The 43,022-nt window shown below is 68.7% G+C and carries 39 protein-coding genes and 2 tRNA genes; 18 read left to right on the plus strand and 23 right to left on the minus strand.

Annotation, left to right across the window (positions count from 1 at the left end):
- Window positions 1-13: 13 nt before the first annotated feature.
- The 4 genes from ACWEMY_RS22660 to ACWEMY_RS22675 form a co-directional block, all read right to left on the minus strand.
- Window positions 14-86, minus strand: a tRNA-Glu gene (locus ACWEMY_RS22660).
- Between the two features lie 28 nt (window positions 87-114).
- Window positions 115-186 (minus strand) — tRNA-Gln (locus ACWEMY_RS22665).
- Window positions 187-379: 193 nt separating this feature from the next.
- Window positions 380-1,855, minus strand: a complete 1,476-nt coding sequence (gltX, locus tag ACWEMY_RS22670; protein WP_452391629.1) for a glutamate--tRNA ligase — start codon at window positions 1,853-1,855, stop codon at window positions 380-382.
- Window positions 1,856-1,874: 19 nt separating this feature from the next.
- On the minus strand, window positions 1,875-2,648 hold the full coding sequence (locus tag ACWEMY_RS22675) for a fumarylacetoacetate hydrolase family protein (protein WP_375929308.1): 774 nt from the start codon (window positions 2,646-2,648) through the stop codon (window positions 1,875-1,877).
- 356 nt (window positions 2,649-3,004) lie between these two features.
- Between ACWEMY_RS22675 and ACWEMY_RS22680 the strand changes: the two genes are divergently transcribed.
- Window positions 3,005-4,138: an MFS transporter gene (locus ACWEMY_RS22680; RefSeq protein ID WP_375935351.1), complete on the plus strand. Its 1,134-nt coding sequence runs from the start codon at window positions 3,005-3,007 to the stop codon at window positions 4,136-4,138.
- Window positions 4,139-4,205: 67 nt separating this feature from the next.
- Here the strand turns inward: ACWEMY_RS22680 and ACWEMY_RS22685 are convergent, their stop codons facing one another.
- Together ACWEMY_RS22685 and serA are read right to left on the minus strand one after the other, a co-directional pair.
- On the minus strand, window positions 4,206-5,213 hold the full coding sequence (locus ACWEMY_RS22685; RefSeq protein WP_452391630.1) for a 3-isopropylmalate dehydrogenase: 1,008 nt from the start codon (window positions 5,211-5,213) through the stop codon (window positions 4,206-4,208).
- A gap of 174 nt (window positions 5,214-5,387) precedes the next feature.
- The gene (serA, locus tag ACWEMY_RS22690; RefSeq protein ID WP_452391631.1) at window positions 5,388-6,986 is read right to left on the minus strand and encodes a phosphoglycerate dehydrogenase; all 1,599 of its coding nucleotides are present in this window, start codon (window positions 6,984-6,986) and stop codon (window positions 5,388-5,390) included.
- Between the two features lie 133 nt (window positions 6,987-7,119).
- On the opposite strand from serA, the gene ACWEMY_RS22695 reads away from it, so the two are divergent.
- On the plus strand, window positions 7,120-7,929 hold the full coding sequence (locus tag ACWEMY_RS22695; RefSeq protein WP_375929311.1) for a nucleotidyltransferase domain-containing protein: 810 nt from the start codon (window positions 7,120-7,122) through the stop codon (window positions 7,927-7,929).
- 74 nt (window positions 7,930-8,003) lie between these two features.
- Here the strand turns inward: ACWEMY_RS22695 and ACWEMY_RS22700 are convergent, their stop codons facing one another.
- Entirely contained in the window at window positions 8,004-8,207 is a 204-nt protein-coding gene (locus tag ACWEMY_RS22700; RefSeq protein ID WP_019048280.1) for a cold-shock protein, read from the minus strand.
- 409 nt (window positions 8,208-8,616) lie between these two features.
- On the opposite strand from ACWEMY_RS22700, the gene ACWEMY_RS22705 reads away from it, so the two are divergent.
- Window positions 8,617-9,399, plus strand: a complete 783-nt coding sequence (locus ACWEMY_RS22705) for an MHYT domain-containing protein (RefSeq protein ID WP_452391632.1) — start codon at window positions 8,617-8,619, stop codon at window positions 9,397-9,399.
- 3 nt (window positions 9,400-9,402) lie between these two features.
- Here ACWEMY_RS22705 and ACWEMY_RS22710 read toward each other — a convergent pair whose 3' ends face one another.
- Complete coding sequence (locus ACWEMY_RS22710; RefSeq protein ID WP_452391633.1) at window positions 9,403-9,606, minus strand: cold-shock protein; 204 nt, start codon at window positions 9,604-9,606, stop codon at window positions 9,403-9,405.
- Window positions 9,607-9,743: 137 nt separating this feature from the next.
- Here ACWEMY_RS22710 and ACWEMY_RS22715 point away from each other — a divergent pair, with 137 nt between their 5' ends.
- Both ACWEMY_RS22715 and ACWEMY_RS22720 read left to right on the plus strand, forming a co-directional pair.
- The gene (locus ACWEMY_RS22715) at window positions 9,744-11,045 is read left to right on the plus strand and encodes a hypothetical protein (protein WP_375929314.1); all 1,302 of its coding nucleotides are present in this window, start codon (window positions 9,744-9,746) and stop codon (window positions 11,043-11,045) included.
- 72 nt (window positions 11,046-11,117) lie between these two features.
- Window positions 11,118-11,762 carry a hypothetical protein gene (locus ACWEMY_RS22720; protein WP_375929315.1) on the plus strand — a complete coding sequence of 215 codons (645 nt, stop codon included), beginning with the start codon at window positions 11,118-11,120 and terminating at the stop codon, window positions 11,760-11,762.
- A gap of 138 nt (window positions 11,763-11,900) precedes the next feature.
- On the opposite strand, the gene ACWEMY_RS22725 is transcribed toward ACWEMY_RS22720, so the two are convergent.
- The 3 genes from ACWEMY_RS22725 to ACWEMY_RS22735 all read right to left on the minus strand — a co-directional run bounded on the left by ACWEMY_RS22725 (window position 11,901) and on the right by ACWEMY_RS22735 (window position 13,933).
- The gene (locus ACWEMY_RS22725) at window positions 11,901-12,809 is read right to left on the minus strand and encodes an ADP-ribosylglycohydrolase family protein (protein ID WP_452391634.1); all 909 of its coding nucleotides are present in this window, start codon (window positions 12,807-12,809) and stop codon (window positions 11,901-11,903) included.
- Between the two features lie 174 nt (window positions 12,810-12,983).
- Complete coding sequence (locus ACWEMY_RS22730; protein WP_375929317.1) at window positions 12,984-13,406, minus strand: HepT-like ribonuclease domain-containing protein; 423 nt, start codon at window positions 13,404-13,406, stop codon at window positions 12,984-12,986.
- Window positions 13,403-13,933 carry a nucleotidyltransferase domain-containing protein gene (locus ACWEMY_RS22735; RefSeq protein WP_452391635.1) on the minus strand — a complete coding sequence of 177 codons (531 nt, stop codon included), beginning with the start codon at window positions 13,931-13,933 and terminating at the stop codon, window positions 13,403-13,405. Before ACWEMY_RS22735 ends, ACWEMY_RS22730 begins: the two co-directional genes overlap by 4 nt.
- Window positions 13,934-14,301: 368 nt before the next feature.
- Here ACWEMY_RS22735 and ACWEMY_RS22740 point away from each other — a divergent pair, with 368 nt between their 5' ends.
- The 3 genes from ACWEMY_RS22740 (at window position 14,302) to ACWEMY_RS22750 (ending at window position 16,271) form a co-directional block, all read left to right on the plus strand.
- Window positions 14,302-14,550 carry a hypothetical protein gene (locus tag ACWEMY_RS22740; protein ID WP_452391636.1) on the plus strand — a complete coding sequence of 83 codons (249 nt, stop codon included), beginning with the start codon at window positions 14,302-14,304 and terminating at the stop codon, window positions 14,548-14,550.
- Window positions 14,551-14,698: 148 nt separating this feature from the next.
- Complete coding sequence (locus ACWEMY_RS22745; RefSeq protein WP_375929320.1) at window positions 14,699-15,643, plus strand: HNH endonuclease; 945 nt, start codon at window positions 14,699-14,701, stop codon at window positions 15,641-15,643.
- Between the two features lie 337 nt (window positions 15,644-15,980).
- On the plus strand, window positions 15,981-16,271 hold the full coding sequence (locus ACWEMY_RS22750) for a hypothetical protein (protein WP_375929321.1): 291 nt from the start codon (window positions 15,981-15,983) through the stop codon (window positions 16,269-16,271).
- Between the two features lie 588 nt (window positions 16,272-16,859).
- On the opposite strand, the gene ACWEMY_RS22755 is transcribed toward ACWEMY_RS22750, so the two are convergent.
- Both ACWEMY_RS22755 and ACWEMY_RS22760 read right to left on the minus strand, forming a co-directional pair.
- Window positions 16,860-19,811: a Z1 domain-containing protein gene (locus ACWEMY_RS22755; protein ID WP_452391637.1), complete on the minus strand. Its 2,952-nt coding sequence runs from the start codon at window positions 19,809-19,811 to the stop codon at window positions 16,860-16,862.
- Window positions 19,808-21,334 carry an ATP-binding protein gene (locus ACWEMY_RS22760; protein ID WP_452391651.1) on the minus strand — a complete coding sequence of 509 codons (1,527 nt, stop codon included), beginning with the start codon at window positions 21,332-21,334 and terminating at the stop codon, window positions 19,808-19,810. The genes ACWEMY_RS22755 and ACWEMY_RS22760 overlap by 4 nt, the downstream gene beginning before the upstream one ends.
- Before the next feature lie 247 nt (window positions 21,335-21,581).
- On the opposite strand from ACWEMY_RS22760, the gene ACWEMY_RS22765 reads away from it, so the two are divergent.
- From ACWEMY_RS22765 to ACWEMY_RS22775, 3 genes are all read left to right on the plus strand, one after another.
- Window positions 21,582-21,797, plus strand: a complete 216-nt coding sequence (locus tag ACWEMY_RS22765) for a hypothetical protein (protein WP_375929323.1) — start codon at window positions 21,582-21,584, stop codon at window positions 21,795-21,797.
- Window positions 21,794-23,065, plus strand: coding sequence for a hypothetical protein (locus ACWEMY_RS22770; protein ID WP_375929324.1), 1,272 nt, complete (start codon window positions 21,794-21,796; stop codon window positions 23,063-23,065). Before ACWEMY_RS22765 ends, ACWEMY_RS22770 begins: the two co-directional genes overlap by 4 nt.
- Before the next feature lie 110 nt (window positions 23,066-23,175).
- Window positions 23,176-23,622, plus strand: coding sequence for a hypothetical protein (locus ACWEMY_RS22775; protein WP_452391638.1), 447 nt, complete (start codon window positions 23,176-23,178; stop codon window positions 23,620-23,622).
- Here ACWEMY_RS22775 and ACWEMY_RS22780 read toward each other — a convergent pair.
- Window positions 23,617-24,588 (minus strand): helix-turn-helix transcriptional regulator, encoded by a 972-nt coding sequence (locus ACWEMY_RS22780; protein WP_452391639.1) that lies wholly within the window; start codon window positions 24,586-24,588, stop codon window positions 23,617-23,619. The two genes, ACWEMY_RS22775 and ACWEMY_RS22780, sit on opposite strands and share 6 nt — an antisense overlap.
- 86 nt (window positions 24,589-24,674) lie before the next feature.
- Here ACWEMY_RS22780 and ACWEMY_RS22785 point away from each other — a divergent pair, with 86 nt between their 5' ends.
- Complete coding sequence (locus ACWEMY_RS22785; RefSeq protein WP_452391640.1) at window positions 24,675-25,199, plus strand: DinB family protein; 525 nt, start codon at window positions 24,675-24,677, stop codon at window positions 25,197-25,199.
- Here ACWEMY_RS22785 and ACWEMY_RS22790 read toward each other — a convergent pair.
- Entirely contained in the window at window positions 25,159-27,651 is a 2,493-nt protein-coding gene (locus ACWEMY_RS22790) for a tetratricopeptide repeat protein (RefSeq protein ID WP_452391641.1), read from the minus strand. The genes ACWEMY_RS22785 and ACWEMY_RS22790 overlap by 41 nt on opposite strands.
- A 176-nt stretch (window positions 27,652-27,827) precedes the next feature.
- Here ACWEMY_RS22790 and ACWEMY_RS22795 point away from each other — a divergent pair, with 176 nt between their 5' ends.
- The 3 genes from ACWEMY_RS22795 (at window position 27,828) to ACWEMY_RS22805 (ending at window position 29,524) form a co-directional block, all read left to right on the plus strand.
- On the plus strand, window positions 27,828-28,283 hold the full coding sequence (locus ACWEMY_RS22795) for a carboxymuconolactone decarboxylase family protein (RefSeq protein ID WP_375929329.1): 456 nt from the start codon (window positions 27,828-27,830) through the stop codon (window positions 28,281-28,283).
- A gap of 30 nt (window positions 28,284-28,313) precedes the next feature.
- Window positions 28,314-28,742, plus strand: a complete 429-nt coding sequence (locus ACWEMY_RS22800) for a nitroreductase family deazaflavin-dependent oxidoreductase (protein WP_375929330.1) — start codon at window positions 28,314-28,316, stop codon at window positions 28,740-28,742.
- Between the two features lie 125 nt (window positions 28,743-28,867).
- The gene (locus tag ACWEMY_RS22805) at window positions 28,868-29,524 is read left to right on the plus strand and encodes a hypothetical protein (RefSeq protein ID WP_452391642.1); all 657 of its coding nucleotides are present in this window, start codon (window positions 28,868-28,870) and stop codon (window positions 29,522-29,524) included.
- A 2-nt stretch (window positions 29,525-29,526) separates the two neighbouring features.
- On the opposite strand, the gene ACWEMY_RS22810 is transcribed toward ACWEMY_RS22805, so the two are convergent.
- The 7 genes from ACWEMY_RS22810 to ACWEMY_RS22840 all read right to left on the minus strand — a co-directional run bounded on the left by ACWEMY_RS22810 (window position 29,527) and on the right by ACWEMY_RS22840 (window position 37,662).
- Window positions 29,527-30,906 (minus strand): vWA domain-containing protein, encoded by a 1,380-nt coding sequence (locus tag ACWEMY_RS22810; RefSeq protein ID WP_452391643.1) that lies wholly within the window; start codon window positions 30,904-30,906, stop codon window positions 29,527-29,529.
- On the minus strand, window positions 30,903-31,790 hold the full coding sequence (locus ACWEMY_RS22815) for an AAA family ATPase (protein ID WP_452391644.1): 888 nt from the start codon (window positions 31,788-31,790) through the stop codon (window positions 30,903-30,905). The genes ACWEMY_RS22810 and ACWEMY_RS22815 overlap by 4 nt, the downstream gene beginning before the upstream one ends.
- Before the next feature lie 23 nt (window positions 31,791-31,813).
- The gene (locus ACWEMY_RS22820) at window positions 31,814-33,172 is read right to left on the minus strand and encodes a DUF2252 domain-containing protein (protein ID WP_452391645.1); all 1,359 of its coding nucleotides are present in this window, start codon (window positions 33,170-33,172) and stop codon (window positions 31,814-31,816) included.
- A gap of 71 nt (window positions 33,173-33,243) precedes the next feature.
- Window positions 33,244-34,035, minus strand: coding sequence for a barstar family protein (locus ACWEMY_RS22825; RefSeq protein WP_452391646.1), 792 nt, complete (start codon window positions 34,033-34,035; stop codon window positions 33,244-33,246).
- Between the two features lie 80 nt (window positions 34,036-34,115).
- Window positions 34,116-35,117, minus strand: a complete 1,002-nt coding sequence (gene ilvC, locus ACWEMY_RS22830) for a ketol-acid reductoisomerase (protein WP_375935356.1) — start codon at window positions 35,115-35,117, stop codon at window positions 34,116-34,118.
- Between the two features lie 51 nt (window positions 35,118-35,168).
- Window positions 35,169-35,672, minus strand: a complete 504-nt coding sequence (gene ilvN / locus ACWEMY_RS22835; protein WP_375929336.1) for an acetolactate synthase small subunit — start codon at window positions 35,670-35,672, stop codon at window positions 35,169-35,171.
- A gap of 76 nt (window positions 35,673-35,748) precedes the next feature.
- Window positions 35,749-37,662 carry an acetolactate synthase large subunit gene (locus ACWEMY_RS22840; RefSeq protein WP_452391647.1) on the minus strand — a complete coding sequence of 638 codons (1,914 nt, stop codon included), beginning with the start codon at window positions 37,660-37,662 and terminating at the stop codon, window positions 35,749-35,751.
- A 307-nt stretch (window positions 37,663-37,969) separates the two neighbouring features.
- Here ACWEMY_RS22840 and ACWEMY_RS22845 point away from each other — a divergent pair, with 307 nt between their 5' ends.
- Entirely contained in the window at window positions 37,970-38,707 is a 738-nt protein-coding gene (locus ACWEMY_RS22845; protein ID WP_452391648.1) for a PH domain-containing protein, read from the plus strand.
- Window positions 38,708-39,005: 298 nt separating this feature from the next.
- Window positions 39,006-40,847 carry a dihydroxy-acid dehydratase gene (gene ilvD / locus ACWEMY_RS22850; protein WP_452391649.1) on the plus strand — a complete coding sequence of 614 codons (1,842 nt, stop codon included), beginning with the start codon at window positions 39,006-39,008 and terminating at the stop codon, window positions 40,845-40,847.
- Window positions 40,848-41,014: 167 nt separating this feature from the next.
- On the opposite strand, the gene ACWEMY_RS22855 is transcribed toward ilvD, so the two are convergent.
- Window positions 41,015-41,929: a LysR family transcriptional regulator gene (locus tag ACWEMY_RS22855; protein WP_452391650.1), complete on the minus strand. Its 915-nt coding sequence runs from the start codon at window positions 41,927-41,929 to the stop codon at window positions 41,015-41,017.
- A 183-nt stretch (window positions 41,930-42,112) separates the two neighbouring features.
- Between ACWEMY_RS22855 and ACWEMY_RS22860 the strand changes: the two genes are divergently transcribed.
- The gene (locus ACWEMY_RS22860; protein WP_452391652.1) at window positions 42,113-42,883 is read left to right on the plus strand and encodes a 3'(2'),5'-bisphosphate nucleotidase CysQ; all 771 of its coding nucleotides are present in this window, start codon (window positions 42,113-42,115) and stop codon (window positions 42,881-42,883) included.
- Window positions 42,884-43,022: the final 139 nt, after the last annotated feature.

Here is a 43,022-nt window from a genome sequence, read left to right on the forward strand (position 1 = left end):
GGGTCTTTCTTTGTAGCCCCGACGGGATTTGAACCCGCGCTACCGCCTTGAGAGGGCGGCGTCCTAGGCCGCTAGACGACGGGGCCAGGACGATCTCACCGAAGTGAAACCTTGCTGGGGTACCAGGACTCGAACCTAGAATGGCTGAACCAGAATCAGCTGTGTTGCCAATTACACCATACCCCAAGGATGGAAACGCCCGACCTCCGTTCCACCGAGTGGTTGTCGGTGTTGCGAGGCCGTGTTCCGCGGCGATGAGAAGATTACCAAACACTACGGGGTAAACTACAAATCGCCTGGTCAAAGGCCGGTTTTTGGCTGTTTTCGGCCCTCCGGCGGCCGGGGCGGACGCGGCAGTGCCACGCCGCCCCGAACTCCCCTACTCCGCCGCGGGCGCCCAGCCGCGGGCAGCGCGCAGCCGCGCCAGCGAGATCTCCCGGCCCAGCAGTTCCATCGACTCGTAGAGCGGCGGGCTGATGTGCGAGCCCGTCACCGCCACCCGCACCGGCGCGAACGCCTTGCGTGGCTTGAGCCCCAGGTCATCGATCAGCGCCTTCTTCAGCGCCTCCTCCAGCGCGGCCGTGGTCCACTCGCCCAGCGGCTCCACCGCGGCCAGCGCGGCGTCGAGCACCGGGTCGGCGTCCGCACCGAGGTTCTTGGTGCCCGCCGCCTGGTCGATCGCGAACTCGTCGGGCGCGACGAACAGGAATTTCAGCAGGTCCCACGCATCGGAGAGCACCACGATCCGGGTCTGCACGAGTTCGGCGGCGGCCAGGAAGGTCTTCTCGTCGATCTCCGCGCCGATATGACCCCGCTCGGTCAGGAACTCGCGCAGCCGGTGGCCGAAATCACCCGGCTCCAGCAGGCGAATCTGCTCGGCATTGATCGCGTCGGCCTTCTTCTGGTCGAAACGCGCCGGATTGGAATTCACCGTGGAAATATCGAAAGCCGCCACCATCTCGGCCATCGAGAACACATCGCGGTCCTCGGCGATACTCCAGCCGAGCAGCGCGAGATAATTCAGCAAACCCTCGGGAACGAATCCCCGATCGCGGTGCAGGAAAAGGTTGGATTCCGGATCGCGCTTGGACAGCTTCTTGTTGCCCTGGCCCATCACGAAGGGCAGATGACCGAACTCCGGAGTGAAGTCGGCGACCCCGATACGCTGCAGCGCGGCATACAGCGCGAGCTGTCGCGGAGTGGAGGACAGCAGGTCCTCACCGCGCAGCACATGGGTGATCTTCATCAATGCGTCATCGACCGGATTCACCAGTGTGTAGAGCGGGTCGCCGGTGCCGCGGGTGAGCGCGAAATCGGGCACCGTCCCGGCTTTGAACGTGGTTTCCCCGCGAACGAGATCATTCCAGGTGAGATCTTCGTCGGGCATCCGCAACCGCACCACCGCGGGGCGTCCCTCGGCTTTGTAGGCGGCGATCTGCTCGTCGGTCAGGTCCCGGTCGAAATTGTCGTAGCCGAGTTTCGGGTCGCGACCGGCGGCGCGGTGCCTGGCCTCGACCTCCTCCGGCGTGGAGAACGCCTCGTAGGCCTCGCCGGCCGCGAGCAACCGAGCCACCACGTCGAGGTGCTGATCGCGGCGCAGCGACTGCCGGTAGGGCTCGTAGGGGCCGCCTACCTCGGGCCCCTCATCCCAGGTCAGGCCCAGCCAGCGCAGCGCATCCAGCAGCGCGCGGTAGGAATCCTCGGAATCGCGCGCGGCGTCGGTGTCCTCGATGCGGAACACGAAGCTGCCGCCGTGGTGGCGCGCGTACGCCCAGTTGAACAGCGCCGTGCGCACCAGGCCGACGTGCGGCGTTCCGGTCGGCGACGGGCAGAAACGGACCCGTACTTCAGTCATGACTCTCTTCTCCGCTGTCTCAGCGCTTGGTGGCAACAGGATTGGTGAGGGTGCCGATGCCCTCGACGGTGACCGACACGTTCTGCCCGGCCGCCAGCGGGCCGACGCCTTCCGGTGTGCCGGTGAGGATCACGTCACCGGGCAGCAGCGTCATCACCGAGCTGATCCACTCGATGATCTTCGGGATGTCGTGCAGCAACAGTGACGTGCGGCTGCGCTGGCGGACCTCGCCGTCGACCTCGGTGGTGATCTCCAGATCGCCGGGGTCCAGCGAAGTTTCGATCCACGGGCCGAGCGGGCAGAAGGTGTCGTAGCCCTTGGCCCGCGTCCACTGACCGTCGTGGCGCTGCTGGTCACGGGCGGTGACATCGTTGGCGACGGTGTAGCCCAGGATCACCTCGGCGGCCTTGGCGGCGGGCACGTCCTTGCACGGACGCCCGATCACCACGGCCAGCTCGCCCTCGTAGTCGACCTGAGATGAGCTGGGCGGCAGGATGATCGGCGCGTTCGGGCCGACGATCGCGGTGTTCGGTTTGATGAAGATCACCGGATCGACCGGCGCCTCGCCGCCCATCTCGGCCGCGTGGGCGGCGTAGTTCTTGCCGATGCAGATCACCTTGCTGGCCAGGATCGGCGCCAGCAGGCGGACATCGGCCAGCGGCCAGCTCCGCCCGGTGAACGTCGGCGAGCCGAACGGGTGTTCGGCGATCTCCTTGGCGACAGCGTCGCCGCCGTCGCCGTCGATGCTGACGAACGCGACTCCATCGGGACTGGCAACTCGACCTAAGCGCATGCCCGGAGTCTATCCAGGCGCGCCCACCTGCCCGAACGCGCCCGGACCGCGATACCGCCCGGTCGATACCCGCGCCGCGCCGATGCGAGTGAACTCACACCGGTGTGATTCGAAGACATTGCACGCCTGCGAATTTCGCCCGAGCCTCCGCGGGCACCGCGTGTGATCTGTCAGACACCTGATCCGGGGGCAACAATCGACGGTCAGCGGTGTAGCGTGATCTTCGATGTTCATACCATGAGACATCAATCTCAAATATTGAGACGCAATCGTGCAATCCGAGCGAGGTGGGAATCGTGACGCAGGCGCACCAGGCACCCGAGGTGACCCGGATCGGTAGCGGCAGACGGTGGTTCATGCTCGCGCTCGGCGTCTTCGCGCAGACCGCCAGCTCGATGTTCATCCACGGCACCCCGTTCCTGCTGCCCGCGCTCACCGCCCGCGGCGATTCGCTGGCCGCGGCCGGCGCGCTGGTGGCGTTGCCCACCCTCGGCCTGGTGTGCACGCTCATCGCCTGGGGATATGTCGTGGATCGCATCGGCGAGCGGGTGGTGCTGGTGGCGGGCACGGTCGTGATGTTCGTCGCAGGCATCGGCGCCGCCCTGGTGGACAACGCCGTCGCCTTCGGCGCGCTGTTGCTGCTCGGCGGCGTCGGCGCGGCCAGCTCCAACGGCGCCAGCGGCCGGGTGATCGTCGGCTGGTTCCCGCCGGACCGGCGCGGCCTGGCCATGGGTATCCGCCAGACCGCCCAGCCACTGGGCGTGGGCCTGGGCGCGCTGAGCATCCCGTGGGTCGCCGAGCACCACGGCATCGCCGCCGCGCTGCTGGTCCCCGCCGTGATGGCCGGGCTGGCCGCGATCGGCTGCCTGATCGGCATCGTCGACCCGCCGCGGCCGCCGACCGCGGCCGCCGACCGCGCCAACCCCTACCGGGGCGCCTCGACGCTGTGGCGCATCCACGCGGTCTCGATCCTGCTGGTGGTCCCGCAGGCCACCCTGTGGACCTTCGCGCTGCTGTGGCTGCACCGCGATCTGGGCTGGTCGCTGCCCGCCGCGGGCGCGCTGATGACCGTCACCCAGTTCCTCGGCGCCGCGGGCCGCATCGGCGCGGGCGCGTGGTCGGACCGCGTCGGCAGCAGACTGACCCCGCTGCGTCAGGTCGCCGTCGCCGCGGTCGTCGCCATGGCCGCGCTGAGCGTGGCCGCCTGGACCGGCTGGTGGTGGGCGGCCGTCCCACTGCTGGTGGCCGCCTCGGTCATCTCCGTCTCCGACAACGGCCTGGCCTTCACCGCCGTCGCCGAGATCGCAGGCCCCTTCTGGAGCGGCCGCGGCCTCGGCATCCAGAACACCGGCCAGAACCTCGTAATCGCCGCCATCCCCCCGGTTTTCGGCGCCGTCATCACCGCCACCAGCTTCCCCACCACCTACGCCCTGGCCGCCGTAGCCGCCGCGGCCGCCATCCCCCTCGTCCCCCGCGACCCGTCGAAGTAACCGCCCCCACAAGAACAACAGGCCCGCTCCGGACGAACCGGAGCGGGCCTGTTGTCGTTCGGTGTCGTCAGACGATGGCGGCGATGCGGTCGCCGACCTCGACGGTGGAGGCGGGGGCGGTGCGGGCGGCCAGGTCCTTGGCGACGGCGGATTCGATGCGGGACGCGCCCTCGGTGTTGCCGAGGTGGTTGAGCAGCAGCGAGACCGACAGGATGGCGGCGGTCGGGTCGGCCTTGGACTGGCCCGCGATGTCGGGGGCGCTGCCGTGGACCGGCTCGAACATCGACGGGTTGGTGCCCGAGGCGTCGATATTGCCCGAGGCGGCCAGGCCGATGCCACCGCTGACGGCGGCGGCCAGGTCGGTGATGATGTCGCCGAACAGGTTGTCGGTGACGATCACGTCGAAGCGGCCCGGGTCGGTGACCATGTGGATGGTGGCGGCGTCGATGTGCTGGTAGGCGGTCTGCACGTCCGGGAACTCGGCACCGACCTCGTCGACGGTGCGCTGCCACAGCGATCCGGCGAAGGTGAGCACATTGTTCTTGTGCACCAGCGTGAGGTGCTTGCGCCGCGCCTGCGCGGTGGCGAAGGCGTAGCGCACCACGCGCTCGATGCCGAAGCGGGTGTTGTTGGAGACCTCGGTGGCCACCTCGTGCGGCGTGCCGACGCGGATCGCGCCGCCGGTGCCGGTGTAGGGGCCCTCGGTGCCCTCACGCACGACCACGAAGTCGATGTCCGGATTGCCGGCCAGCGGGCTGGTGACACCCTGGTGCAGCTTCGAGGGCCGCAGGTTCACATGATGGTCCAGCGCGAAGCGGGTCTTGAGCAGCAGGCCCCGCTCGAGCACACCGCTGGGCACCGACGGGTCACCGATCGCGCCGAGCAGGATCGCGTCGTGCTGCTTGAGCTCGGGCAGCACCGACTCGGGCAGGATCTCCCCGGTCCGGTGGTAGCGCGCCGCGCCCAGGTCGTACTCGGTCTTCTCGACCCCGGGCACCACCACGTCGAGCACCTTCAGTGCCTCGGCGATGACCTCGGGCCCGATGCCGTCACCGGCGATGACTGCGAGCTTCATAGTGCTCTGACTCCAATCAGAAACGGTTCAAATCCGTAGAGGTGACGGCTACTCCGTCGAACTGCTCGGGATACCAAGCGGGGCGGGACACCACGGCTGATGCCGCAGGTCTCGCCCCGCCTCGCACGACCCGTCGTGGGTCGGCACCCTCAGTGCTTCCAGCGCTCCAGAAACTCAGGCCAGATCGACGAGAACGACCTTCGAGGCACCGACGGCCTCACCGATCGCGGTCTGCACCTCGGCGGGCACCTCGCGGTTGACGCGCAGCACCACGGTGGCGCCTTCGGCGTCGATGTCCTGGCTCAGCTGCGCGGCCAGGATGTCGACGTCGGCCTCGCCCAGCTTGGTGCCGATCTTGCCCAGGGCGCCCGGCTTGTCGCTGTAGTTCAGCACGGCCAGGTTCAGGCCCTCGGCGCGCATGTCGTAGTTGCGGCCGTTGATGTTGACGATCTTGTCGACCAGGGCAGGCTCGGTCAGCGTGCCCGCCACGTTCAGGGTCGAGCCGTCGCCGAACACGGCGCGCAGGTCGACGACGCTGCGGTGGTTCGGGCTCTCGGTGGCGGTGGTGACGGTGGCGGTGATGCCCCGCTCCTTGGCCAGCGACGGCGCGTTGACGAAGGTGACCTGGTCCTCGACCAGCGCCGAGAACACCCCGCGCAGCGCGGACAGCTCCAGCACGGCGACGTCCTGCGCGGCCAGCTCGCCACGCACCTGCACCTCGATGCTGACCGGCAGCTCGTTGGCGATGGCACCCAGCAGCGCGCCCTGCTTGCGCACGACGTCCAGCCACGGCGCGACCACGTCGTTGACCGCGCCACCGGTGACGTTCACCGCGCCCGGCACGAACTCACCGGCCAGCGCCAGCAGCACCGACTTGGCGACATCGGTGCCCGCGCGGTCCTGGGCCTCGGCGGTGGAGGCGCCCAGGTGCGGGGTCACGACGACCTCGGGCAGGTCGAACAGCGGGCTGTCGGTGCACGGCTCGGTCTCGAACACGTCCAGACCGGCGGCACGCACGTGGCCGGACTTGATCGAGTCGGCCAGCGCCTGCTCGTCGATCAGGCCACCGCGCGCGGCGTTGACGATGATGACGCCCGGCTTGGTCTTGGCCAGGGTCTCGGCGTTGAGCATGCCCTTGGTCTCGGGGGTCTTGGGCAGGTGGATCGAGATGAAGTCGGCGCGCTCGAGCACCTCTTCCAGGCTCAGCAGCTCGATGCCCAGCTGGGCGGCGCGCGCGGGCGAGGTGTAGGGGTCGTAGGCGACGATCTTGGTCTCGAAGGCCGCCAGACGCTGCGCGAACAGCTGGCCGATACGGCCCAGGCCGATGACGCCCACGGTCTTGCCGAGGATCTCGACACCGTTGAACTTGCTGCGCTTCCAGGTCTTCTCACGCAGGGTCGCGTCGGCGGCCGGGATCTGGCGCGCGGCGGCGAGCAGCAGGGTGACGGCGTGCTCGGCGGCGGTGTGGATGTTGGAGGTCGGCGCGTTGACGACCATCACGCCACGCTCGGTGGCGGCGGGCACGTCGACATTGTCGAGGCCGACGCCGGCACGGGCGACGATCTGGAGCTTCTTGCCCGCCTCGAGCACCTCGGCGTCGACGGTGGTGGCGGAACGCACGAGCAGCGCGTCGGCCTCGGGCACCGCGGCGAGCAGGGCCGGGCGGTCGGGGCCGTCGACCCAGCGAACCTCGACACCGTCACCGAGCGCGTCGACGGTCGACTGGGCGAGCTTGTCGGCGATCAGAACTACAGGACGGCCTGCTTGGCTCACTGTGGGGTACTCCTGAAGAAGAAAGGGGTCGGCAGTTACCGCCGACCAGAATAGTCCGGCGAAGTTCGGCTGCCCTTACCCCCCTGCCGAAAACCTGGTGAACGGGGTGCGGGGCCCGCTCTACGATCACGCCATGCTCCTGCGTCACGTTCCCGATTCGATGGATCCGGCGGTGGTGGCCGCCGTCGACTCCGAGCTCGACCGGGTGGCCGCCGACCACCGCGTCACCATCCGGCTGGCCATCGAAAGCGGCAGCCGCGCTTGGGGTTTCCCGTCGCCCGACTCCGATTACGACTGCCGCTTCGTCTATGTGGCGAGCCTGGACACCTACCTGTCGCCGTGGCGCACGCGCGATGTGATCGAGACGCCGCTGGTCGGCCTGCTCGATGTGAACGGCTGGGATCTGGCCAAGGCGCTGCGCCTGCTCGTGCAGGGCAACGCGGTGATCGTCGAGTGGCTGATGTCACCCATCGTCTATCGCGGGGACGGGGATTTCCGCGCCCGGCTGCGCGAGGTCGCCACCGAGGTGGCCGACCGCGACCGGGTGGCCAGGCACTATCTGCACCTGGGCGCGCGCCAGTGGACGCTGTTCGAGCGCCACGGCGGCCTGAAGAAGGTGTTCTACTCGCTGCGCCCGGCGATGGCGCTGCGCTGGCTGCGCGAGCACCCCGGCGCGGCCGTGGCGCCCATGCACCTGCCGACCCTGCTCGCCGAGTGCGACCTGCCCACCGGCTTCACCGACGCGGTCACCGAGCTGACGGCACTGAAATCACGCACCAGGGAGATGGGCACGGGTGCGGCTCCGGCGCCGATCGCCGAGTTCATCACCACCGAGTTCCGCACCGCGGCCGAGACTTTCGCCACCCGCGGTCCCCGCGATCTCACCGCGGCCAGGGCGATCACCGACGAGTTCTTCCGGTCGGAGGCTCTCGCGGCGGGCTGAGCGGGCCCGGAAACGCAGAAACTCCGCACCGGTCCGGTGCGGAGCTTCAACTCATACGCTGGTCAGCGCAGGAACTAGATGACGCGAACGTCCTGTGCCTGCGGGCCCTTCTGGCCCTGACCGATCTCGAACTCCACACGCTGACCCTCGTCGAGGGAGCGGAAGCCCGAGCCGCTAACAGCCGAGTAGTGCACGAAGACGTCGGGTCCGCCGCCGTCCTGCGCGATGAAGCCGAAGCCCTTCTCGCTGTTGAACCACTTCACAATGCCCTGAGCCATTTCTAAACCTTCTGTAGACGAGCCAGGTCCTAATAGTCCGGTCCCGGTCTCGCCAACCAACAATGCCACGGTTCGGCGAATTCAGCCACACCACAGGTCGCCGACTGTGAGGAAGCCAACCCGGTGACCGCGTCCACCGGTGCCACCACACAGGTGGGCCCGACCACAATCCGGTGGATGCCGGGCGTATGCCGGGACAGTTGCGGAACGGATGCCGCAATGGCGCCGGCCCTTCGGGCAAACCGACTGGCACGCTTCACCATCGAGTTCTCCATGGCGCCGGGTGATGTCGCCGTCAGCGACCCTAGACATTTTCGAGAAACCGAGTACGGCAAATTTTCTACCAGCGTATTTTCCGAGTTCGTGGGCGAGACCACACCTCGCTCGGAAAACTCTCGAGGAGCCTCTCGTGCTGGATATAGACCATTTCACTTACGGCTGGGTGACCCCGCTGCCCGCCTATCTCATGTCCGTCCTCGGATCGATGCTGGCGTTGCGTTGTATGGTTCGCTCGCGCGCCTCCGGTAACCACGGCGGATGGCTCACCGCGGCCGCCGTGGCACTCGGCGGCACCGGAATCTGGGTCATGCATTTCATCGCGATGCTCGGCTTTTCCGTCGACGGCGCGACCATCCGCTACAACGTGCCGATCACCTTGTTCAGCGCCGCCGTCGCCATCGCGGTGGTGTGGCTCGGGCTGTCCATCGTGGTGCGCCGCGGCTGGGACAGCGCCGCCCTTCCGGTCGGTGGCACGATCACCGGTCTCGGCGTGGCCGCCATGCACTACGCGGGCATGTACGCGATGCGCACCGACGCCGAGATCGTCTACGACCCGTTCGTGGTCGCCCTGTCCTTCGCCATCGCGGTGGTGGCCTCGATCGCGGCGCTGTGGTTCGCCCTGCACATCCACGGCGTCATGGCCACCGTCGGTGCCGCCCTGCTGATGGGCGTGGCCGTCACCGGCATGCACTACACCGGCATGTTCTCCATGAGCGCGCACACCAGCGCCCATGTCGCCCACGCCGGTGGCGCGTCGGCGGGCCAGCTGCTCACCCCGCTGATCATCGGCATCAGCATGGTCACCATGATCCTGCTGATGCAGGTCGGCATCACCGAGGCCGAGGACCCCAACCTGGCGCGACCGGTGCACGGCCAGCGGGCCTCCCGCTTCTGGCCCAGCGGCCAGAACTGAACCTCACACGATCCGCACCTGGTGCGCTTCGGGACCGCGGCGGGTCTCCTGCACGCGATATTCCACCCGCTGCCCGTCGCGCAACGTGCGGAAACCCTCCCCCACCACCTCGGTGTACTCCACGAACACCTCCGGTCCGCCGGCGTCGGGCCTGATGAACCCGAACCCTTTGCCACCGTCGAACCAGCTCACGACCCCGCTGGGCATCAACCGACCTTCCGAATCCCGTGCCTGCCATAGGAGATTCGTCCATCGTCGCACGTCGCTGCCGATTTTCCGCGACAGCCCTGGCTAAGCTGAGCCAGGTCCGCCCGGACCTGCCCGTCCGCGAGAACGGAGAGTGGGTGCAGCCCGTCGCCGCGCAACGCCTCCGGACCGCCGCCGAGGCGGCCACCGTCCTGGTCGCCACCTCGGTCGCCGTCCTCGCGATCATGCTGCCGATCAGCTTCGCCTCGCTCATCGCCTCGCGGCATCTCGACCTGCTGGTGTTCAACATCCCCCGCGCGATGACCGGCGGCGCGTTCGTCGCGGTGATCACCGCCGCGGTCACCTTCGCCGTCGGCAGCGTGCGCACCGCGCGCTGGACCGCGCTGGCCGCGCTGTGCGGCATCCTGCTCAACCACCTGGCGTTGCTGCCGATCAACGACGACGGCCACCTGGAGGGCCTGTCGCTACCCACCCTCAACTTCATCGACGCCCTGCTGGCCGGGATGGCCTTCGGCGCGATGGCGGTCGCGGTGTGGGGTACCCCGCTGATGCGCGCGATCTACCTGTTCGCCGCGGTCGGCGCGACCATCATCGGCGACCTCACCCAGACACCGGTCGACGAGGGCACCGACAGCTTCGACGGCCTGCTCGCCGGCGCGCTGCCGCTGTGGTTCATCGCCGCCAGCGTCCTGGCCCTGGCCTACTTCGCGATCACCGAGGCCCCGCCGCCCCGGTTCTCCCCCGATTCCGCCATTCCGCTGGCTCCCGTCTTCGCCGCCCTCATCGCCTATCCGACCATCCTGTATTCCTCCCTCGCCCTCGCCTCCCACGCCGACAGCCTCCGTCACCTGATCCTCGTCGGCGTCGCCGTCGTCGCCGCCGCGACCGCCGCCGCCTTCGTGCTGCCCGCCCGCGACGGACTGCTCGTCCCACTGCTCGCCGGCTTCGCCGTGGTGGGCAGCCTGGTGATCACACTGCCCCGCTCCGGCTGGGTCGACCTGGCCACCCTCGGCGCGGTCGGCATCGGCCTGCTGCTCGGCATGCGCACCCCGCGGGTCCTGCTCGCGGCGGTCTGCGTGATCGTGCTGGGCGTGTGCACGCTCGCCGTCGACGTCTTCGATCCACCGGCGGTGCTCGTCGCCGCCCTCGGCTGCCTGGCACTCGGCGGGATCGGCGGTTTCTGCGTCGGCACGGCCGTGCCGGAGAGCCCCTCGTCGGTGGTGGTCGGTCTCGGCATCCTGTTCGTCCCCTCCGCCGGCGTCGCCCTGAGCGACACCGAGTTCGGCCACCTCGCCTACTCACCGTCGTGGTACCGCACCACCGTCGTCGACCGCGGCGCCACACCCGCGACGGCAGGCATCGTGATCGCGATCGCCTGCGCCCTGTCCATCGCCCTCATCCTCCGCCTGCGCCCACCCCAGGACCCGGCCGCCGACTGACCGGTCACGGCGACCGCATCACGGTCTGCCGGAACCTGCTTACCGCACGGACTTTCGCGGTATACCGGGAACATGAGTTTCCCGGTGACCTTCGGGTTCGCCCAGGTGTGTCTGCTCGTCCTGCTCGCCCTGGCCGTCGTCCTGCTCGCCCGCGCGGCCCTGCTCGCCACCCGCCGCCGCGGCCTCAAACCCGTTCTGGGCCACGCCTTCCCCGGCACGGTCCTGCTCCTGGCCGCCGTCCTCCTGCTCTGGATCGCCACCCTGCTGCAGACCTATCTCGGGCTGACCGGCGAGATCAAAGCCGCCCACGTCATCGCGAAACCCGTTGCCGGCCAACCCCATCAGCTCGACCTCGAACTCACCGAATTCGACGAGGACGGCACCCCCGGCACCCCCACCACCTACCGCATCGAAGGCGACCTGTGGGCCCTGCAAGCCAACATCGTCGAACTCGAACCCTGGGTCAACGCCCTGGGCTTCCACTCCGGCTACAAACTCAGCCGCCTCTACGGCCAGCGCCTCGACGGCAAGTCCCCCGCCCAGGACCACACCTTCCTGCACGGCGGCGACCGCGACTTCTTCGAAGACATGAACGACAACCGCTGGTTCACCTCCCCCTTCATCCGCTCCACCTACGGCAACGCCACCATCGCCACCCCCGGCGAATACGACGTCTACATCTCCCGCGACGCCATCAAGGTCCGCCAAACCCCCTGACCCCCAACGACTGATCCAGCTTCGCCAGGAACCGCCCGAAATGCGGATCCGCCTCCGCCACCTCGTGGCAGCCCACATCCCACCACCGCATCCCCCCGAACTCCCGCGGATCCAGCCGATATTCCCGACCCGCGCCGCCTACCGAACGACCGCCCACGCCGGCAACGGTTCCCGAGCAGCCAGCCACTCCAGCGGAATCCCGCGCACCGCTCCCCGATCACCCCACCCGGTGTACGCCGCGACGATTCCCCCGACGATCGCGCCGGTCGTATCCACGTCCCCACCGGCCTCGACACACGCGGTGATCGCGGCCGGATAGTCCTCGAGAAACGTCGCAGACGCCCACAAGGCGAACGGCACCGTGTCCTGAGCGCTCACCTGAGCCCCGTTCCCGAGCTCATAGGCAGCCTCCGCCACCGACCGCCCGAGCAACTTCCGCGCCCGCCGAATCCCCGCTGCCGTCCGCCCGTCCACCAGATACGGCTCGACCGCATCCAGCAATTCCCCAGGTGCACAACCCTTCCCCCGCACCGACGCCGCGAACCCCGCCGCCACAGCCACCGCCATCGCCCCCACGATCGCCTCCGGATGCCGATGCGTCACCTCCGCCGACAACGCCGCCTCCCCCGCCGCCCGATCCAGATCCCCCGCGAAATGCGCCCCCAACGGCGCCACCCGCATAGCCGCCCCGTTCCCCCAAGACCCACGCCCACCGAACCCGGCCCCCGCCGCCTCCCGCCAAGGCCGCCCATCCCGAATCTCGTGCAACACCACGACAGTCCCCGCCCCATACCCCCGATAAGGCTCACACCGCTCGGCGAACACCCCCGCCAGCACCTCCCGGTCGATCCGCCCGCGCCCCCGAATCTCCCCGAACACCGAACACGCCATCTCGGTGTCATCGGTCCAAGGCCACGGCCCCACCGGCACCCGCCCCGCCACCAACCCCGCTACCGAACTCCCCGGCACAAAGAACTGCGCCCCCAACGCATCCCCCACCGACAGTCCGTCAAGACTTGCTTCCACTGCATCGAATTCCCACGTCATATGGGCACGAATACTGCCAACCCCACCCTCACCCACGCAACTGCCTGATCCCCGGCAGTCTGCTCGCACCGTTCCACCACCCCAGCGATCCCAATCTCCGCGTCAAAAACGAGCGCGGGTTGAGCGCCGACGCACCTCCGGAGCGACGATGACGCCAGACCTCACCCCAGCGGCCTACTGATCGTCTGCTTCAGCTTCTCCCGCCTCTGGACCATCCGCACCCCTGGCAGCAGCACCTGAATATTCGGCCAGTCTGGTACGAGCCGCGTCGAACTCGGCCGCCAGATGGCGGTGCAGTTCACGAGCGTGCACATCGACAACGGCCCAGACGATGTCGTCATCGACGAGCCAATAGCTGTGCGCGATCCGATTGCGCATGCCTCGGATAAGCCGCCACGGAACATCCGGGTGATCGGCCAACCATTCCTCGCCGAGTCGGTCCAGATCTGCGGCAAGCCGGATCACGCTGTACTGACATGCCCGCGCCACCGCGATGTCGGCGTCGAAGGCAGCACGCCCCCGACCCGCGAACTCCTCGATCTCGTTCAACGTGGCTTCGACGAATAGAATCCGCTGATCAGCCCGCTCGTCGGTCATGCGGCAAAAGCCAGTCGCTTCTGGCCGCGGTCGACGCCACGCCGCAGCAGATCGTTCGATTCCAGGTCTGATGTCGTGACGACATCGACAGGACATCCGAGAAGCTCACTCAGTTCGGAGTCGAGATCGAGAATATCGAGAATGGACGCTTCCGGTTTCAACTCGACCAGCAGGTCCAAGTCCGAGTCAGGCCGGTCCGCTCCGCGAGCGACCGATCCGAAAAGCCACACCTTCGTAACCGGATACCGAGCCAATGCGGCTTCGAACTCGTCCCGATACTCCTCAAGCAGCACGCTGGGCCTGACAGCATTGACCAGCTGAGTCCCCAACCGGAACCCGGCCGCCGCAAGCAACTGCTCAACCATCGCGAAAGAAGGCTGCCGCCTTCCCCCCTCCACGGTGGCCACGGTGGATTGTGCCACCCCCGCCCGCTTAGCGAGCTCACGCTGTGACAGGCGCCGACGCCGCCGCGCCTCGCATACCAAACGCCCGGCCGTCGACTGCGTGGTACCGCCACCCGCATCCATGCAGCAATGATAGCGGATCCACTATCACCCGAACCAGCCTCGCATGGAAGGTCGCCGAGCAGATCGAGCTGTGGAGGGGCGAGTCGTTTGGGTGCGCCGAGGTCCCGGCGAGCACCAGATGGCGATGCGACGTCTGACCGAGCAGGTCGAACGGTGCGCACGAGGCGACATGTCGAGCAGCGAACGATGCCGGCGAGTGAACCCCGAGACCAACGTGTTCTTCGGCAACACCGGAAAGTCGGACTTCGTAACCCCCGACTTCCTGGTGCACCGGTGTCTGCCATCGTTCGCCGACGTCCGTGCCTCCGATGCTGCCTCGTCGGAGAGGTCCTGTCCCCATCGAACACACAGACCGTTATGGAGGCCAAGTGCGCAAGATACGCCGCCGGCAGTATCCCCTGGTACTGGGACTCGCCCTGCACCGAACTACCGGCGCCATCGGAACAGTCCGGGTCTACGGACTCGATATCGGCCACGCTGAACTTCCGCAAGGCGTCCGCCCGCTCCGCCCCGCAAACTATGTCCTGCCCGGCGAATGGACCTCGGCCGACACCCCGGACATCTTCTTCCCCTACCCCTTCCCCATCGAGATCCCCTGGTCATCACTCACGTTCTGAGCCGACAAACAGGGGGCTCGGGGGACCGTGCGTGCCATCAGAGCGGAGCTGTGCCCTGCGCAGCACCGAAGATGTCGGATCCTCGTGGCACACTTCGCATGTGGATCTAGGGGAAGAACGTGCACTACGTTTGGACATATTTGACGCGTTGAAGGCTCTCGTGGAGGAACGCGGCGGATCGGTCACACGTGCCGACCTGCTGGACTTCCGAGTCAACAACGTCGGAATCCAGCTGATCGATCGCAACCGTGGCATACGCAACCCACAGATCTTCAGTTCGACCCTGTCGATCATGTCGAAGCCGGACAGCCCGTACGACGATGCCATCGTCGGCGACTCACTGTTCTCGTACGCCTACCGTGACGGACCAATCGATGCCGGTGACAACGTCAAACTGCGCAAATCCGCGGACACTCAACTGCCGCTCATCCTGCTGCGGTGGATCAAAGTCGGTGGTGACATCCGCTATCTCCCGATCTTTCCGGTGTATGTAGTAGCCGACGACCCCGCCAACCGGAGAATTCTGCTGGCGCTCGACGAATCCGTGCGCGACGTCAGCGATCCGCAGCACCTGACTGCGACCGAGCGGCGCTATGTCCAGCGAATGACCGAGCAGCGGCTGCACCAGCCTCAGTTCCGTAGTCGGGTGCTGCTGGCCTACAAGAACCGGTGCGCGGTATGCAGGCTCGGGCGCCCGCAGTTGTTGGAAGCGGCCCACATCATCGGCGACAAGGAAGAACACGGAATCGCGGATATCCCGAACGGTCTGAGTCTGTGCAGGATTCACCACACTGCCTACGACCGCAACCTGATGGGAATCTCGCCTGACTGCCGAGTGCACATCGGTCCCGCCTTGGCCGCTGCCCACAATGAGGGACCAATCCTCAAGTTCGGCCTCAAGGGCATGGCGGGTGTTCGGTTGACACTTCCCGACCGGAAATCCCTGCACCCTGCACCGGAGCGCTTGGCCAAACGATTCGACCAGTTCTTGGCAACCGGGTCGGCTCCCCGATCTCTGTCGACCTCCGGAGTGAGGATCGACGTTCAGAAGGTCAGTTCGATACCACTCGAATCGACATTTCCGCTGAACTGATCTCAGTCGCCACCGTCGACGATTGCACCAGCGGTGACCGTCCACGCTTCGAGCGACGGCACGCTCAATAGCGGAAAGCGCTGTACTGGAACATGATCAGTGGCCGGAAGATCCGACTACCGTTCCTGGGTTCAACAGGCTCAACGCCGTAGGCAGCAAGCCTACCGAGTTGATGGCTGCCACACCGCTAACACCACCAACGCTTCCGACAGAACCGACTCTCCCCGCCACCTCCCCCACCTCCACCGCCGCTGTTCACAGACGGAGTCCAATCCCGGTCGGGATCATCGTCAGTACCGATCCGACCGTCGGGACCCCACAGCTCGACCAACCGGGCGTGCTCACGGTCGAGGCGGTCCCGGCAGAGTCCGATTGCACCGACGCGATTGCTCCATGCCTGGTTGCCTGCATTGATGATCCCATCGAACGCGGCCAGATACGCGGCCGGAACCTCCGCCCGGACCGCCTCGACCTGCAGGGCGGAAGGTGGTGCCAGATCATCTCGATTGATTTCTGGACTCGTTACCGAATTCCCCTCGGCGACAACCTGTTCGTTGATGCTTACTCCGTACGGCTGAACACTGGCAACGGCTCCGGGGGCAGCGAGGTGCACGTATACATAGTCTGACTTGCCAGGCGGCGCTGAGCGCACCGGTTCCCGAACAATGGTGACTGATAGACCAAGCGGCAGAAGCTCATGCAGCCGAGCGTCCAGCGCTGGTGCGATCTCGGCTCCGCACATGCCTCCGTGATTCAACCTGGCCCATCTTGTTCGCACTTTGTCCGCGCCAACCTGAACTGTCAGCTCCGACCCGGTCACAGCCACGATCGATCCGACGAACACGGCTTCGGCCGCTGGGCTCGACGGGGGTTTCGGATCGTCCACGATCCCGTCGACGATCTGGGAGCACGCACCCACAACACCGAGGATGACAAGAATTGCCATCGCCCCACCGCCACCACTACTACTTCTCCTGGCCACCTGCGCAGCTTCCTTCCGGACGACCACAACTTGCGAATCCGTATCGATCCCCGTTGCCGGGCGTTACCAGTCGGCGATTGCTCTGTCGAAGGAAGGCGCACGCTACAACGCTATTGACCGATCGCCGGCAGCGATGTCTCCTTGCGTGAGAACGGAGTACGTGGAACGACAGGGCATCGCCCTCTCAGCAAGTACGGAAACGGAACACACAACCGGCGGGAAACACGACCGCGCTCAGCCTTCCTGGTCCGCCTCGACGATCGCACTTTCGGTGGACGAATCCGTGGTCTCGAACCGCACCACGCGCGAATCCCGCCCGACCGCGGTCGAAGGCGCGACGAAGCCGAAGGTGACGACGAGTTTGCCGGGGTCGATGCTGCCGTCGGGGGCGATGTCGGAGAGGTGGACGGGTTCGACCACGGGGTGTAGGAGGAGGGCGCCGCGGCGGGCGGAGCGGAAGGATTCGGTGTGGGGGTCGCCGGAGTCGGGGAGGGCGTCGGCGATGCGGCGGGCGATCGTGCGGTGCCAGTTGTAGCTGATGGCGCCGAACAGGGGGTCGCGGCGGCGGCCGCGGTCCCAGCGGGGCAGGGTGTGGTGGCCGAGTGGGAGGGCGGCCGCGTTGCGGTTGGGCTGTGGGCACAGGACGGCCCAGTCGGCGACGGCGCCGTCGGCGGTGATCGAGCGCAGGTATTCGAGGTCGGGGGCGAACTGGCGTTCGGCGCGCCAGCGCACCGATTCCAGGACCTCGAGGATCCGGTCGGCGCCGACGATGGCGTGGTGGGCGGTCATCGCGTGGCTCGCGGTGCCGTCGGGGAAGTGGTAGGCGAAATCTGCTGGTGCGGTGGAGAGTTCGTCGAGAATAGGCAGCCAGGCGGTGACATTGTGGCGCAGGTCGGCCGCGATCGTCGGGTAGGCGGTGGGCTCGCGCCAGCGGCCCGGTGAACGCACCTCGACCAGGCGCGCGTTGTACATCTTGTTCTTGCTGGTCGGCGGCAGCAGGGGCAGGTGTTGGGAGACCAGGGGCGGGACCTGGGCGGGTGTCACCTGGGGTTCACCGTCGACCATTGTGGCGTACTGGCGCAGTTCCTGGCGGAAGGCGTCCTCGTCCTGGCAGATGGCCTCGAACATCTGGTAGAGGTCGAAGGTCTTGCGGCCGGGGCCCGCCTCCTCGCGGCCGATGTAGAGGCGCACCAGGTCGCGGTAGCCGCGGCGGAAGCCGAACCAGCGGCCCATCTGCATGAGCGCGGACATGTTGCCCGCGCGGCGGCGGAAATAGGAGACGGTCAGGCCCTCGACGGTGAAGCCACGGGACAGTTTCTGGCCGCCGATGAGGATCTTCCAGATCGGGCGTTTGTCGAAGTCGGCCTCGCCGGTCTCGAGCACCTTGTCGCCGTTGACGACGATGATCGGGGACTGATCGCCGCCGATGCGGATGACGGCGGGGCTGATGTAGGGCCGCAGCGTGTCGAAGTCGGGCGGGACGGCGTGACCGTCCGCGCGCGCGGCGCTGACCAGGGCCACGTCGGTGTCGAAGAGTTCACGCAGGCGTGCGTGGCCGGTCGGACCGGAATAGTCGGCGTTCCACCAGACCTCGGTGACGCGTCCAAGCAGTTCGCGGTGGTCGGCCACGAAGCTGGATTCGTGGATGAGCATCGTGTGGTGGGTGAAGTAGCCGTCGCCGAGGCCGTGCGCCTCGCGGTAGACCTTCATCGCCGCGGCCAGGACGAACATGTCGACGGCCCGGATGAGCGCTTCGGTGTCGTCCTCGTCGGCCACGACGACGTCGCGCACGTGCGCCTTCTCGTTCGAATTCGCGTAGGTGCGTTCGGATTCCGGGGCGGCGGAGTCGATGTCGTGGAAGTCGGTGGCGCCCATGTAGCCGGCGGGGCGTTCCAGGGAGAGCAGGAAATCCTTGGGGAAGATGTCGGTGGTGTCGGAGGGGTCGATGAAGACGTTGGCGTACGGGGTGGCGGTGTAGCCGAGGTATTGGGCGCGCGGGAGCATGGTGAGCAGGTCGGCGATGGACTGGTTGATCGCGGTGCGCTCGGTGTCGGGTTTGGGGCGGGTGGTGTTGACCGAGGCTTCGTCGGACTCGTCGTCGATGATCAGGACGGGGATCTCCGCCAGCGGCGTCTTGATCTTGTTGAGGTCCTTGACGAGCCTGGTCAGGACGGTTTTGTTCTTCTTGACGACCATGAGGCGCGCAGCGGCGCGGTGCAGGTTGACCGGGTCGTACAGCGGCAGGGCGGGTTCGCGTTTCTCGAATTCGAGGGCGTAGATGCCCTGCTGCAGGCTGCGGTAGTCGTTGTCGCGGGTGGTCAGGCGGTGGATGTCGAACCAGCCCTGCACCGACGGCAGGTCGCCGAAGGACTGGAAGCGGCGCCCGATCCACGCCGGATCGTCGTGGTAGTCGGATTCGTGTTCGGCGGCACCGCGCAGGATGTTCTCGCGGCCGACGAGTTCCATGTCGAGGCGGCGCTGGGTCTGCGCGCGGAGCAGGTTCAAGGTGCCGGACAAGACGATGACCAGGCGATATCCGGCGTCGACCGCTTTGGCGACGACGCCGGTGAAGTTCGCGGTCTTGCCCGACTGGACGTAGCCGACCACGAGGCCCTTGGACTGGTACGCCGTGGGCGCGGTCGGGTCCGCCAGGCGCTCGACCACGGCGTCGGTGGCGGCGTCGAGGTCGGCGACAGCCTCCGGAGACCACTGCTTTCCGGCGAGCAGCAGACGGTAGTTGTTCCAGTAGCCCTCGCGTCCGTGGCGGGAGAACCGGGTGGCCCGGGTGTGATACCACGGTTCGAAACGGGTGCCGATGACCACCGGTTTCGGCAGGGCGGGAATGGGCGCGTTGGCTTCCAGCAGTTTCGCGGTCGCCAGGTCGACACCCAGCCGCAGGCAGATGTGCGCGCGTCGCTCGGGGGTGCGTGGTTCGGCGTCGGACCAGGTCGGTGCCGGATCGAAGTCCCACTGGTAGAGCTGGGTGCGCCACATCTCCACCAGTGCCAGATTGTCGGAGACGAACAACAGCGCGTCGCGGAAGTCCTCCTCGGTGGCGAACGGCGCGGCCTCCGGCATGTCTTCGACCTGATACCGCATGGAGGACATCAGGTTTCGTGGCCGGGTGCCCGCCAGCTCACCGAGCACCTCCCGGTGCAGCCGGAGCCGCAGTTCACCCGGATTCACGCGTCGGCCTGATCGAGCTCGGCGCGGGCGGCCGACAGCAGCACCGACTGCCACAGCTGCAGATTGTCCTTCGTCCGCGGTCCGTTGAACTCCTTGCCGAACACTTCGTGCAGCAGGAAATACATCAGCGCTTTCAGCATCGGGGCGTCGTCGACCGTGCCGCGGCGACCGCCGTTGAGCGCGGTGCGGTAGCGCCGGTTCAAGGCGATGGTCCGGTTGTCGCGGTCGATGTCGAAGAACAGGTCGTCGGCGAGTTTGCGCCATTCGACGGCGATGGGTTCCTCGCCGGGCAGGGCGGGCAGTTCGTCGTCGATGGTTTCGCGCAGGGCATCGGCGAAACCGCGACCGGCGGGAATCACCGGCTTGCGGGTGGCACCGGCGCGGCGGCGGGCGTCGCGATAGATCTGCTGGGCCTCGGCGAGGAATTCGGCGAAGGTGTGGCCGTCCGCGTCGACGGCTTTCTCCACCGCCTCGGCGAATTCCGGGGAGACCTCGATGCCCTCCTTCTTCACCGTGAGCCGGAAGATGTCGCCCATCTCGGCGGGCAGGTCCACCTCGACACGCGCCAAGGCGAGGTGCTGCTCGGGCTGGCGGACATTGTTCCAGCCACCGGCCTGGACGACGCGACCGTTGCGGTAGAAGTAGAAGCCCTGGCGGTCCAGGACGCTGCCGAACGATTTGTATTCGCTCAGTGAGGATTTGGCGGGCCAGATGTGGGCGGTCAGCTCGACGCGGCCCAGTCCGGCCAGATCCGCGCCGAACGTGCGGGGATAGCCGGGATGGCCCGCGACGGGGTAGCCGAACGGATTCAACGCCACGACACCGAAATTGGCGTAGATGTCGCCGGTGCGGATGTCCTCGACGGCGATGGTGATGTTGAAGTCGTCGCGGGTCAGGAAGCGGTGCAGTTGCACGCCCAGGTGCAGGCCGAGCCGGGCGATCGTGCGGTCGAGGTAGCGTCCGGTCTGGGCGGCGCCGACATTGCGCGGGAAGTCCTTGATGCCGTCCCAGCGGATCACGGTGCCCTGCCAGGTGATCGGGCAGCCGTGGTAGCGGTCGATCAGCGACTGGGCGTAGCGGGGTTCGACGATGTCGCAGCGGAAGTCCGCGCGGGCGCTCTCCATCGCCCAGCGCCGGCCCGCGGGGCGTGACTTGCGGGTCCGGCTGACCACCGTCAGCGCGGACGCCTGGCTCAGGGAGGCCGATTTGAGGCCGGTCCCGAACATGCCGAGGGATTCGGGGGCGTAGTCACGGCGGCCGCCGACGGTCATCGCGACATCGAGATCGTCCTCGGCCATGCCGCAGCCGTCGTCGATGATGAGCAGGCTCAGCAGGTCGTCGCCGTCGCGCAGGAAATGGATGACGACATCGTGGGCGCCCGCGTCGATGGAGTTGTCGACCAGGTCGGCGACCGCTGCCTCGAATCCGTAGCCCTGGCTGGTCAGCGCCTCCATGTACCGGGCGTCCGGCGGGAGGTACTTGTGTCCTGCCGTCGGCACATCGAACTGCCAGTCAGCCGTCATCTCCACCCCGCATCACCTGTGCCGATTGTCGAGGGGCAACCCTCTCCCGCGTTGATCGCGGCGCGCGTCGCGACGTTACATGTCATATCGAAGCCTCGGCGGCCATTCGAAATTCGTCGGTGGGACGTTGGTTCACATGTATCTGTGCCGATGTTTTGGTTGTCGTGCACAGATATTCGTGAAGACCTGGTCATGGGTGGGTGGAGGGGGCATTCTCGGGGGTGAGTTCGCGTTGCCCAGGAGTCGCATGAGTGTTCGGAGTGTGCGGGACGGTGGCGTGCCCGAGGCGGTGCCCGCGGTGGAGCGGTTGCCCGCGGAACAGGCTCGGGATCTGTTCGAGTTGATGGGGGCCGCGGTCGCGTTGGAGGCGGCGGCGTTGGACAAGTCGATCGACTCGATGGTGGGGGCGCTGCCGCGACCGTTGCGGGCGGTGACCAAGAAGATCATGTTCGGGGGGCGATGACGGATTTGACGACACGGGCGCAGCTGATACTGCTGGCCCGGACCTTGCACGTGCATCCGCAGCGGGTACAGCATCTGCGACACCTGGGGGCGCAGCGGTTGCACGAGTTGCAGGAGCAGATCTCGGGGGTGCTGTTCGATCAGCACACGGACACGTTCCGGCGGATCTCGGCGCTGGTGCCCTATATTCCACTGTCGATCTCGATTCCGCTGGTGCAGAAGCTGGTTCCGCCGATGATGACGGGGCGCGCGGCGGGCGCCGTCGGGGTGGATCATCCGGTGAAGGCGGCCGAGACCTTGACGATGCTCGATCCGGGCTACGCGGCCGATTGCGCACCGTATCTGGATCCGCGGGCGATCGCACAGCTGGCCGATATCGCGCCGACCAAACCGGTCGTGGCGATCGTCAACGAGTTGCTGCGGCGGCGTGACTATGTGACGGCCGGGCCGTTTCTGGCCTGTGCGACGAAGGAATTGATCGCCGGGGTCGAGGCGGGGGTACGCGACGACGCGGGGCTGATCTTCTCGGCGGCGTATTCCTACGATGTCGAGATTCTCAGCGCGGTGGTGCGGCAGTTGCTGGACGGGCCGCGGCGGCGGGTGCCGCGGATGGCGCACACGGTGCTGTCGGGGGCGCCGGGGTTGCAGCACGCCGCGCTGTCGGTGTTCTCGCGGTGTGAGCCCGATGTGGTGCAGCGGGTGGGCGACATCCTGTTCGGGAGCGCGCGGCCGCAGGCGGTCGGTGAGCTGGTGCGCAACGCGCTGATGGTGGGCGCGGTGCCCGAACTGCTCACCATCGCCGGGCAACTCACGCCGCTGGGGCTGTGGTCGCTGGTCGGGAACCCGGTGTTCGCCGATCCGGATATCGGGGCCGGGCTGATCGCGCCGCTGGACAAGCGCGAGGACGCCGGGAGCTGGCGCGGGCTGTTCACGCTGATGTCGCGGATGGACGACACGGTGCGGCGCCGCGCGGGATACACACTGGCCACCCTCCCCGACGCGGCGGTAGCGGCCCTGCCCGCCCGCGCCACCGAAACCGGCTGCTGGCCCGCGCTTCTCGACCTGGTGGCGGTGTCCGGGACCGAGGCGCGAGCGAGGTTCGGGGCGGTGTGGTCGGGGCTCGGGCCCGAGCGGCGCGCGCATCTGCACCGGTGCATCCACGAACACAACTACGACACGCGACTGGCGGAGATCACGGCGCTGGTGGCGCCGGTGGCGGTGGATCAACTGTTCTTCGAGCGGCGGCGGATGCAGCGCTACCGGCACTGAGCGCCGGGCGGGTTGCTCCACAGGCGACAGGGTCCGGCATCATGGACCGCGTCAGTTGGTTCGATGACGGATCGGTCGGGGGCGGGATGTATCAGCGCGTGGAGCAGCCGATGACGGGTGTGGGTACAGCTGTCGCGGCGATGATCCTGGGAGCGCTCGGTGCCGCGACCGCGCTGGTGCGGGTCTATTCCGCGTTGAACCAGTTGAGCGACTTGGAGTCGCGGTCTCGGATACCGGTGTTCGGTGACATGGTGACGCCGCCGTCGACCGGCGCGTACGCCATCACGATCGCTTGGCTGATCGCCGAGATCACGACCGCGGCGCTGCTGGGGACCGGGGTGGCGCAGTTGCTGCGGCGCCGCCGCCGTGGGCAGACCGTCATGGTGATCGGTTGTGGCTGGTCGGTTTTGGCGTTCGCGATCGGGATGTACGTGATGGTCGAGCTCACCCCGGTCCGGACCGTGCCGATCGTGGCGACCACGGTGTTGCTCGTCTTCCCGCTGACCACCCTGGTCCTCGCGGCGCTGCCGTCGACCGGTCGCTGGTGCAGGTCATAGCGGTTCTGCGGTATCGGCCGAGCGGACGAAGCGGGAGCCCCAGTCGTCGAGGCGGGCGATGAGTTCGGGGGGTTCGATGACGTGGAAGTCGGCTTCGGCCTTGCCCAGGAGCAGGATCGGCCAGTCGAGGTTGTCGACCGACATGTGGACGCGGGTGCGGGTGGGGGTGAGGGGGGTGGTGGTGCACCAGCGGCCTACGCGGGATTCGACGTGGGCGGCGGGGGCTTCGATGTCGGCGGTGACGGTGTAATCGGGTCTGCGGGCGCCTATTCCGGTGCGGACGAAGGTGGCGGCGTCGGGGGCGGGGAGGTCGCGGGGGCGGAAGCGGGCGCCGGTGGGGTGGGAGCCGGTGAGGCGGTCGACGCGGAAGGTGCGCCAGGCGTGGCGGGTCAGGTCGTAGGCGACCAGGTACCAGCGGCGGCCCAGGGAGACCAGGCGGTGGGGTTCGACCTCGCGGGCGCTGGTCTCGCCGTCGGCGGCGGTGTAGGTGAAGGTGAGGCGTTCCTCGGCGCGGCAGGCCATGGCCAGCGCGGTGATGACGGTGGGGTCGACGTCCGACAGCGGCAGGGTCCAGCCGGTGGAGACGGTCATGGCGCGCAGGGCGTCCACGCGGCGGCGCAGCCGGGTGGGCAGGACGGTGACGAGTTTGGCCAGCGCGCGCACCGAGGGTTCGGCCAGGCCGTCGACGGCGCCCTGGGAGCCCGCCTGCAGGCAGACGGTGATGGCGACGGCCTCGTCGTCGTCGAGGACCAGCGGCGGCAGCGCGGCGCCCGCGGCGAGCTGGTAGCCGCCGTCGGCCCCGGTGCGCGCGTCGACGGGGTAGCCGAGTTCGCGCAGGCGGTCGATGTCGCGGCGCAGGGTGCGCGCGGAGATGCCGAGGCGGTCGGCGAGTTCGGCGCCGGGCCAGTAGCGGTGGGTCTGCAACAGCGACAGCAGTCGGAGGGTGCGTGCGCTCGTGTCGGCCATGTTTCCAGTATCGCCGCATTGCGGACAGAAACTGACCGCAATGGGTTCTACCTTGGATTTCACACCGACAACGGAAGGAATCAGCAATGAACGCCACTCTGATCGACACCGAGCGCGCCGACATCCTGGAGACCCTCGGCAAGCACCGGTACTTCCTGCGTTTCACCGTCCGCGACCTCACCGACGAGCAGGCCGGCCTGCACACCACCGTCAGCGAGCTGTGCCTGGGCGGGCTGATCAAGCACGTCACGGCGGTGGAGCAGAACTGGGCGACGTTCATCGTCGAGGGTGCCGCCGCCGCACCGGATTTCGAGTCGATGACCGAGGAGCAGATCGCGGAGTGGGGCAAGGAGTTCCAGATGCAGCCGGGCGACACCCTCGCCGGCATCCTCGACGCCTACGAGGCGGTGGCGGCGAAGACCGATCAGCTGGTGCGCGAGCTGCCCGATCTGAACGTCTCGCACGAGCTGCCCACGGCGCCGTGGTTCGAGCCGGACACGCGCTGGTCCGCGCGGCGCACGCTGATGCACATCATGACCGAGACCGCCCAGCACTCCGGCCACGCCGACATCATCCGGGAGGCGCTGGACGGGGCGAAGTCGATGGGCTGACCGGACCGAGCAGGGCCGCGGCGGCCGCGCGATGCTCGGCGGCCGCGGCCGGGTCGGCGGGCTCGAGCACGTCCGCGATGCCCTGGTGGGCCGCCGCTTCGGTGAAGCGGTGGCCCACTCGTGGTGCGAGGGTGAGGGTTTCGCGATACAGGCGCAGGGCATCGTCGGGTAGGCCGGCGAGCAGGCAGGTGGCCGCGTAGCCGTTGAGGAAATGGATCTTCCAGTGTTCCTCGAACATCTCGTCGAGCAGGGCGAAGGCGGCGCGGTGCGCGGCGAGGGCCTCGTCGAAGCGGCCCATCCGGCGCAGGGCCACGCCCTGGCAGTTCAGGCACCAGGCCTCGTTGTGCTGGTGGCCGTCGGCGCGGGCGGCGGCCAGCGCCTGGTCGAGGTGGGTGAGCGCGTCCTCGGGGTCGGTGTCGGCGATGGCGACGCCGAGGGTGATCCGGGCCTGGAGCGCGGGCGCCTGGTCACCGGCGAGGTCAAGGGCTTCGCGGGCCAGCCGCGCGGCTTCGGCCGGCTCGCCCAATTGCAGGACCGCCCAGGCCTCCCCCGCGACGGCGTCGGCGGCGCTGACGGGACATCCGCTGCCGGCATACAGTTCCCGTGCCTGCCGGAACAAAGTCAGTGGTTCCTCGACATCGCCTTCGTCCCAGCGCAATTGGGCGCATCGCATGATCAGGTCGGCGCGCGGCAGCGGGTCGCCCGCGGCGGCGACCAGTGGGGCCGCGGCGGCGTAGGCGGCGGCCGCCTCGGTCATCCGGCCCGCGTTGTAGCGGGCGAAGCCGAGGTCGCTGTGGGCTTCGGCCAGGCGACGGGGGTCGCCGAGCTGCTGGGCCGCGGCGAGTGAGCGTTCGAACAGTTCGTTGAGATGTGTGGTGCCGCAGCGGCGGGCGAAGAAGGTGCGCAGGAAGCGCGGGAGTTCGCAGACGTGGGCGTCGGCGCCCGCCTCGACGGCGGCGTAGAACACGGCCATCAGGTTCGTGTATTCGGCGACGAACCAGAAGAACGCGGCGTCGCGGCCGGGGAAGGCCGGCACCTCGGCCGGTGCGCTGCCCGCCGAGACCGGCGGGGTGGGGGTCGGGAAGGGCATGGCGGCATCGGCGGCCGCGGCGGTGTGCACGTAGTAGTCCAGGACGCGGTGCAGGGCGCGCTCGCGGTCGGCGGCGGAATCAGTGTCGAAGGTGGCGCGGCGGGCGTGCTGACGGACCAGGTCGTGCAGGCGGTAGCGCCCGTCGGCGGGTTGCTGGACCAGGTGCGCGTCGAGGAGGTCCTCGAGCATGGCGCGGGCGGTGCGCAGTGGAACATCGGCCACGGCGGCGGCGACGTAGTCGGTGAAGGTGGAACCGGGGATCAGGCCGAGCAGCCGGAACAGGCGCCGCTGATCGCGGGGCAACTGACGTACCGACATACCGAAGGCGGTGTCGAATTCGCTGGGCCCCTCGGCCATTCGCTCGACCAGGATGCCCACCGACCAGCCCGGCCGGTGCCGCAGGCGGGCCGCGGCCAGGCGCAGCGCCAGCGGCAGGTTGCCGCACAGCCGCAGCACTTCGGCGGCGTGTTCGGGTTCCTTGGCGAGTCTGCCGTCGGGGCCGCGCGCGTCACCGCTGGCGCGGGCCAGCAACTCCGCGCTCTCGCGCTCGGTGAGCACATCGAGGCTCACCGGGGGCACCTCGTCGAGTTCGAGCAGCCGGTTGCGGCTGGTGACGAGGGCGACCGACTCCCCCGCGCCCGGCAGCAGCGGCGCGACCTGCGCGGCGTCGGCGACATTGTCGAGCACGATCACCGCGCGCAGCCGCGCCAGTTCCGAGCGCCAGCAGGCGGCGCGCAGCTCGACGCCACCTTCCTGCGGCACCTTCTGCGAGGGCACCTGGAGCGCGGCCAGCAGGGCACGCAGGGCGGCGTCGGGGTCGAGGGGCTGGCGGCCGTCGGTGAAGCCGTGCAGGTCGAGATAGAGCTGGGCGTCGGGATAGTCGGCGGTGAGGCGGTGGGCGGCGTGCACGGCCAGGGAGGTCTTGCCGACTCCGGCCATACCGTCGATGGCGACCACGCGGTCGGTGCGCACGGCGGCGAGCACGTCGGCCAGGGCCTCATCGCGGCCGGTGAAGTCGGGGATGTCGCGGGGCAGGTCGTTGCGCGGCGGGGGCGGCGCGTCGGCCGGTGGGCTGGGCGGGGCGACCTGGCGGCTGGTCTTGGGCGGGGCGGGCAGCGGGTTGGTGGCGCGCTCCCAGAGCGGGCGCAGCGGGCGCGGATCGCGTTTGACCCGGCGGCACAGTTCCAGCACGGCGGGCCACGGCGGCACGGTCTGCCCGCTGAGGTAGCGCGACAGCGACGACGAGCTCAGGCCGGTGTCGCGGGCCAGCGCGCGGACACCGCGGCCGGACAGTTCCTGGAGCAGGCGCAATCGCGCGGCCAGTTCGTCCTGGGGGTAGGCCCGCGTCGCTTGCTGCTGCACCGTTGTCCGCTCCGTCGTCCCGCGCGGAAACACCGGATTCTCGGTGAACAACCCCGAGGTCAGGGCTGCTTTCCGCTGTCCCACAGTGTCCCACAGCCATCGCTTCGCGGCCGCGCTAGGGCTGTTATTGAGCCACACCCCGCACAGCGGGAAACACACCGAACGAGGAGAACGACATGCAGTCCCGGATGAAGAACCCCGCCATGGTCCTCACCGACGCGATGGGCCCGATCCAGCAGGTGCTCGCGGCCGTGCAGACCGGCGGCGTCGACGGCGAGATCCTCGAGCTGGTCCACCTGCGGATCAGCCAGATCAACGGGTGCAGCGCCTGCGTGGACGGCGGCGCCAAGACCGCCCGCAAGGCCGGTGTCAGCGACGAGCGCCTGGCCACGGTGGCCGCCTGGCGCGAGGCACCGTACTTCAGCGAGGAGGAACGCGCCGCCCTGACGCTGGCCGAGGCCGCGACACGCCTGGCCGACCGTCCCGACGCCGTCACCGACGAGATCTGGGACAGTGCTGCCAGCTACTTCGACGAGCGTCAGCTGGCATCGATCGTGCTGATGATCGGCGTGACCAACATGTTCAACCGGCTCAACGCCACCACCCGCCAGATCGCCGGCGCCTGGGGCTGAGCCCCCACCCGACTCGAAAGGACACTCGCGATGGCTACCTCGGGCTTCTCCCGCTGGATGCAGCACAAGATGAACGCCAGGATGAACCGCAAGATCCGCAAGGGCAAGGGCGAGTTCATGGGCATGGACGTGCTGATCCTGCACACCGTCGGCCGCCGCAGCGGCGAGCCGCGCCAGACCCCGATCTCCTGGTTCTCCGACGGCGGCGAAGGCTGGCTGCTGGTCGCCTCGGGCGGTCAGGGCGGCGACCCGGACTGGCAGCGCAACCTGATGGCGAACCCCGACGAGGCCACCATCGAGCTGCCCGCGAGCACGCCGCGGCCGGTGCGGCCGCAGGTACTGCACGGCCAGGAGCGCACGGCGGCCTGGGAGTCGATCACCACCGCCCAGCCCCGCTACGCGAAGTATCAGGCCAAGAGCGAGCACGAGTACGCGGTGGTGCGACTCACCGCGCGGTGACCGGCGCTCGTGTCGGTTGCGCAACGAAACCCGAGGTGACCTGCCAGGAGTTCTAGACTCCTTGGCAGGCACGGGGGACCGAGCAACCGACGAGGATCGTCGGCGCCGCGACCGCGGAGGTGATCGTGGGATATCCGGGATACCCGGGGTATCCGCCGAACGGACCGTATGCGCCCCGCCCTTCCCGCTGGCCGTGGGTTCTCGGCGCGCTGGTGGTCGTCGCCGCGCTGGCGGTGGGCGTCATCGCCGCGGGGATCATCATCGTGCAGCACGAGCGCAACTCCCGATCGGCCGCCCCGCAAACCATCGGCAACACCATCGCCGCGACCGGTCCGTACGCGCCGCCGGTACCGGCGTCACCGCAGGCGGTGCCCGTCGACCCGCAGTCCGCCGCGCTGGATTCCCTGCTCGCGCAGGCCGCGGCCGACCGGCCGGTGGTGAGCGCGAATCTGGCCGAGCGGTGGGTGCCGCAACTGTCGGCCAAGCAGCCGGGTCTGGTGGCCGCCGATGTCGACGGGCGGATGGTGAGCTGGACTAACAGTGAGATCCTCGCGCAGAATCAGCGCTTCCGGCAGCAGTACCCCGGGGCTCGCCTGGTCTGGAGCGACGACTGGAGCACCTTCGACCTGCAGGGCTGGTGGATCACCCTGGCCGACGCGTCCTTCGCCGACCCCGCCTCGGCCAATGCCTGGTGCGACGCCCACGCGATTCCCGTCGACGACTGCTTCGCCAAGCTCGTGAGCAACTCCCGCGGCTCGGCGGGCACCACCGAGTATCGCTGAGTTCAGGCGGGCAGCAGCCTGCCGACGACTTCGGCCAACTGGCGCACATTGCGGCATTCGTGCATGGTGACGATCTCGGTGTAGGCGTCGGCTGCCGAATCACCGGTCGACCAGGAGCGCGCGGGTTCCGGGTTCAGCCAGTAGACCGCTTTGGCCCGTTCGGTGATCGCTTGCAGGGCGGCGAGATTGGGGTCGGTGCGGTTGGTGCGGGCGTCGCCGAGGATCAGCACGCAGGTGCGCGGGCCGACGGCGTCGAGGTAGTGGTCGGTAAAACCTTGCAGCGCCTCGCCGTAGTTGCTGGACCCGAAGCGCACCACGCCCGCCTCGCGAACGATGCTCTGCGCGAAACCGGGCGGCGGCGGATCGCCGGGGGTGAAGTAGTGGGTGATCTCGGCGCAGACGTCGACGAATCCGAAGCTGCGGACACGGCTGAACTGGTCTTGGAGCGCCTGCACCAATTGCAGGGTGAATTCGGAGAATCCGGTGACCGAGCCCGAGACATCGGCCAGCACGACGAGATCCGGGCGGCCACGTTTACGGGCGCGCAACACCGGGTCGACCGGCACGCCGCCGGTGGCCATCGACCGGCGCAGGGTGCGGCGCAGATCGATGGACCCGCGCACGGCCTTCTTGCGACGCACCGCGAGCCGGGTGGCGAGTTTGCGGGCCAGCGGGTGGACCAACTTGCGCATCTCGGCGAGGTCCTGTTCGCGGGCGCCGAGGAAATCGGTGCTGTCGCCGCCGGGTTCGACGCCGCGCCGGGCGATGTAGTCGGTGCCGCGCAGCTGCGCCGAGCGCAGACGGGCTTCGGCCTGGACCTGCGCGCGGAACTGCTCCACGCGGCGGCGTGCCTCGATGGTGTGCACGGCGGCGTCGAATTGGCCTGTGCCGCCCAGGGTTTGCGCGACCTGTTCGGAGATCTCGCCCGGGCGCAGCGATTTCATCGTCATGTACGACGACCAGCCCGCGCCGGAGGCGGTGGTGACCCGCCCCGCCGACTCCCCCGCGCCGCCGTAGGCGCCGAAGGTGTTGAGCGCTTCGCGGGCCAGTTCGGCAGTGTCGGAGCCCTGGATGAGGGTGGCGATGAGGCGGTCGCGCAGGTCGCCCGTCGCCTCGCCGGGCGTGGTGACCGGGCGGGTGCCGTCGAGGAAGTACAGATCGAAGAGCTGGTCGAAGACGGTGCGCTGGCCGTCGCGGCGCAGCAGGCAGGCGGCCAGGCCCGAGCGCAGCACGCGCGGGTCGGCGGTGCCTAAGGCGACGATCGCGGCGGCGGCGTCGACGGTTTCGCTGGGGCCCGCGTGGATGCCGTGCTCGCGCAGCAGACCGACAAAACCGACCAGGCGGTCGGTAGTGGGGGTGGTATCGCGCAGGATCGCGCTCACGGAGCCACGCCCGGGTGCGCGGTGTCGTCCAAGCCGAGCTTCTCGATCGCCATCCGGTGGTCGGACTGGTACTTCAACAGCACGCCGAGGGTGGAACGGACGACGCTCCCGGTCAGCGTGCGGGTGCCCAGGGCGACCAGCGTTTTCGCCCAGTCCACCGTTTCGGCGATCGACGGCGCCTTGCGCAGCGAGAGCTGACGCAGCGCGCTGACCGTGGTCACCACCGGTTCGGCGAGGTCCGCGTCGAGCTCGGGGACCTTCAGCCGGACGATCGCCTTCTCCAGTTCGGCGGTCGGATAGTCGATGTGCAGGAACAGGCAGCGGCGTTTCAGCGCCTCGGACAGGTCGCGGTGCGCGTTGGAGGTGAGGATCACGAACGGTTTGCGGACCGCGGTCACGGTGCCCAGTTCCGGGATGCTCACCTGGAAGTCGCCGAGGACCTCCAGGAGCAGGCCCTCCAGTTCCACGTCGGCCTTGTCGAGTTCGTCGATGAGCAGGACCGTGGGGTCGGGGTTGCGGATGGCGGCCAGCAGGGGGCGGGCGAGCAGGAACTCCTCGGTGAAGACGTGGTCGCGGGTGCTGTCCCAGCCCTCGCCGTCGGTGGCGGTGATGCGCAGCAGCTGCTTGGCGTGGTTCCACTCATAGAGGGCGCGGGCCTCGTCGATGCCCTCGTAGCACTGCAGGCGGACCAGCTCGGCACTCACCGCGGTGGCGATGGCCTTGGCCAGCTCGGTCTTGCCCACACCGGCGGGACCCTCGATCAGCAGGGGCTTGCCGAGCCGGTCGGCGAGGAAGACCGCGGTCGCGATGTCGAGGGACGGCAGATAGCCGGCCGCGGTCAGCCGGTCGGTCACCTGGTCCACCGAGGCAAAGAACTTACTCATCGGTAACCAGTGTAGTGGCAGGGCTAGTAGGCGTGCGGGGCGGCGGTGATCCGGCCGGAGTCGATCGCGGCCAGCAGGGCGTCGCGGTCGGTGACGGTCTGGTCGGCATAGGCGAGGGCGAACTCGCTCATCGCCTTGTCGAATCTGTCGTTGTCGCCGAGGTAGGCGTGAATGGCCAGGCGGTCGCCGGAGCGGGCGTGCGCGCGGGCCAGCACGGCACCGCACAGGCTCGCGTAGTTCGCGAGTTCGTGCGGGGCGAGGATGCCGATATCGGCCGAGCCCTTCATGTCCTTGAGCTGGCGCCAGTAGAAATAGCGTCCCGCCGGGCCGGTCGCCCAGCCGAGGAAGATGTCGCTGGCGGCCTGCATGAGCCGCTGCCCCGCGACCACCCGGTGGCCCTGGTGCTGGAAACGGCTCGCGGACAGATGGGCCGCCAGTACCGAGGTCTCGGCCTCTTTGACCTGCAAGAACAGTGGCGTGCCCGACTCCTTGTCCATGAACAGCACGATGAAACAGCGGGTGCCCACACTGCCGACGCCGACCACCTTCATCGCCATGTCGACCAGGACGTGACGGTCCAGCAGAATGCGGCGCTCGTCGGGCAGGCTGCGGCGGTAGTCGCCGAGGACCGCCTTGATGTCCTTCTCGTCGAGCAGTTCGATCGGCACCAGCAGCGGCGGCTGGTTCTTGATGCGCGGGACGCCGTGCGCGTCGGGCTCGGTGAGCTTGTCCAGGGCCTGCAAACTGGTGCGTTTGCGGGCGGAGTTCACCGTCTTCTCGGCGACCTTGCGGCGCTTCTGCTTCGGGATGGCGGCGGTGACGGTGTCGGCGTCGACGCGTTCGTACCAGATGCTCAGCGAATCCAGACCCGCCATGGTCGCCATCGCCTCCCGGTAGCCCCGGCCTGCGCCTTCGGCGGCCTCGGCGGCCTGCTCGTCGGAGCAGCCGTTGTCGCGGGCGGCGACGGCGACGCTGGCAGCCAGGCGTTTGACATCCCATTCGAAGGGGCCGGGCAGGGTTTCGTCGAAGTCGTTGAGATCGAAGACGAGATTGCGTTCCGGGGAGGCGTAGAGGCCGAAATTGGACAGGTGCGCGTCACCGCAGAGCTGCACCGTCAGCCCGGTGTTCGGGCTCTGCGCCAGGTCGGCGGCCAGGATCGCCGGTGCGCCGCGCAGGAAGGTGAACGGCGAGATCGCCATGCGCGCGTACCGGATCGGCACCAGCTGCGGCACCCGCGTCTGCGCCTGCCGCTCGAGAATCGCCACCGGATCCTCCCGCCCCGGCCCCGGCCCCCACACCCCCAACGCCGACCGCGACACCACCTTCCGCGCCGCCCGCCCCACCTCGACAGCATCCCGATCGAAATCCGCCACGGTCGTCATCGAGCAAGTCTCGCGCTACCGGGGCGCAACGGCAAGGACCTGCGATCGGGAGTCGCCGCCGCCCCGGGATGTCACCGCAGCAACACCTCGACCTTCCTTCCGGCGAGAATCTCGAGCACCACGTCGAAGAACGTGCCGTCACCGCAGGGCAGCGGCACCGCCAGAGCGCTTCTCGCCCTGCTGGATTCGGTCCATTCCAGGGTGAACGGAGGTGTCGCCCCGAATCCGCCACACAGGCAGTCCTCGAGTGCACCGAGATTCCACCCGAAGTATCCGCCGGGCCCGTTCACGGCCTCGCCGAGCGCGCAGTAGAAACTGTCCTCGTCGACGATGTCGCGCCCGTCCAGGACGTATCGTCTGCCGGGCGGATCGTCCGCGCAGGTGTGCCGATGCAGTGCCACCGAGAGCCACGCGTGGCGTCCGGCCGGGTCCAGCGGCCGCCACAACCCGAGTGCATCGAGCCTGCCGGACCGCACGAGCTCCCACGGCCACCGGGCCGCGGGCAGCAGGTCATCGCAGAACAGCGTCACCGCCACGTCCACCAGACCCGCGCCGCCCACACTCGCCCGGACTTCCTCGACGGTGATCCCGCTGACGAAATAGCCCCCGATGCGCCGCCCGTCCGGATCGAGGAAGTCGAGATCGGCACTACCCACCGCGGCGCGACGAGTCCCCACCCGCTCCACACCCCGCAGGAGTGCACCTTCCACCACACAACCGAGAAACTCGACCCGGCGCTCCCCCTGCTCGGCCGACACCGGCTCGAACAAGCCGGTCGCGTCCGCGGCGCTGAGCCAACGCACCTCGTCGTCATCACCGACGAGCCGATACCGCACACCGTTCACAGACTCCACAGATTCCATCAGGGGTGACGCTACGGGCCGAAAAGGCGAAGGGCCCGCTCGCGGTGGCGAGTGGGCCCTTCGGGTGGAGCGGGGAAACCTCAGGCGGTTTCGGTGATCGGGCGGTCGACCCAGCTCATCAGGCCGCGGAGCTTGGCGCCGGTGACCTCGATGGGGTGCTCGGCGTTCTCCTTGCGCAGGCCCTCGAGCTCCTTGTTGCCGCCCTCGACGTTGGCGACGAGGCGCTTGACGAAGGTGCCGTCCTGGATGTCCTTGAGGATCGCCTTCATGCGCTCCTTGGTGTCGGCGTCGATGACGCGCGGACCGGACAGGTAGCCGCCGAACTCCGCGGTGTCGGACACCGAGTAGTTCATGCGCGCGATGCCGCCCTCGTACATGAGGTCGACGATCAGCTTCAGCTCGTGCAGCACCTCGAAGTAGGCCATCTCGGGGGCGTAGCCCGCCTCGACCATGACCTCGAAACCGGTCTTGACCAGTTCCTCGGTACCACCACAGAGGACGGCCTGCTCACCGAACAGGTCGGTCTCGGTCTCTTCCTTGAAGGTGGTCTTGATGACGCCCGCGCGGGTGCCGCCGATGCCCTTGGCGTAGGACAGCGCCAGCGCCTGGCCCTCGCCGGTCGGGTCCTGGTCGACCGCGATCAGGGCCGGGACGCCCTTGCCGTCGGCGAACTGACGACGCACCAGGTGGCCGGGGCCCTTCGGGGCGACCATGGCGACGGTGACGTTGGCCGGAGCCTTGATCAGACCGAAGTGGATGTTGAGGCCGTGGCCGAAGAACAGCGCGTCGCCGTCCTTCAGGTTGGGCTCGATGTCGTTGGTGAAGATCGACGCCTGGGCGGTGTCGGGGGCCAGCACCATGATCACGTCGGCCCACTCGGCGACCTCGGCGGGGGTGCCGACGGTCAGACCGGCCTCTTCGGCCTTCGGGCGCGACTTGGAGCCCTCGGCCAGGCCGACGCGCACGTCGACACCGGAGTCGCGCAGGCTCAGCGAGTGCGCGTGACCCTGGCTGCCGTAGCCGATCACGGCGACCTTGCGGCCCTGGATGATCGACAGGTCAGCGTCGTCGTCGTAGAACATCTCGACTGCCACAGTGGAGTCCCTTCTGGATTATTTCTGGTTGTTGGAAAGTTAGCGGGTTGCGGTGATCGACTTGGGTCCGCGGCCCACGGCCACGACACCGGACTGCACGATCTCGCGGATACCGTACGGCTCCACCATGCGCAGCAGGGCATCCAGCTTCGAGCGGGTGCCCGTGGCCTCGATGGTCAGCGCGTCGGGTGAGACGTCGATCACCTTGGCGCGGAACAGTTGCACGGCCTCGATCACCTGGGTGCGGACCGAGGCGTCGGCGCGCACCTTCACCAGGATCAGTTCGCGGGCCACCGAGGCGTCGGCGTCCTGCTCCACGATCTTGATGACGTTGATCAGCTTGTTGAGCTGCTTGGTGACCTGCTCGAGCGGCAGATCGTCGACCGTCACGACGATGGTCATGCGCGAGATATCGGGGATCTCGGTGCCACCGACGGCGAGGGACTCGATATTGAAGCCGCGGCGCGAGAACAGGCTCGCGACTCGCGCCAGCACGCCCGGCTTGTCCTCGACGAGAACGCTCAGGGTGTGGGTCGTGCTCATGCCGCCACCTCGCTAGCGCTCGGCGTTGGCACGATCACGATCGTGGCTGTGTTCATCGGGCGCTCGCTGCGCTCGCTCATGCCTGCTCCTTGTTCATCGCCTCGTGGATGACGGCCGGCTCGGAGACCTGCTCGTCCTCGTCGAACAGCGGACGGATGCCGCGGGCGAACATGATCTCGTCGTTGCTGGTGCCCGCCGCGACCATCGGCCACACCTGGGCGTCCTTGCCGACGATGAAGTCGATCACGACCGGGCGGTCGGTGATGGACTGCGCCTGGCGGATCGCGGCCTCGACCTCGTCTTCCTTCTCCACCCGGATGCCGACGCAACCCAGCGCCTCGGCCAGCTTGACGAAGTCGGGGATGCGCAGGGTGTGCGTGCCCAGGTCGGTGTTGGAGTAGCGCTCCTCGTAGAACAGGGTCTGCCACTGGCGGACCATGCCGAGGTTGCCGTTGTTGATCAGCGCGACCTTGATCGGCACGCCCTCGACGGCGCAGGTGGCCAGCTCCTGGTTGGTCATCTGGAAGCAGCCGTCACCGTCGACCGCCCAGACCTCCTTCTCCGGAGCGCCCATCTTGGCGCCCATGGCCGCCGGAACGGCGTAGCCCATGGTGCCCAGGCCACCGGAGTTCAGCCAGGTGCGCGGGTTCTCGTACTTGATGAACTGCGCGGCCCACATCTGGTGCTGGCCGACACCGGCGCAGTACACGGCCTCGGGACCGGCCAGGCGGCCCAGCGCCTCGATGACGAACTCCGGCGAGAGCGACCCGTCGCTGGGCTGACTCCAGCCCAGCGGGTAGTTGTCGCGGATGTCACTGAGGTAGGCCCACCACTCGGTGAGGTTCAGCAGCGGGGCCTCGCCGGACTGCGGGTCGGCCTTGAGGGTCTCGATCAGCTCGACGATGACCTCACGCGCGTCGCCCACGATCGGGACGTCGGCGTGGCGGTTCTTGCCGATCTCGGCCGGGTCGATGTCGGCGTGGATGACCTTGGCGTCGGGCGCGAAGGAGTCCAGCTGACCGGTGACGCGGTCGTCGAAGCGGGCGCCGAGGGTGATCAGCAGGTCCGAGCGCTGCAGGGCCGCGACGGCGCCGACGGTGCCGTGCATGCCGGGCATGCCCATGTTCAGGGTGTGGCTGTCGGGGAACGCACCGCGCGCCATCAGGGTGGTGACCACCGGGATGCCGGTCAGCTCGGCTAGCTCCAGCAGCTCGGCCGAGGCGTCGGACTTGATCACACCGCCGCCGACGTAGAGCACCGGCGACTTGGACTCCAGGATCATCCTGGCGGCCTCGCGCACCTGCTTGCCGTGCGGCTTGGTGACCGGACGGTAGCCGGGCAGCCGCATCTCCGGCGGCCACGAGAACGTGGTCTGGGCCTGCAGGGCGTCCTTGGTGATGTCGACCAGGACGGCGCCCGGGCGGCCCGAGGCGGCGAGGTAGAACGCCTCGGCCAGGATGCGCGGGATGTCGATCGGGTCCTTGACCAGGAAGTTGTGCTTGGTGATCGGCATGGTGATGCCGGAGATGTCGGCTTCCTGGAAGGCGTCGGTGCCGACCAGGCTCGACGGCACCTGACCGGTGATCGCCACGATCGGGACCGAGTCCATCTGGGCGTCGGCCAGCGGGGTCACCAGGTTGGTCGCGCCGGGACCGGAGGTGGCCATACACACACCGACCTTGCCGGAGGCCTGCGCGTAGCCGGTCGCCGCGTGCCCAGCGCCCTGCTCGTGGCGCACCAGGACGTGGCGGACCTTCTCGGAGTCGAACAGCGGGTCGTAGACGGGAAGGACCGCGCCGCCGGGAATGCCGAATACGGTGTCGACGTCGAGCTCTTCGAGGGACCGAACAACCGACTGCGCGCCGGTGACGCGCTCGGGCGCGACCTGGCGGCGGGAGGGGTTGGTCGCCGGGCTACCAGCGGCAGGCTGGTTCGCCGAAGGCGCTGACCTGCGGGCCGATGGCCCGGGTCGTGCGGTTGGTGCACTCACCGTCTTCGTTCCTAACTTTGTCGTTCTGACTCCGGACTGGCGCGGAATTCGCCCGAACACAAAAAAGCCCCCGACCAGCGCAGGGCTGTTCGAGGGTGGCGCGTCGCAACGCGAGCTGACGTATTCGACTCAGGTAGTCAGGCTCAACGCTGGACGCGCCGGCCGATTACGAGCAACTCGTTTCGTTTCACACGCACGACGTTAGGCGCGCGTGGAGCGAAGAGTCAAACAGGCTACCTTTCGCATCCCATTCTGTGGGACTCGAGTGGTTGCGTGGGTCCGAATACCGAGATGCGAGGATGGAGGGGTGTCATCACCGCATCAGTCCGTGCCACCGGCTAAATCGTCCCACACCGCCGACGAGGGAACCGATACGGGTCGGCCCTCGCGACCCGGTGGCCTGCGCGCGGCCACTCCCGGCCGTCTCGCCGCCATCGGCGCGGTGGTACTGGCGTACCTGATCTTCGTCGTCGTCGGGACGGTGCAGGACTGGTCGCTGGGGCTGCGGATCGGGCTGATCGTGCCGACCGCGGTGGTCGTCTGGCTGCTGATCCCGCGCCGCACGAACGTGCCGACGCCGGGCCTGCACGTGATCGGGGTGCCGCGGCTGGCCTATATCGGTGTGCTGGTGCTGGCGTTCTGTGTGTTCTTCCCGTTCGTCGGCTGGCCCGCGGGGCTGTGGTGGCTGCTGCTGTTCCCGCTGATCGCGATCTGGTGGGTGGTACGCACGCACACCACCGTCTCGGAGGCGGGGCTGGATCTGAGCACGATGGTGAGCAAGAAGCACCTGGACTGGAGTCAGGTCAAGGGCGTCAGCATCCCCAAGCGCGGATATGTGCGGGCCCGGCTGACCGACGACTCCGAGGTCAAGCTGCCCGCCGTGGGCTACGACCGGCTGCGCGAGCTGATCGAGGCGTCCGGGGGCAGGCTGCCCGATGTGTTCGCCGCCGCCGAAGCCGCCGAGAACGCGCGGATCGAGGCCGAGCGAGCCGAGGCGAAGGCCGAGGCGGACGCGAAAGCCGAGGAGCCCGGCACCGAGCAGTGAGAGTCGGCTCGATCACCGCGGGAATCCACGCGGCGGGTCCGGCTGTTCTACCGGTAAGCTGACGGCACCCGGGCACCCCGCGCCGACGGCATCACCGCGGCGACACACTCCGGAGCGACACTCCCGCCTCGAGCCCGGTTCCGGCACCCGTTCACCCCAGCACCGGCGCGACGCGACCAGCGCGCCCCGGAGTAACGTGCGGGGTTGCCGGACGCACCGCGCGCTCGCATCGCGGGCACGCAGGTCAGCCCCCTGCGCGCACGCTCGGACGCACCCAGCGACACACGAGGACTCCCCCATGCCACCGCTTCGCTCACGCACCACCACCATCGGCCGCAACGCCGCGGGCGCCCGCTCGCTCTGGCGCGCCACCGGGATGACCGACTCCGATTTCGGCAAGCCGATCGTCGCGATCGCGAACTCCTACACCCAGTTCGTGCCCGGTCACGTGCACCTGAAGAACGTGGGCGACATCGTCGCCGAGGCCGTGCGCGCCGCAGGCGGCGTCCCGCGCGAGTTCCACACCATCGCCGTCGACGACGGTATCGCCATGGGCCACGGCGGCATGCTCTACTCGCTGCCCTCGCGCGAGATCATCGCCGACTCGGTGGAATACATGGCCAACGCCCACACCGCCGACGCGCTGGTGTGTATCTCCAACTGCGACAAGATCACTCCCGGCATGCTCAATGCCGCCATGCGCCTCAACATCCCGGCCGTGTTCGTCTCCGGCGGGCCGATGGAAGCGGGCAAGGCCGTGGTCGCCGACGGCGTCGCGCACGCGCCGCTGGACCTGGTGCACGCCATCTCGGCCAGCGCGAATCAGGCCGTGTCCGAGGAAGGTCTGGACGCGGTCGAGCGGTCGGCCTGCCCCACCTGCGGCTCGTGTTCGGGCATGTTCACCGCGAACTCGATGAACTGCCTCACCGAGGCGCTGGGTCTGGCCCTGCCGGGCAACGGCTCCACGCTGGCCACCCACGAGGCGCGCCGCGCGCTGTTCCAGCGGGCCGGTCGTGTGATCGTCGACATCGCCAACCGCTGGTACCGCGACGACGACGCCTCGGTGCTGCCGCGCAATGTGGCCAACGTCAAGGCTTTCCGCAACGCCATGGCGCTGGACGTGGCCATGGGCGGGTCCACCAACACCGTCCTGCACACCCTCGCCGCCGCGCAGGAGGGCGAGATCGACTTCGATCTGGGCACCATCGACGAGATCTCGCGCCGGGTGCCGTGTTTGTCGAAGGTCTCGCCGAACTCCGACTACCACATGGAAGACGTGCACCGCGCCGGTGGCATCCCGGCCATCCTGGGTGAGCTGCGCCGCGGCGGACTGCTCGAGACCGACGTCACCATGGTGCACTCCGCGAACTTCGAGGAATACCTCGACACCTGGGACATCCGCTCCGGCAAGGCTTCCGAGGAAGCGCTCGAGCTGTTCCACGCCGCGCCCGGCGGCGTGCGCACCACCGAGCCGTTCTCCACCGCCAACCGCTGGTCCTCGCTGGACACCGACGCCGCGGGCGGCTGCATCCGCGACGTCGAACACGCCTACACCGTCGAGGGTGGGCTGTGTGTGCTGCGCGGCAACATCGCGCCCGACGGCGCGATCCTCAAGACCGCAGGCATCGACGAGGACCTGTTCACCTTCGAGGGCCCGGCCGTGGTGGTCGAGTCGCAGGAGGAGGCGGTCTCGATGATCCTGGGCAAGAAGATCCAGGCCGGTGACGTGATCGTCGTGCGCTACGAGGGCCCCTCCGGCGGCCCCGGCATGCAGGAGATGCTGCACCCCACCGCGTTCCTCAAGGGCGCGGGCCTGGGCAAGGTGTGCGCGCTGATCACCGACGGCCGCTTCTCCGGCGGCACCTCGGGCCTGTCGATCGGCCACATCTCCCCCGAAGCCGCCCAGGGTGGCGTGATCGGCCTGATCGAGAACGGTGACCGCATCCGCGTCGACGTGCAGACCCGCGCGCTAGAGGTGCTGGTCTCCGACGAGGTGCTCGCCGAACGCCGCGCGAAGATGGAGGCCTCGGAGCGCCCGTGGCAGCCGGTCGACCGCGTCCGCCCGGTGACGACGGCCCTGCGCGCCTACGCCGCCCTGGCCACCTCCGCCGACAAGGGCGCCGTCCGCCGCGTCCCCTGATCCCTCGAGCACACACGTACGCCGCCGGTCGCCGAGGCGATCGGCGGCGTCGTCGTCGGTCGAGGCGGTCTCGCCCGGTTCACTGTGGTGAGGTGTCGGTCGTCGCCGACCACGCCGCCTGTGACGGCATGCCGCCCGGCACCGGCGTGCCGGGCGGTCTACATCACCTATGTCGTCATGCGGCTCGCACTCGCCTCCACCAGCGCGGTACGCGCCAGTGCGCGCAGCCAGACATGGGCATGGTCGGTGTCGTTGCGCTGGTGCCAGGACAGGTGGATCGGCGCAGGCGGCAGGTCGACAGGTAGCGGCAGCACGACCAGGCCCAGCGCGGTGGCGGTCGCGCGCGTCACCGATTCGGGAACGGTGATCAGCAGGTCGGAGCGGCGCGCGAATTCCAGCGCGGCGGCTTCGGTGGGCGCGGACGCGACCACACCGCGGGTGAGCCCGAGCCGGGCGAGCGCGTCGTCGACGGCGTTGGTGAGACTGCCACGCCGCGACACGGTGACGTGCTCGGCGGCGGCATAGCGTTGCGCGGTGACCTCGGTCCCGACGAACGGATGTCCCTGGCGCACAACGATGACCAGCGGAGTGGCGGCGACCCGCTCGGACCGGATATCGGGTGCGGTCGACCGGTTAGCATTGGCCTCCAGATCGACTTCGCCGCGGCGCAATTCGGGAGTGTCGCCACTGGATTCGGCGAGGAAACGCAGTCGTACACCCGGCGCCTGCGCGCGCACGGCGTCCAACAGCGCGGGCCCGCTCGCGGCGACCAGCGAGTCGTGCCAGCGGAGTGTGAACGTGCGCTCCAGCGTCGCCGGATCGAGCTCACGGCTCGGCGTGAGCACCCCCCGGACCTGGTGCAGCAGCTCGTGCACCTGTTCGCGCACCGCGACCGCGTACGGCGTCGGCGTCATCGTGCGACCAGTACGCACCAGGATCTGATCGCCGGTCGTTCGCCGGATCCTGCCCAGGCTGCGGCTCATCGCGGGCGCGGTGACGTGCAGCCGTGCCGCGGCACCGGCCACACTCCCCTCCTCCAGCAGCGCGTCGAGCGCGGCGAGCAGATTCAAATCCAATTGCATGGGAGTAATCCTAGGCGTGTCATCCATGCACTTGTCGTTAATCGAGGTGCCGCATAGCCTCGTCGACAGGAGCTCGGAACACCGCCAAGGCGGCACCTCCGGCTCCGAAAACCACTTGTGAACTGGGAGTATCGCTATGTCTGAAACTTCTCGACCACCACTGTCACGCTCTCGGACGCCGAGCTGCTCGACCGCACGGCGAGCGCGGTACGTGCGGCCGGCGCGGTGCTGCGCGAGCGCTTCGGCGAGGTGGTCGGCTACCGGACGCGCGCGGAACTGATGACCGCACTGGCGGGCAACGATGACGCGGCCCTCGCGATCCTGCGGCCGCGCCTGACCGCGCTGCGCCCGGACGCCGGCTGGGTGGACGACGAACTGGACGGCGGGCCGCTGCCCGCGGGTGAATGGTGGGTCGTCGATCCGGCCGAAGGCAATGTCAACCACCTGCACGCCCTGCCCGAGTGGGCGGTGACCGCCACCCTGGTGCGCGACAACCAGCCGGTGCTCACCGTGGTCCACCTGCCGCTGACCGGCCAGACCTACACCGCGCGCACCGGCGCGGGCGCCCACCTCGACGGCCACCGGTTGCACGTCGCGCAGACCACCGACCTCGGCCTCGGCATCGTGGCCACCAGCCAGGCCCGTCCCGACGAGGACGCGGCCGTCGTGGGCGCCATCGGCGCCTCGATCACCGCGATGCTCGTCGACGCGCTCGTCGTCCGTGTCGCGGTGCCCGCGACCCTGCACCTGGCGAATGTCGCCGCGGGCCGCGTAGACGCCTTCTGGCAGTTCGCCGGCGCCCGCGCCGATCTACTGCCCGGAGCCTTGCTGGTCGCCGAGGCCGGTGGCCGGGTCTCCGATGCCGCAGGCAACCCCTGGACTCCGCACAGCGACAGCTTCCTGGCCGCCGCACCCGGCCTTCACGCCGCGGCCGCCGCCGCCATCTCCCGTTGACCCCCGAAGGGACCGAATTCACCATGACCACCATCGCAGTCCTCGGAAACGGCCGCGTCGGCGGCACTCTCGCCGCCGCCCTCCGCGCGGCCGGGCACGAGGTGACCGTGGCGGGCCGCGCGCCCGGCGCCGCAGCGGC

The organism is Nocardia sp. NPDC004415 (assembly GCF_053602435.1).

Bases quoted from the DNA above. Each gene is read 5' to 3' on its own strand.
- gltX (WP_452391629.1), bottom strand. From the start codon at position 1,855: ATGACTGAAGTACGGGTCCGTTTCTGCCCGTCGCCGACCGGAACGCCG.
- ACWEMY_RS22675 (WP_375929308.1), bottom strand. From the start codon at position 2,648: ATGCGCTTAGGTCGAGTTGCCAGTCCCGATGGAGTCGCGTTCGTCAGC.
- ACWEMY_RS22680 (WP_375935351.1), top strand. From the start codon at position 3,005: ATGCTCGCGCTCGGCGTCTTCGCGCAGACCGCCAGCTCGATGTTCATC.
- ACWEMY_RS22685 (WP_452391630.1), bottom strand. From the start codon at position 5,213: ATGAAGCTCGCAGTCATCGCCGGTGACGGCATCGGGCCCGAGGTCATC.
- ACWEMY_RS22695 (WP_375929311.1), top strand. From the start codon at position 7,120: ATGCTCCTGCGTCACGTTCCCGATTCGATGGATCCGGCGGTGGTGGCC.
- ACWEMY_RS22700 (WP_019048280.1), bottom strand. From the start codon at position 8,207: ATGGCTCAGGGCATTGTGAAGTGGTTCAACAGCGAGAAGGGCTTCGGC.
- ACWEMY_RS22710 (WP_452391633.1), bottom strand. From the start codon at position 9,606: ATGCCCAGCGGGGTCGTGAGCTGGTTCGACGGTGGCAAAGGGTTCGGG.
- ACWEMY_RS22720 (WP_375929315.1), top strand. From the start codon at position 11,118: ATGAGTTTCCCGGTGACCTTCGGGTTCGCCCAGGTGTGTCTGCTCGTC.
- ACWEMY_RS22725 (WP_452391634.1), bottom strand. From the start codon at position 12,809: ATGACGTGGGAATTCGATGCAGTGGAAGCAAGTCTTGACGGACTGTCG.
- ACWEMY_RS22730 (WP_375929317.1), bottom strand. From the start codon at position 13,406: ATGACCGACGAGCGGGCTGATCAGCGGATTCTATTCGTCGAAGCCACG.
- ACWEMY_RS22735 (WP_452391635.1), bottom strand. From the start codon at position 13,933: ATGGATGCGGGTGGCGGTACCACGCAGTCGACGGCCGGGCGTTTGGTA.
- ACWEMY_RS22760 (WP_452391651.1), bottom strand. From the start codon at position 21,334: ATGACGGCTGACTGGCAGTTCGATGTGCCGACGGCAGGACACAAGTAC.
- ACWEMY_RS22765 (WP_375929323.1), top strand. From the start codon at position 21,582: ATGAGTGTTCGGAGTGTGCGGGACGGTGGCGTGCCCGAGGCGGTGCCC.
- ACWEMY_RS22770 (WP_375929324.1), top strand. From the start codon at position 21,794: ATGACGGATTTGACGACACGGGCGCAGCTGATACTGCTGGCCCGGACC.
- ACWEMY_RS22775 (WP_452391638.1), top strand. From the start codon at position 23,176: ATGACGGGTGTGGGTACAGCTGTCGCGGCGATGATCCTGGGAGCGCTC.
- ACWEMY_RS22780 (WP_452391639.1), bottom strand. From the start codon at position 24,588: ATGGCCGACACGAGCGCACGCACCCTCCGACTGCTGTCGCTGTTGCAG.
- ACWEMY_RS22785 (WP_452391640.1), top strand. From the start codon at position 24,675: ATGAACGCCACTCTGATCGACACCGAGCGCGCCGACATCCTGGAGACC.
- ACWEMY_RS22795 (WP_375929329.1), top strand. From the start codon at position 27,828: ATGCAGTCCCGGATGAAGAACCCCGCCATGGTCCTCACCGACGCGATG.
- ACWEMY_RS22800 (WP_375929330.1), top strand. From the start codon at position 28,314: ATGGCTACCTCGGGCTTCTCCCGCTGGATGCAGCACAAGATGAACGCC.
- ACWEMY_RS22815 (WP_452391644.1), bottom strand. From the start codon at position 31,790: ATGAGTAAGTTCTTTGCCTCGGTGGACCAGGTGACCGACCGGCTGACC.
- ACWEMY_RS22820 (WP_452391645.1), bottom strand. From the start codon at position 33,172: ATGACGACCGTGGCGGATTTCGATCGGGATGCTGTCGAGGTGGGGCGG.
- ACWEMY_RS22825 (WP_452391646.1), bottom strand. From the start codon at position 34,035: ATGGAATCTGTGGAGTCTGTGAACGGTGTGCGGTATCGGCTCGTCGGT.
- ilvC (WP_375935356.1), bottom strand. From the start codon at position 35,117: ATGTTCTACGACGACGACGCTGACCTGTCGATCATCCAGGGCCGCAAG.
- ilvN (WP_375929336.1), bottom strand. From the start codon at position 35,672: ATGAGCACGACCCACACCCTGAGCGTTCTCGTCGAGGACAAGCCGGGC.
- ilvD (WP_452391649.1), top strand. From the start codon at position 39,006: ATGCCACCGCTTCGCTCACGCACCACCACCATCGGCCGCAACGCCGCG.
- ACWEMY_RS22855 (WP_452391650.1), bottom strand. From the start codon at position 41,929: ATGCAATTGGATTTGAATCTGCTCGCCGCGCTCGACGCGCTGCTGGAG.